Source organism: Cupriavidus sp. 2TAF22 (assembly GCF_052115045.1).
Taxonomy (GTDB): Bacteria; Pseudomonadota; Gammaproteobacteria; order Burkholderiales; family Burkholderiaceae; genus Cupriavidus.
Genome location: NZ_JBFRFX010000027.1, coordinates 1 through 55,716, shown reverse-complemented (window position 1 = coordinate 55,716; position 55,716 = coordinate 1). Strand labels below are relative to the sequence as shown.

Annotated in this window: 57 protein-coding genes and 2 pseudogenes (1 of these 59 only partly in view); 35 read left to right on the top strand and 24 right to left on the bottom strand. The window is 59.6% G+C overall.

Annotated features, from left to right (window positions below; all coding sequences use genetic code 11):
- The 4 genes in view from AB4Z48_RS27830 to AB4Z48_RS27815 are tightly spaced (at most 59 nt apart) and all read left to right on the top strand, a layout consistent with a single transcriptional unit that may run on beyond the window.
- On the top strand, window positions 1–479 hold the 3' portion of the coding sequence (locus AB4Z48_RS27830; protein ID WP_441619947.1) for an RraA family protein. It extends 199 nt beyond the left edge of the window; only the last 479 of its 678 coding nucleotides appear in the window; the start codon falls outside the window, past its left edge; it ends in the stop codon at window positions 477–479.
- Window positions 476–1,543, top strand: coding sequence for a hydroxyacid dehydrogenase (locus AB4Z48_RS27825; protein ID WP_441619945.1), 1,068 nt, complete (start codon window positions 476–478; stop codon window positions 1,541–1,543). Before AB4Z48_RS27830 ends, AB4Z48_RS27825 begins: the two co-directional genes overlap by 4 nt.
- A 59-nt stretch (window positions 1,544–1,602) precedes the next feature.
- Window positions 1,603–2,610 carry a tripartite tricarboxylate transporter substrate binding protein gene (locus AB4Z48_RS27820; protein WP_441619943.1) on the top strand — a complete coding sequence of 336 codons (1,008 nt, stop codon included), beginning with the start codon at window positions 1,603–1,605 and terminating at the stop codon, window positions 2,608–2,610.
- A complete protein-coding gene (locus AB4Z48_RS27815; RefSeq protein WP_441619941.1) occupies window positions 2,595–3,575 on the top strand; it encodes a Bug family tripartite tricarboxylate transporter substrate binding protein in 981 nt (326 codons plus the stop codon). Before AB4Z48_RS27820 ends, AB4Z48_RS27815 begins: the two co-directional genes overlap by 16 nt.
- 98 nt (window positions 3,576–3,673) lie before the next feature.
- Here AB4Z48_RS27815 and AB4Z48_RS27810 read toward each other — a convergent pair.
- The 3 genes and pseudogenes from AB4Z48_RS27810 to AB4Z48_RS27800 form a co-directional block, all read right to left on the bottom strand.
- Window positions 3,674–3,853 (bottom strand): annotated as a pseudogene (locus AB4Z48_RS27810) (CoA transferase); the annotation flags it as partial.
- A gap of 38 nt (window positions 3,854–3,891) precedes the next feature.
- Entirely contained in the window at window positions 3,892–5,052 is a 1,161-nt protein-coding gene (locus tag AB4Z48_RS27805) for an acyl-CoA dehydrogenase family protein (protein ID WP_441619939.1), read from the bottom strand.
- Between the two features lie 22 nt (window positions 5,053–5,074).
- Window positions 5,075–5,923, bottom strand: coding sequence for an FAS1-like dehydratase domain-containing protein (locus tag AB4Z48_RS27800; protein ID WP_441619937.1), 849 nt, complete (start codon window positions 5,921–5,923; stop codon window positions 5,075–5,077).
- Window positions 5,924–6,191: 268 nt separating this feature from the next.
- Here AB4Z48_RS27800 and AB4Z48_RS27795 point away from each other — a divergent pair, with 268 nt between their 5' ends.
- The gene (locus AB4Z48_RS27795) at window positions 6,192–6,743 is read left to right on the top strand and encodes a hypothetical protein (protein ID WP_441619935.1); all 552 of its coding nucleotides are present in this window, start codon (window positions 6,192–6,194) and stop codon (window positions 6,741–6,743) included.
- Between the two features lie 48 nt (window positions 6,744–6,791).
- Here the strand turns inward: AB4Z48_RS27795 and AB4Z48_RS27790 are convergent, their stop codons facing one another.
- Window positions 6,792–7,610, bottom strand: coding sequence for an HpcH/HpaI aldolase/citrate lyase family protein (locus tag AB4Z48_RS27790; RefSeq protein WP_441619933.1), 819 nt, complete (start codon window positions 7,608–7,610; stop codon window positions 6,792–6,794).
- A gap of 108 nt (window positions 7,611–7,718) precedes the next feature.
- On the bottom strand, window positions 7,719–8,897 hold the full coding sequence (locus AB4Z48_RS27785) for a CaiB/BaiF CoA transferase family protein (protein WP_441619931.1): 1,179 nt from the start codon (window positions 8,895–8,897) through the stop codon (window positions 7,719–7,721).
- A 346-nt stretch (window positions 8,898–9,243) separates the two neighbouring features.
- Between AB4Z48_RS27785 and AB4Z48_RS27780 the strand changes: the two genes are divergently transcribed.
- Window positions 9,244–10,167, top strand: a complete 924-nt coding sequence (locus AB4Z48_RS27780) for a LysR family transcriptional regulator (protein ID WP_441619929.1) — start codon at window positions 9,244–9,246, stop codon at window positions 10,165–10,167.
- A gap of 217 nt (window positions 10,168–10,384) precedes the next feature.
- On the opposite strand, the gene AB4Z48_RS27775 is transcribed toward AB4Z48_RS27780, so the two are convergent.
- The 3 genes from AB4Z48_RS27775 to AB4Z48_RS27765 are packed head-to-tail and all read right to left on the bottom strand — an operon-like array spanning window position 10,385 to window position 13,023.
- A complete protein-coding gene (locus AB4Z48_RS27775; protein WP_441619927.1) occupies window positions 10,385–11,854 on the bottom strand; it encodes an aldehyde dehydrogenase in 1,470 nt (489 codons plus the stop codon).
- 36 nt (window positions 11,855–11,890) lie between these two features.
- Window positions 11,891–12,487: a thiamine pyrophosphate-dependent enzyme gene (locus AB4Z48_RS27770; RefSeq protein ID WP_441619925.1), complete on the bottom strand. Its 597-nt coding sequence runs from the start codon at window positions 12,485–12,487 to the stop codon at window positions 11,891–11,893.
- A 2-nt stretch (window positions 12,488–12,489) separates the two neighbouring features.
- The gene (locus AB4Z48_RS27765; protein ID WP_441619923.1) at window positions 12,490–13,023 is read right to left on the bottom strand and encodes a phosphonopyruvate decarboxylase; all 534 of its coding nucleotides are present in this window, start codon (window positions 13,021–13,023) and stop codon (window positions 12,490–12,492) included.
- 125 nt (window positions 13,024–13,148) lie between these two features.
- On the opposite strand from AB4Z48_RS27765, the gene AB4Z48_RS27760 reads away from it, so the two are divergent.
- Entirely contained in the window at window positions 13,149–14,078 is a 930-nt protein-coding gene (locus AB4Z48_RS27760) for a LysR family transcriptional regulator (RefSeq protein WP_441619921.1), read from the top strand.
- A gap of 19 nt (window positions 14,079–14,097) precedes the next feature.
- Here the strand turns inward: AB4Z48_RS27760 and AB4Z48_RS27755 are convergent, their stop codons facing one another.
- The 7 genes from AB4Z48_RS27755 to AB4Z48_RS27725 form a co-directional block, all read right to left on the bottom strand.
- Complete coding sequence (locus AB4Z48_RS27755) at window positions 14,098–15,060, bottom strand: Bug family tripartite tricarboxylate transporter substrate binding protein (RefSeq protein WP_441619919.1); 963 nt, start codon at window positions 15,058–15,060, stop codon at window positions 14,098–14,100.
- Window positions 15,061–15,415: 355 nt separating this feature from the next.
- Entirely contained in the window at window positions 15,416–16,423 is a 1,008-nt protein-coding gene (locus tag AB4Z48_RS27750; RefSeq protein ID WP_441619917.1) for a tripartite tricarboxylate transporter substrate-binding protein, read from the bottom strand.
- Window positions 16,424–16,843: 420 nt separating this feature from the next.
- Window positions 16,844–17,812 carry a Bug family tripartite tricarboxylate transporter substrate binding protein gene (locus AB4Z48_RS27745; RefSeq protein WP_441619915.1) on the bottom strand — a complete coding sequence of 323 codons (969 nt, stop codon included), beginning with the start codon at window positions 17,810–17,812 and terminating at the stop codon, window positions 16,844–16,846.
- 66 nt (window positions 17,813–17,878) lie between these two features.
- Window positions 17,879–19,219 (bottom strand): NAD(P)H-dependent oxidoreductase, encoded by a 1,341-nt coding sequence (locus AB4Z48_RS27740; protein ID WP_441619913.1) that lies wholly within the window; start codon window positions 19,217–19,219, stop codon window positions 17,879–17,881.
- A 32-nt stretch (window positions 19,220–19,251) separates the two neighbouring features.
- A complete protein-coding gene (locus AB4Z48_RS27735) occupies window positions 19,252–20,946 on the bottom strand; it encodes an IlvD/Edd family dehydratase (RefSeq protein WP_441619911.1) in 1,695 nt (564 codons plus the stop codon).
- A complete protein-coding gene (locus AB4Z48_RS27730; protein ID WP_441619909.1) occupies window positions 20,939–21,874 on the bottom strand; it encodes an NAD(P)-dependent oxidoreductase in 936 nt (311 codons plus the stop codon). The genes AB4Z48_RS27735 and AB4Z48_RS27730 overlap by 8 nt, the downstream gene beginning before the upstream one ends.
- Entirely contained in the window at window positions 21,871–22,254 is a 384-nt protein-coding gene (locus AB4Z48_RS27725) for a VOC family protein (RefSeq protein WP_441619907.1), read from the bottom strand. Before AB4Z48_RS27725 ends, AB4Z48_RS27730 begins: the two co-directional genes overlap by 4 nt.
- A gap of 135 nt (window positions 22,255–22,389) precedes the next feature.
- Here AB4Z48_RS27725 and AB4Z48_RS27720 point away from each other — a divergent pair, with 135 nt between their 5' ends.
- The gene (locus AB4Z48_RS27720) at window positions 22,390–23,304 is read left to right on the top strand and encodes a LysR substrate-binding domain-containing protein (RefSeq protein ID WP_441619905.1); all 915 of its coding nucleotides are present in this window, start codon (window positions 22,390–22,392) and stop codon (window positions 23,302–23,304) included.
- Window positions 23,305–23,506: 202 nt separating this feature from the next.
- On the opposite strand, the gene AB4Z48_RS27715 is transcribed toward AB4Z48_RS27720, so the two are convergent.
- Both AB4Z48_RS27715 and AB4Z48_RS27710 read right to left on the bottom strand, forming a co-directional pair.
- On the bottom strand, window positions 23,507–24,181 hold the full coding sequence (locus AB4Z48_RS27715) for an RraA family protein (protein ID WP_441619903.1): 675 nt from the start codon (window positions 24,179–24,181) through the stop codon (window positions 23,507–23,509).
- 111 nt (window positions 24,182–24,292) lie between these two features.
- Window positions 24,293–25,225, bottom strand: coding sequence for a LysR family transcriptional regulator (locus AB4Z48_RS27710; protein WP_441619901.1), 933 nt, complete (start codon window positions 25,223–25,225; stop codon window positions 24,293–24,295).
- 106 nt (window positions 25,226–25,331) lie between these two features.
- On the opposite strand from AB4Z48_RS27710, the gene AB4Z48_RS27705 reads away from it, so the two are divergent.
- The 13 genes from AB4Z48_RS27705 to AB4Z48_RS27645 all read left to right on the top strand — a co-directional run bounded on the left by AB4Z48_RS27705 (window position 25,332) and on the right by AB4Z48_RS27645 (window position 36,855).
- Window positions 25,332–26,000: an RraA family protein gene (locus AB4Z48_RS27705; protein ID WP_441619899.1), complete on the top strand. Its 669-nt coding sequence runs from the start codon at window positions 25,332–25,334 to the stop codon at window positions 25,998–26,000.
- Window positions 25,997–26,653: an RraA family protein gene (locus AB4Z48_RS27700; RefSeq protein ID WP_441619897.1), complete on the top strand. Its 657-nt coding sequence runs from the start codon at window positions 25,997–25,999 to the stop codon at window positions 26,651–26,653. Before AB4Z48_RS27705 ends, AB4Z48_RS27700 begins: the two co-directional genes overlap by 4 nt.
- Window positions 26,653–27,867, top strand: a complete 1,215-nt coding sequence (locus AB4Z48_RS27695) for a pyridoxal phosphate-dependent aminotransferase (protein WP_441619895.1) — start codon at window positions 26,653–26,655, stop codon at window positions 27,865–27,867. The genes AB4Z48_RS27700 and AB4Z48_RS27695 overlap by 1 nt, the downstream gene beginning before the upstream one ends.
- Before the next feature lie 145 nt (window positions 27,868–28,012).
- Window positions 28,013–28,792 carry an alpha/beta fold hydrolase gene (locus tag AB4Z48_RS27690; RefSeq protein ID WP_441619893.1) on the top strand — a complete coding sequence of 260 codons (780 nt, stop codon included), beginning with the start codon at window positions 28,013–28,015 and terminating at the stop codon, window positions 28,790–28,792.
- Window positions 28,793–28,849: 57 nt separating this feature from the next.
- Complete coding sequence (locus AB4Z48_RS27685; RefSeq protein WP_441619892.1) at window positions 28,850–29,758, top strand: LysR family transcriptional regulator; 909 nt, start codon at window positions 28,850–28,852, stop codon at window positions 29,756–29,758.
- Window positions 29,759–30,090: 332 nt separating this feature from the next.
- A complete protein-coding gene (locus tag AB4Z48_RS27680; RefSeq protein WP_441619890.1) occupies window positions 30,091–30,717 on the top strand; it encodes a hypothetical protein in 627 nt (208 codons plus the stop codon).
- A gap of 65 nt (window positions 30,718–30,782) precedes the next feature.
- Window positions 30,783–32,042: an MFS transporter gene (locus AB4Z48_RS27675; protein WP_441620020.1), complete on the top strand. Its 1,260-nt coding sequence runs from the start codon at window positions 30,783–30,785 to the stop codon at window positions 32,040–32,042.
- 63 nt (window positions 32,043–32,105) lie between these two features.
- The gene (pxpB, locus tag AB4Z48_RS27670; RefSeq protein WP_441619888.1) at window positions 32,106–32,807 is read left to right on the top strand and encodes a 5-oxoprolinase subunit PxpB; all 702 of its coding nucleotides are present in this window, start codon (window positions 32,106–32,108) and stop codon (window positions 32,805–32,807) included.
- Window positions 32,804–33,787, top strand: coding sequence for a biotin-dependent carboxyltransferase family protein (locus AB4Z48_RS27665; protein WP_441619887.1), 984 nt, complete (start codon window positions 32,804–32,806; stop codon window positions 33,785–33,787). Before pxpB ends, AB4Z48_RS27665 begins: the two co-directional genes overlap by 4 nt.
- A 38-nt stretch (window positions 33,788–33,825) precedes the next feature.
- Window positions 33,826–34,602: a LamB/YcsF family protein gene (locus AB4Z48_RS27660; protein ID WP_441619885.1), complete on the top strand. Its 777-nt coding sequence runs from the start codon at window positions 33,826–33,828 to the stop codon at window positions 34,600–34,602.
- 7 nt (window positions 34,603–34,609) lie between these two features.
- Window positions 34,610–35,083, top strand: a complete 474-nt coding sequence (locus tag AB4Z48_RS27655; RefSeq protein WP_441619884.1) for an acetyl-CoA carboxylase biotin carboxyl carrier protein — start codon at window positions 34,610–34,612, stop codon at window positions 35,081–35,083.
- Window positions 35,076–36,452 (top strand): acetyl-CoA carboxylase biotin carboxylase subunit, encoded by a 1,377-nt coding sequence (gene accC / locus AB4Z48_RS27650; RefSeq protein ID WP_441619882.1) that lies wholly within the window; start codon window positions 35,076–35,078, stop codon window positions 36,450–36,452. The genes AB4Z48_RS27655 and accC overlap by 8 nt, the downstream gene beginning before the upstream one ends.
- 268 nt (window positions 36,453–36,720) lie before the next feature.
- Window positions 36,721–36,855, top strand: a complete 135-nt coding sequence (locus AB4Z48_RS27645) for a hypothetical protein (protein ID WP_441619881.1) — start codon at window positions 36,721–36,723, stop codon at window positions 36,853–36,855.
- A 279-nt stretch (window positions 36,856–37,134) separates the two neighbouring features.
- On the opposite strand, the gene AB4Z48_RS27640 is transcribed toward AB4Z48_RS27645, so the two are convergent.
- A complete protein-coding gene (locus tag AB4Z48_RS27640) occupies window positions 37,135–37,566 on the bottom strand; it encodes a winged helix-turn-helix transcriptional regulator (protein ID WP_441619879.1) in 432 nt (143 codons plus the stop codon).
- A gap of 200 nt (window positions 37,567–37,766) precedes the next feature.
- Between AB4Z48_RS27640 and AB4Z48_RS27635 the strand changes: the two genes are divergently transcribed.
- Window positions 37,767–38,774: a zinc-dependent alcohol dehydrogenase family protein gene (locus AB4Z48_RS27635; RefSeq protein ID WP_441619877.1), complete on the top strand. Its 1,008-nt coding sequence runs from the start codon at window positions 37,767–37,769 to the stop codon at window positions 38,772–38,774.
- A gap of 383 nt (window positions 38,775–39,157) precedes the next feature.
- Here the strand turns inward: AB4Z48_RS27635 and AB4Z48_RS27630 are convergent, their stop codons facing one another.
- Window positions 39,158–39,745, bottom strand: coding sequence for a TetR family transcriptional regulator (locus AB4Z48_RS27630; protein ID WP_441619875.1), 588 nt, complete (start codon window positions 39,743–39,745; stop codon window positions 39,158–39,160).
- Between the two features lie 146 nt (window positions 39,746–39,891).
- Between AB4Z48_RS27630 and acuI the strand changes: the two genes are divergently transcribed.
- The 10 genes from acuI (at window position 39,892) to AB4Z48_RS27580 (ending at window position 49,978) form a co-directional block, all read left to right on the top strand.
- On the top strand, window positions 39,892–40,878 hold the full coding sequence (gene acuI, locus AB4Z48_RS27625; protein WP_441619873.1) for an acrylyl-CoA reductase (NADPH): 987 nt from the start codon (window positions 39,892–39,894) through the stop codon (window positions 40,876–40,878).
- A 137-nt stretch (window positions 40,879–41,015) separates the two neighbouring features.
- Entirely contained in the window at window positions 41,016–41,873 is an 858-nt protein-coding gene (locus AB4Z48_RS27620) for an alpha/beta fold hydrolase (RefSeq protein WP_441619871.1), read from the top strand.
- 11 nt (window positions 41,874–41,884) lie between these two features.
- A complete protein-coding gene (locus tag AB4Z48_RS27615) occupies window positions 41,885–42,790 on the top strand; it encodes an enoyl-CoA hydratase/isomerase family protein (RefSeq protein ID WP_441619869.1) in 906 nt (301 codons plus the stop codon).
- A 375-nt stretch (window positions 42,791–43,165) separates the two neighbouring features.
- Window positions 43,166–43,966: an SDR family NAD(P)-dependent oxidoreductase gene (locus AB4Z48_RS27610; protein ID WP_441619867.1), complete on the top strand. Its 801-nt coding sequence runs from the start codon at window positions 43,166–43,168 to the stop codon at window positions 43,964–43,966.
- 354 nt (window positions 43,967–44,320) lie between these two features.
- Window positions 44,321–44,794: a DUF6841 family protein gene (locus AB4Z48_RS27605; RefSeq protein ID WP_441619865.1), complete on the top strand. Its 474-nt coding sequence runs from the start codon at window positions 44,321–44,323 to the stop codon at window positions 44,792–44,794.
- 34 nt (window positions 44,795–44,828) lie between these two features.
- Window positions 44,829–45,629 (top strand): alpha/beta fold hydrolase, encoded by an 801-nt coding sequence (locus tag AB4Z48_RS27600; RefSeq protein WP_441619863.1) that lies wholly within the window; start codon window positions 44,829–44,831, stop codon window positions 45,627–45,629.
- Window positions 45,630–45,763: 134 nt separating this feature from the next.
- Window positions 45,764–46,366 carry a TetR family transcriptional regulator C-terminal domain-containing protein gene (locus AB4Z48_RS27595; protein WP_441619861.1) on the top strand — a complete coding sequence of 201 codons (603 nt, stop codon included), beginning with the start codon at window positions 45,764–45,766 and terminating at the stop codon, window positions 46,364–46,366.
- Between the two features lie 253 nt (window positions 46,367–46,619).
- A complete protein-coding gene (locus AB4Z48_RS27590) occupies window positions 46,620–47,525 on the top strand; it encodes an alpha/beta hydrolase (RefSeq protein ID WP_441620018.1) in 906 nt (301 codons plus the stop codon).
- Window positions 47,526–47,566: 41 nt separating this feature from the next.
- Entirely contained in the window at window positions 47,567–48,436 is an 870-nt protein-coding gene (locus AB4Z48_RS27585; RefSeq protein WP_441619859.1) for an MBL fold metallo-hydrolase, read from the top strand.
- Between the two features lie 216 nt (window positions 48,437–48,652).
- Entirely contained in the window at window positions 48,653–49,978 is a 1,326-nt protein-coding gene (locus AB4Z48_RS27580) for an MFS transporter (protein WP_441619857.1), read from the top strand.
- 104 nt (window positions 49,979–50,082) lie between these two features.
- Here the strand turns inward: AB4Z48_RS27580 and AB4Z48_RS27575 are convergent, their stop codons facing one another.
- Complete coding sequence (locus tag AB4Z48_RS27575; RefSeq protein WP_441619855.1) at window positions 50,083–50,604, bottom strand: RNA-guided endonuclease InsQ/TnpB family protein; 522 nt, start codon at window positions 50,602–50,604, stop codon at window positions 50,083–50,085.
- 477 nt (window positions 50,605–51,081) lie between these two features.
- Between AB4Z48_RS27575 and tnpA the strand changes: the two are divergent.
- Window positions 51,082–51,342: pseudogene (gene tnpA / locus AB4Z48_RS27570) on the top strand (IS200/IS605 family transposase); the annotation flags it as partial.
- A 213-nt stretch (window positions 51,343–51,555) separates the two neighbouring features.
- Here tnpA and AB4Z48_RS27565 read toward each other — a convergent pair.
- From AB4Z48_RS27565 to AB4Z48_RS27555, 3 genes are all read right to left on the bottom strand, one after another.
- Complete coding sequence (locus tag AB4Z48_RS27565) at window positions 51,556–51,831, bottom strand: hypothetical protein (protein WP_441619854.1); 276 nt, start codon at window positions 51,829–51,831, stop codon at window positions 51,556–51,558.
- Window positions 51,832–51,944: 113 nt separating this feature from the next.
- Window positions 51,945–53,111 (bottom strand): porin, encoded by a 1,167-nt coding sequence (locus AB4Z48_RS27560; protein ID WP_441619852.1) that lies wholly within the window; start codon window positions 53,109–53,111, stop codon window positions 51,945–51,947.
- A gap of 206 nt (window positions 53,112–53,317) precedes the next feature.
- On the bottom strand, window positions 53,318–53,668 hold the full coding sequence (locus tag AB4Z48_RS27555) for a hypothetical protein (protein WP_441619850.1): 351 nt from the start codon (window positions 53,666–53,668) through the stop codon (window positions 53,318–53,320).
- A gap of 143 nt (window positions 53,669–53,811) precedes the next feature.
- Here AB4Z48_RS27555 and AB4Z48_RS27550 point away from each other — a divergent pair, with 143 nt between their 5' ends.
- Window positions 53,812–54,060: a hypothetical protein gene (locus tag AB4Z48_RS27550; protein WP_441619848.1), complete on the top strand. Its 249-nt coding sequence runs from the start codon at window positions 53,812–53,814 to the stop codon at window positions 54,058–54,060.
- 288 nt (window positions 54,061–54,348) lie between these two features.
- Here the strand turns inward: AB4Z48_RS27550 and AB4Z48_RS27545 are convergent, their stop codons facing one another.
- On the bottom strand, window positions 54,349–55,245 hold the full coding sequence (locus AB4Z48_RS27545; RefSeq protein ID WP_441619846.1) for a LysR family transcriptional regulator: 897 nt from the start codon (window positions 55,243–55,245) through the stop codon (window positions 54,349–54,351).
- A gap of 172 nt (window positions 55,246–55,417) precedes the next feature.
- Here AB4Z48_RS27545 and sdhC point away from each other — a divergent pair.
- A partial coding sequence (gene sdhC / locus AB4Z48_RS27540) for a succinate dehydrogenase, cytochrome b556 subunit (RefSeq protein WP_441619844.1) occupies window positions 55,418–55,716 on the top strand: 299 nt, incomplete at its 3' end.

The following is a 55,716-nucleotide window of genomic DNA, read 5'->3' as shown; positions in this document are numbered from 1 at the left end:
CGGGCGACAACCTCATGGTCCACAAGGCGATTGACCTCTCTGGCCCTGGTGACGTTATCGTAGTAGATGCGGGTGGCGTGGGACCCAATGCCATCATCGGCGAGATCATGCTTGCGCTCGCAATCTCGCGCGGAGCCGCCGGCTTTGTCATCGATGGCTTGATTCGCGACAGTGACACGATTGGCAAGGAGCCACTGCCTGTCTACGCGCGCGGTGTCTCGCACCGTGGCCCCTATAAGGATGGTCCGGGTGAGCTCCACGTACCGGTCTCCATCGACGGCATGGTGGTCCGACCTGGCGACCTGATTATTGGCGATGGTGATGGACTGCTGGTGGTTCCCGCCGAAGAAGCCGAAGCGATAGCGGTCCACGTGGAAGAGGTACAGCGAACCGAAGCCCGCATTCTTGAATCGATTGCACAGGGCCGCGCGGACCGCGCCTGGGTGGACCGCTCGCTGGTTGACAAGGGGGTACTGTGAGCCAGTCCATCACAACAATTCAAGGGCAGCGTCAGGTAGTGCGCTTTGACTACTGGCTCGACCCCGCCTTTAACCGGATTGTGGGCGAACACCCAGGCGTCAGTCTGCACACATGCCAACGCGAAGGCGCCGACGACGAGGCTTGGGCACGCCTGTCTCAGGCACACGTGTACCAGATTACGGCCGCCAAGGACGAACTGCCCCGACGCTGGTTCGTTACCGCGGAACTGCTTGCGCGTTGCCCGAATCTCATCGCGGTGTCATCAAGCGGGTCCGGCTGCGACACGATTGACATCGATGCCTGCACGGCGGCGGGCGTTGCCGTGATGAACCAGGCCGGCGGAAACGCCGATTCTGTGGCTGAAATGGCAATGGGATTGATGTTGTCCGTCATGCGACGCATCGCCGAATCCGACCGCCGCATGAAAGCGCATGGCACAGGAAGCCGCGAAGACCTGATGGGCCACGAACTACGCGGGCGCACGCTGGGTCTGGTCGGGGTCGGACATGCAGGAAGTCGTGCTGCAGCACTTGGCCGTGCTTTCGGCATGCGCGTGATTGGCTATGACCCCCTTCTCGATAGTGCGGAGATGGCCAGGCGAGGCGCCGAGTTTGTCTCCTTCGGCGAGTTGCTGCGCACCGCTGACATTGTTTCACTGCACTGTCCCCGGGACGCCAGCACCCTGGGGATGATGAATGCCGACACCTTCGCGACAATGCGCCGTGGAAGCATATTCGTCAGTACGGCGCGTGGCGGCATCCACGACGAACAGGCCCTATATGCCGCGTTGTCGTGCGGCCATCTTGCCGGAGCCGGTCTGGACGTCTGGGACCAGGAACCGCCACCGCCAGGCCATCCGCTCCTGACCCTTGAGAACGTCGTTGCCACCTTCCACACGGCCGGAGTAACGCATGACGCTCGTCGCAGGAACGCGACGTTGGCCGCCACGCAAATCGTGGAGCTGCTCGCAACAGGCGAGAAGCCCGAGCGCCTTGTGAATCCCGAAGTCTGGCCCAGAGCGAGGCAACGGATAGAGGCCGCCTTGCTCGCTGCCGCCAACTGACTAAGCAATAGCCACAACAATACGCCGGCTTCATGAGGGCCGGCGAGGAGACCAAACCCATGCATCCCACTCCCGACTCCCGTCGTCGGCGTCTATCCGTCCTCCTGGCTGCGTGCTCGCTCGCCGGCATGGTTGGCGCTCTGGCGCCAGTCGCAGCCAGGGCCGAAGCCGCACCATGGCCGAATCGCCCAATCGAGATGATTGTCGCGTACGCTCCTGGCGGCGGCACCGACCTGGTTGCCCGCTTGCTTGCACGACATCTCGAGAAGGAGCTAGGCGCAACCATTGTGGTCCAGAACAAGCCAGGCGCGGGTGGCGCCATTGGCTTTGCCGAACTGGCACGCGCCGCACCGGACGGCTACACCATCGGCTTCATCAACACGCCGAACCTGCTGACTATTCCGATTGAGCGCAAGACAACGTTCACCTGGAAGAGCTACGACCTCATCGGCAACCTGGTGGACGACCCGGGCGCATTCACCGTCAGCCAGTCCAGCAACATCGATTCTTTGGCCACGCTCGTGAAGTACGCCAAGGCGAACCCGGGCGCGGTCACTGTAGGCACCACGGGCGTGGGCTCAGACGACCATCTCGCCATGCTGTTGTTTGAAAAGGCTTCCGGCGTAAAGATGACGCACGTGGGCTACAAGGGCGCCGGCGAAGTCCGTGGCGCCCTGACTGGTCAACAGATTACGATTGGCGCCATCAATGTGGGCGAGGCATTGGCGTACCAGAAGGGTGGCACGCCACTTAAGTTCCTGGGACAGATGGGAGCTGCACGCGCGGTACTTGCGCCCAATGTGTCAACCTTCCGCGAGCAGGGCTACAACATCGAGCTGGCATCCTTGCGCGGGCTCGCCGCGCCCAAGGGCCTGCCGGAACCGGTAAGGAAGAAGCTTGTCGCCGCCATGGCGAAGGTTGCCGCGGACCCGCAGTTCAAGCAGCAAGCCGATGCCATGTTTGCACCGCTGCGCTACCTTGGTCCTGCCGCGTATGGCGCTGAACTCGAGCGAGGTGAGGCGGGCTTCCGTCAACTGTGGAAGGAGATGCCATGGCAGGAAATGTAAGTCGGCTTCTCCGGACAGCGGCTGGCTCCGCGACACTCGCCTGGTCCACTCTCTTGTTGGCGCAGACGGCGTTGCCGCCCGGCCCGATTACCATGGTCGTCGGATGGCCTGCGGGTGGCCCCTCGGACGCCGTTGCCCGTCTGGTGTCTGCGCAAATGTCCAAGGCGCTGGGGCAGTCCATCGTCATCGACAACCGTGCGGGGGCGGGCGGCAACATCGGCACGGATGTCGCCTCTCGCGCGAAACCGGATGGCAGCACCATCATGCTTGCCACGGTCGCCTCGCACGGCCTGAATTCCGCGCTTTACAGCCGGCTGAACCACGACCCGATCAAGGACTTTGCGCCGATTGGCCTGATTACGACCTCACCGGGCGTGATGCTCGTTCCCAAAGACTCTCCCTATCGCTCTGTCCAGGAACTGATTAAAAAGGCGCGCGCTCAGCCTGGTCAGCTGAACTTCGGCTCAGGCGGTGTCGGCTCAAGCCAGCATCTCGCGGGCGCGGTGTTCAGGAAGCTGGCCAACGTCGACATAGCACACATCCCGTTCAAAGGCACCGCCCCTGCAATGACCGACCTGATGGCCGGCCGAGTCGACTTCGTCATCACGACGGGAGCGCTTCCCTTCATCCGCTCTGGCAAGGTTCGTCCGCTTGCTGTTGCCGCGCACCAGCGACTGCCAGCGCTTCCCGACGTGCCAACCTTCGACGAAGCCGGTGTGAAGGCGTTCTATACCGATTCCTGGTACGGGTTGGTGGCGCCAGCGAACACGCCAAGGCCGGCGCTGGAGAAGCTAAACGCTGCGCTGAACCAAGCATTGCGAGACCCTGAGCTTCAAAAGCAGTTCTCGGAGCAAGGCTCATTGCCAGTCGAGCCGATGGGTGTCGATGCGTACTGGACCTTCGTCAAGAAGCAGATGCCTATCGCTGCAGAACAAGTTCGCATCTCCGGGGCAAAGGCGGACTAGAGAAGACTCGACAATGGGAATGGCTTGGGACGCCGGCGTTGACGCCGCGTCCCTCGCCGGCGAGCCAGCCAACCGAGAGTTGGCGCTCGGCGTCGGACATCCTGACATCGGTACGCGTTGCCCGGTGCAATTCCGGGACGACTGCTGCCTGCTGGCTGGCGAACTGCACCAAATGCCGGGAACTCCGGCACGAGGCTCTCCATCATGTTGAACACCAACTCGTACAGCGCGACCTCCACCACCTGGCCTTCGCCGTCATTGCATTCGCGAGCCGCAAGTTAGCAGGAGGACTCGGCATCCGAGCCCCCTTCGTTTGTCAGAACGACCTTGGCATGCCAAGAATGTGTTCGCCGACATACGACAAGATAAGGTTTGTCGAAATCGGCGCAACTTGATAAAGACGCGTCTCGCGGAACTTGCGCTCTACATCGTATTCCGCGGCGAAGCCGAAGCCACCGTGGTACTGCAAGCAGGCGTTGGCGGCTTCCCAGGATGCATCGGCTGCCAGCAGCTTGGCCATGTTAGCTTCCGCGCCGCAGGGCTGATGCTCGTCGAACAGCCTGGCAGCCTTGAAGCGCATGAGACTTGCCGCCTCCACATTGACGAATGCCTTGGCGATGGGGAACTGGACGCCTTGATTCTGGCCGATGGGGCGACCGAACACCACGCGCTCGTTGACGTACTTGGTCACCTTGTCGATGAACCAGTAGCCGTCACCGATGCACTCAGCTGCAATCAGCGTACGTTCGGCGTTCAGACCATCCAGGATGTACTTGAACCCCTTGCCCTCTTCGCCGATGAGGTTCTCCGCCGGAATCTCCAGATTGTCGAAGAAGAGCTCATTGGTCTCATGGTTGACCATGTTGATAATGGGCTGGACCGTCATGCCGTTCCCAATGGCTTCGCGCAGGTCCACGAGGAAGATGGACATCCCTTCTGACTTCTTCTTGCATTCCGCCAACGGGGTGGTCCGCGCCAGCAGAATCATGAGGTCGGAGTGCTGGACACGCGAAATCCAGACCTTCTGCCCGTTCACGACATACTTGTCGCCTTTACGCACCGCTGTAGTCTTGATTTTTGTCGTATCGGTGCCGGTCGTCGGCTCCGTAACGGCCATCGATTGCAGGCGCAATGCTCCGCTCGCAATCTTCGGAAGGTATTCCTTCTTTTGCGCTGCCGAGCCATGGCGCAGGAGCGTACCCATGTTGTACATCTGCCCGTGGCACGCGCCGGAGTTGCCCCCGGCGCGGTTGATTTCTTCCATGATGACCGACGCTTGCGTCAGGCCGAGACCCGACCCGCCGTACTCCTCGGGAATCAGAGCAGCTAGCCAGCCGGCGGTCGTCAGTGCATTGACGAACTCTTCCGGATAACCCCGGACTTCGTCAATCTTGCGGAAGTACTCCGAAGAGAACTGACCACACAAATCGCGGATAGCTTCGCGGATTTCTTGATGTTCATCGACTTTGTTCAGCACGACAGTCTCCCTGTAAGTTCGTTTAGCCAAGTTCGGCAGTAGCAGTCATCGCAAGGGCACCGCCATCCTGGCGAATCCACAGTTCAACAGACTTCCCGTCCACGCTTCGCTTCCCGCAGACGTAAAAACGCTGGGGCACGAAGGTGGGGCGAACTCCCTTGAAGGAGAAACTGCTGACCGTGGCGTCAGGCAAGTTCCTGCGCACCAGGTCAAGGAGCAGCACGGCTAACAACGGGCCGTGCACAATGAGGTCAGGATAGTGCTCGACAGCAGTCACATACGGGTGGTCATAGTGAATTCTGTGACCGTTGAAGGTCAGGGCGGAGAATCGGAACAGCAGCACTGGGTCTGGCACCACTTCGCGAGACCAGTCTTCGTCGGTACGCGCAGCAACCGGCTCCGGACCCGTCGCATTTGGCGAGGCTTCTTCCCTGTAGACGATGTCATGCTCTTCGGTCACCGCAAGACCCTGCGCCCCGGAATACTGGTGCTCCACGGTAACGAAGGCCAGCGACCCCGTCCGCCCTGTTTTGGCATTCACGTCCAGAATGGTGGACTTCTTCGATACCGTCTCACCTACGCGCAGGGGCTGATGAAACCGCAACCGCCCGCCAGCCCACATGCGTCGCGGCAGCGGCACCGGCGGCAGGAAGCCGCCTCGCTTGGCATGGCCGTCAACGCCCAGCTCCGACTGCCTGTGCAACGGCAAGAAGTACAGCCAATGCCAGAGAGGGGCGAGTGCGTCTCCGGGAACCGGTGCGGGGTCTTCACGGTCCACGGTCGCGGAGAGCGCCTTGACGGGGAACGCGGTTATCTCGTCGTGGGACTCGGTTGAATTACCGACCCACTCCTTCAGCTTGGCAGTGTCCATGAACGTCTCTTCGGTCTGTTTTCCTAGGCTCCCACTATGCACGGGCTACAGGCAACTTCCCATTCGCAAGTTCGGAACGAGCCTTTCGGCTGCACAGAAAACATCGAGCATGCGCTTATCCGAATGGCGCGTTCGGAAAAATCGGATTTACGTAGCGCGAAACTGTGGCCAAGATTGGCTCAAACCATCCGACTCAGCAAACCCCATGCGCGTCCAGATTCGTTGTCGCTCCCGAGTGGCGCTCCACAGACTCGTGCCGGCATTTCCCATGCGGATTACCTCCTGTCACGGCGAACATGTCCTTACGCGACGCGGCTTTTCGCGCACTATGCGAACGGACCGTGCTATCGACATTCCAGCTTTCGAATCCATCGACCTGCAACTCGGCGGCAGCGTGTTTTTCGCGTCCAGCTGTTATCTGGAACTCGCCGATGGGAACCCAAAGGAAATTGCCCTGGGCCCATCGCACCCAGGCGCGGAAACACCCTCATGGGCGCCGCTTCTGCGGGACATGATTTCGGGAACGGTCTTTCACCATCCGCAGGAGAACTGGAATGCGCACACGGTTGCTCATGCGCTGAGCACGACGCCCGAGCGGATCCGGACCGCTCTGTTCACGCAAGGCATGGCCTTCACGCATATATGCCGGACGCAACGTCTCATGCGCGCGCTGTTCGAGTCGATACAGTTCGAGCTCTCCGTCGCGGACCTGCGTGACAGAGTGGGCTGGGGTAGCAAAGGCGACCTGGAAGCGTCGTTCTACGATTGGTTTGGCGTCTCGCTCCAGACAGCCGCACGCCTGAGAGACGATGGACTGTAGTTCCTAGAATGCAATGCGGAGTGCGCGTGAAAGACAAGATGGATGCCTTCAATCCGGCTGCTCGCCGGCCTGCCTTAGCAGGTCCGACGCGCGCATGATGACCGGTGCATCTACCATTTCTCCGTCGAGTTGGAAGGCGCCCGGGCTGGTCTTGGCTCGCGCGAGAACCTTCTTCGCCCAGTCCAACTGAATTGCGGTAGGCCGATAGGCGTCGTTCACCCCAGAAACCTGCGCGGGATGGATACAGAGCTTTGCCCCGAATCCCAGCCGCCGACCGCGCTCACTCGCCCTGCGCAGTTCATCCACATCGGAGATGGATACCGTCACCCCATCCACTGGCGAAGCAATCCCCGCAGCCCGCGAGGCTAAGACGAGCATTGAACGAAAGTAGAGCAATTCCTCGTCATCGCCCTCGATGCCAAGCTCAGTCCGGAAATCCACGGTTCCGAATACAAGTCGCTCTACCCCGGACGCAGCAGCAATCTCGCTCACATTGGCCATGCCTTTGGCGGTCTCGACAAGCGGGAGAACCTTGACGCCCGGAGGGAGATGCCTCACCACCAGCGCAACATCTGCCGCGCTTTCCGCCTTCGGCAGAACGACGCCACGGACTCCGCCCTCGCGACACACACGGACGTCGCCCTCGAACCATTGCGTCTGCGTCGCGTTGATTCGTACCATTCCAGAGCCGCCGGTTGCCAGGTAGTCCGCCAGGAGGTGCCGGGCCCGGTCCTTGTCCTCAGCAGAAACGGCATCCTCAAGGTCAAGAATCACCATATCTGCGCCGCAGGCGTGGGCCTTGGCAAAGCGCTCGGGGCGATTGGCCGGCACAAAGAGATAGGAACGAGCAGAGGTGATGGTTGCCATTTGGTCAGATTCCAGTGAGCACGCGCGCATGCCCCCTCCCTCCCGAACGAGGCGTGAAGAGGCAGAGCGAATTGAGTGGGCCGCGTCAGTTCGCGGCAGAGCATGACGTCAGATTGCGCCTTCGCTGGTCAAGCGGGCGACATCATCACTGGTGTAGCCGAGTTCACGAAGAATGTTCTCGCTGTGCTGGCCAAGCGCGGGGATCGCATCCATCCGCGGCTCGAAAGATTGCGGAATCCCGGGTGGGAGCAATGCGGGAATGACCCCTACCGGTGATTGGACCGACGTCCAGCGCTCCCGCGCCTTGAGTTGCGGATGATTCCAGACATCCTTCATATCGTTCATGCGCGCGTTAGCAATCTGCGCGCGCTCCAGGCGCTCCACGACCGCATCGATAGTCAGCGAGGAAAATGCAGCGGTGATGATTTCCGTAAGCGCCACACGGCTCTTGGCACGGAGTGAATTCGAGACAAACCGCTCGTCCGTGGCAAGTGCAGGCTGTTCCAGGACAACCCGGCAGAAGGCATCCCATTCGCGCTCGTTCTGGAGACCGAGAATGATGGTCTTTCCGTCACCGGCCGTGAACAGGCCGTAGGGAAAAATGGTGGCATGCGATGCGCCTGCCCTCGGAGGCGGCGTGGCCCCGTCAAAAGCGTAATAGAGTGGATAGTTCATCCATTCGACCATACTCTCCAGCATCGAGACGTCGATATGCGCACCCCTGCAGGTCTTTCCACGCTGCAACAATGCGGCCAGGATGTTGGTGTACGCGTACATGCCAGCCGCAATGTCGGCAATGGAGCAACCCGCTTTCGATGGGCTCTCAGGCGTACCGGTGATAGAAACAAATCCAGACTCCGCCTGGATGAGCAGGTCATAGGCCTTCTTGTCGCGATAGGGGCCATCATTGCCATACCCTGAGATGTCACAGACGATGATGCCTGGGTACCGCTGCGACAGCACCTCGTAGGAGAGGCCGAGTCGGTCAGCAGCACCTGGGGCAAGGTTCTGGACAAGCACGTCGGCCTTGTCGAGGATTTTCTGGAGGATGGCGGGCGCTTCGCGGTGCTTGAGGTCCAGAGCAAGACTCTCCTTCGAGCGATTCGTCCAGGCGAAATGCGAGGACATGCCATCCACCCGCTCGTCGTAACCCCGGGCGAAATCGCCAACTTTCGGCCGCTCGACCTTGATGACCCGAGCCCCTAGGTCGGCCAACTGGCGGGTGCAAAAGGGGGCGGCAATTGCATGTTCTAGAGAAACAACGGTGATGCCATCAAGGGGACGCATAGCAGCCTTAGTAAGAAAGTACCTCGCCTAGCCCACCGCAGCGGGAACGGGCAAGAGAATCTGGTGCACGGCAGCCGCTTATTAAATCAGGACTCGCCACGCGATGCCGGCGCATCCTGCTTTACCGGCAGGTATCGGCTACATCTCGGAATATTTGCATTCCTGCGCTTGGGACTAGTCTCGCAGCACGGTGACCTACGGTAAATCTCGAATTCTCGAACCACTCGTTCGGCCTCACCGAAAGCAGTGCCTGGGAGCACTACCACCCACGCCTGGCAGGTGTTCCTAAAAACATCCTTTGCGACAAAAGTGACGCCTTGATACAGTTATGCTGAAGGAGTACTTTATGCACTTTGATTTCGCCGACCTCCGACTGTTCGCACGCATCGCCGAGGAGGAAAACCTGTCTCGCGGGGCGAAAAAGGCATTTTTGTCCCCCGCTGCGGCTAGTGCGAGACTTAAGGCGCTGGAAGACCAGCTGGGAACCCGGCTCTTCTATCGTGAAAGCAAGGGGCTGGCCCTCACTCCCGCGGGTGAACGTCTTCTTCGACATGCGCGGGTCATCGAGCGCCAGTTCGAACACGTGCGCAGTGACTTTGAGGAATTCTCGAAGGATTCGGTCGGCCATATACGCATCTTCGCGAATACAACCGCAGTCACGGAATTCATGCCTGAGGTGCTTGCCCGCTTCATGGCAGAGCGACCGGCAGTCACAGTGGACCTCCAGGAGCGCCAGACGCGCGACATTATTCGAGGGGTGCTGGACGCCAGCGCCGATTTGGGAATCATCTCTGGGCCGCTAAACCCGGAGGGGCTCGAGGTCGTCCATTTCAGTACGGACAAGTTGGTGTTGGTGACGCCTGTCGGGCACCCCCTGCTGGAAAGGTCGAACGTTTCGCTTGTTGACACACTAGAGTATGAGCATGTAAGCATGCATGAAGGAAGCACACTTCACGCGTTCCTTACCGACCTCGTCCGCGACGAGCGCCGCAAGCTGCAAATTCGAATTCAGGTTCGTAGTTTCGAGGCCATGTGCCGCATGATAGAAGCCGGGGTTGGCATTGGCATCCTTCCGCTATCGACGACTCTCCGCCATCGTCAGACGATGAAGCTGGAAATTCTGGAACTCGATGAACCGTGGGCCATACGCGAGCGCGTAGTGATTGCCCGGGATCTGGAGGGGCTTCCTGGCTGCGCGAAGGCCCTTATCGACGAACTCATCAAAGTCGCGGAGGCCGCGGGGGGTAGTCCGTGTGGACGCGTTGCATGAGCGGCAATTGGGTATCAACCGACTGCAGCACTCCGGGGCGAAGCTCCCTATTCGGCTGACGCCCAGTGGAAGCGAAATCCAGTGAGATTCCGCTTTTTGTCATCACGTTCTTTGGCAGGCGCCGCGGCACCTATTCGCCCTGGTGCAGCCGAAGGCAGCTTATCAACCGCCGGAAATACGGGCGCTGCGCGGCGCAAGCATCCGCGCAGGCCACGACTCAACGAATAGTGAACGGATTCCCTGAACGGGCGCCTGTGTTAATCCACACGCTCTTTGTCTGGAGGTACGCGCGGATGGCATCAATTCCGTTCTCACGCCCCAGACCCGAGTCCTTGTAGCCGCCAAAGGGGGACATGAAGCTGACGGCGCGATAGGTATTCACCCACACGGTGCCAGCCTGAATCCTTTCCGCCATCCGGAACGCCCTGCCGATATCTGAAGTCCACACGCCGGCTCCAAGCCCGTAGCAACTGTCGTTGGCAATCCTGACAGCGTCGTCTTCGTCCTTGAATTTCAGAATCGAAAGTACCGGACCAAACACTTCCTCGCGAGCGATGCGCATCTGCGGCGTCACATTGGAGAAGATGGTGGGCTCGACGAACCAGCCATCGCCGCAAGAGGCAGGGTGGCCGCCGAGCACAAGGTCTGCACCCTCGTCGGCTGCAATCTTGATATAGGCGAGAACCTTTTCGTACTGCGCCGGCGTCGTGATGGGGCCAACTTGCGTCGACGCGTTCATTGGATTGCCAAGCTTTGCCGTCTTCGCCAACGCGACGAGCTTCCCGACGAACTCGTCGTGGATATCCTCCTGCAGGAGCAGACGCGAGCCTGCGATGCAGGTTTGTCCGCTGGCCGCGAAGATTCCCGAGACAGCGCCGTTAACTGCATCCTCCATGCTTGCATCGTTGAACACGATGTTGGGTGATTTGCCGCCCAACTCCAGACTCACGTGCTTAAACTGTGCCGCGCATTGCTGATTGATCGCGCGGCCGGTGGCGTCGGAGCCTGTGAACGTCACCTTCTTGACAAGTGGATGCGTGACAAGCGGCGACCCAACCTCGGCTCCGAAACCCGTCACCACATTGAACACCCCCGCCGGGAAGCCGGCTTCCTGGAAGAGCAGAGCCAATTCCAAAGCAGAGACCGAAGTGAATTCGGACGGCTTTACGACTACCGTGCACCCGGAGGCCAGCGCCGGCGCGATTTTCCACGCCAACAGCATTAGCGGGGAGTTCCACGGTGTAATGGCGGCCACGACCCCCACGGGCTCATTCCGCGTGTAGTTGAAGTAGCCCTTCTTGTCGAGCGGAACGACTGTTCCCTCGATTTTGTCGGCAAGGCCGCCGAAATAGTAGAACCACTGCGGCAGATACTTGACCTGCGCGCTCATCTCAGCGAGCAACTTGCCGTTGTCCCGCACTTCAAACTCAGCCAGCTGCTCGGCATCCCTGGCGATAAGGTCTCCTAGCTTCCGCAGCAAAGCGCCACGCTGGGTGGCTGTCATTTCTGCCCACGGGCCAGCGCGGAACGCATTATCGGCTGCGTTGACCGCGCGGTCGACGTCCGCCTCCGTGCCGCGAGCGACCTGGGCCCAGGCTTTCCCGGTGAAGGGATTCTGGGTTTCGAACCAACGACCATCGCTCGCATTCGCGAAGGTCCCGTCGATGAACATTTGATACTGCTTCATGGCGCAATGCTGTCCGGATAGGTTAGAAGACTAGAGCTAGAGCGGCGCGAATCCCAGGTGCTGACGGAAGCGGTTCTTGACGAAGACACCGTCGCGCGGGGGCAGAGCGCGCTGATGCTCTTCCGCGGCGATGTACACCTGGGCCACGGTCATGCCATCCGCATTCTTGATTGCCTGCGTCAGCTTCTCCAGTTCCGCAATCTCGGAGACTTCGAGCGTCGAGCGCACACCGCATCCGGCTGCCACCTTTGCGAGGTTGGTGCCCAGGCTGGTATGGCTTTGCTGCATGCCGGTCTCACCGAAGTGACCGTTGTCAAGAATCACAACTGCCAGGTTCCTGGGGTTTTGAGCTGCGGCAGTGGCGAGACTGCCAATACCCATCAGCTGCTCGCCATCGCCTGTAATGGCAATGACCTGCTTTTCCGGTTGTGCCAGGGCCAGCCCGAGCGCAACCGAGGTAGACCCGCCCATGGCGCCCCAAAGATAAAAATTGGAAGGACGGTCCCCGGCCGCAAAAACGTCGTACGAAGGGGAGCCGAGACCCGTCACGACGAGTGCATCGGGAAACTGCCTCAGCAGGGCGGCAACGAATTCGCGGCGGTTAATCGCCGACTTGGAGGTCGAGGTAGTCATGTTCAGCGCACCCACTTTTTGCGGCCGATGAGGCTTTGAGAGAGAAGAATGGCGACGCGTTGTCCCGCGTCGAATGCGGAGACCAGTCCCGCGTCGATGAGTTCTGCGGCATCTTCCGGCGCGTCCACGCGATACACCGTGATGCCCATCAGCTCAAGCGCCTTGGCGGTGGCCAAGCCCATTGGCGCTTGCCACGGATTGAACTCGGCGTACTCGCCGCGCATGGTGACGATGGTGAAGAACGGGAAGCGGCAACTATCCAGCAGCGAGAACATATTCACGCAGTTGCCAACACCACTGCTCTGCATTAGCAGGACCGCGCGCTCGCCACCCAGCCATGCGCCGCTGACAACACCGACACCTTCTTCTTCGGTGGTAAGAACAACGTCGCGGATTTCGGGGTCCTCTTTGGCCCGTTTGATGACATGAGAATGGCCGGCGTCCGGCACGTAAGCAACCTGGCGAACCCCGTTTTGCTTGAGGACTTGAAAGATATCTTCTTGCCAGGCTAGGGGCTCGGAATTTGGATTGGTCATGGGAGATTGTCTCGGTGGGGAATGACTTCGGCTATCATATAATTGACTGGAAGGCTTTATGAAATACAATAATTTGATTCCTCCAATCAGTAATTTGGATAGTCAAAACGTGCCGTCGGAGATACATGGACATCAAACAACTGCGTGCACTGCTGGCCATCGCCGAGACCGGGAGCGCTACCAAGGCCGCCGAACTCCTTCGCATCGTTCAACCTGCCGTTTCCCGACATGTCAGGCTGCTTGAGGAGGAGTTCGGTGTAGAGCTTTTTGAGCGCGAGCGGCATGGAATGGTCCTCACGGAGGCCGGTAAGACATTGGTTGAGTACGGCCGGCGCGCGTTGCGCGAACTGGACCGGGCCAAGGCTGAGATTCAGCCAGTGAAAGGGGCGATTTCAGGCACAGCCGCCATCGGTCTGCTGCCGAGCACGTGTGAGTTACTGGCAGCAGAACTTGTCGCAACCGTGAAAGGCAAGCATCCGCAACTCGTTGTCCGGCTCAATGTGGGCTACGCAGGCAACCTCCTGCAGTGGCTTGAGGCAGGCGACGTTGAGATAGCGCTCTTGTACGACATCAAGGCTTCCCCTGGCCTGCAAGTAGAGGCGCTGCTCGACGAACAGCTCTATCTGGTCGGCCTGCCTGGCACTGTTCCACAAGGTGATGCGCACACCATCGAGAGCCTTCGAGACCTTCCGCTGGTGCTACCAAACGCGCCACACGGTCTTCGCACAGTGGTCGAGCATGCATGCGCTGTCGCAGGAATCAAACCCACTATCGCGGTCGAGACCAATTCCCTGGCTGTCCAGAAATCTCTGGTTGCAAAGGGCTTTGGGTACACGGTTCTGCCCAGCTCGGCGGTATCCGAAGAGCTGGAGAAAGGCATCTTGGCGGCTGCACCAATTACCTCCCCCAACCTCTCCCGGCGAATCGTGCTGGCACATGCGGCTACGCGTCGAATGTCCCCAGCCGCGAGCTTTGTTTCGGCGGAACTGGTGACCCTGGCCAAACGGCTGGTGCTTGATGGAGCTTGGCCAGGCGCCGAGTGGGTAGGCCCGTAGCGGCATGCATTGGCGACCGTTAGTCCGGCTGGATGTTTCCTGCCTTGATAACGTCTGCCCATCGTTGCGTCTCGGCCTGAACGAACCTGGCGGCTTTGTCGGGTGTGGAGTCCAAGATGGGCTCAACTCCAATCTTGGCTAGCCGCTCGCGGACTTCCGGGTCTTTGACCGTCTGCAACAACGCAGCGCTCAACTTCTGCACGACAGGGGCCGGCGTGCCTCGAGGCACCATCACCATGTTCCAGATGGATGTCTCGTAGTTTGGAAAGCCAGCCTCCTTCATCGTCGGCACATTCGGCAGCACACTGGAGCGTGTGCCCGTCGTCACGGCAAGAGGCTTCAGGCGCCCGGCCTTGATCATCGGTCCTGCGGTAGTAACCGCATCAGTGATGAACTGGAGATCGCCGGAAATCACAGACTGAACTGCCTGGCTTGCGCCTCGAAATGGCGCGTGGACAATGTCTAGATGCTCTTGGTACTTGAGCAACTCCACCGCCATATGCAGCGCACTACCCTTTCCTGCCGAACCGTAGCTGTACTTCCCAGGATTCTTTTTGATGTCGTCGACCAGTTCCCTGGCCGTGTCTGCCTTGACGGACGGATTCACGGCGAGAACCATCGGCACGGCTGCCACCAGCGCAACTGGCACTACCGCGTTGGGCTCATACGGCAGAGTCTTGTACAAGGAAGTGTTGATGGCATGGGAACTAGTGCCAAAAAGCAGCGTGTAACCGTCGGCCTTGCTTTTGGCCACGGCGTCAGTGGCGATAGTGCCTCCCGCCCCCGCCTTGTTCTCCACGACGACAGATTGGCCCAGTATGGCGCCCAGCTTGTTGCCCACAATGCGGGCCACCAGGTCCGTGCTTCCACCGGCGGCAAAACCCACAACCATGCGAATCGGATGGTCCGGGTATGCCGGCTGCGCTTGAGCGCCAAAGGTTACGAGCGCACCAATCCCCACTTGAACCAGCAAGCGTTTCATGTCTCTTCCAGGTAATTATTTGGTCGGGTGGTGTGTGCATCGATACCCGTTGCATCGATGGTATCTAGTACGGAGGCGCATGGTGAAATAGAAAATAATGCTGCTGCCATCAGTGGATGTTTTGGCTGCGCCCGGAAATCACTGGGACAACCCCGCATCCTTTGGCACAGGCGGCGACGCGCCGGGCCGACGTAACCCTGGGTCGTCCTAGGATGTTCTGAATGCGCGCTTGGCGCGGGGCAAAAACGCGAAAACGCCGGCTTGCATTCRCAATGCCGGCGTTTTCGTCGTCACGGGTTTCACTAGCTCCGACGCGCATGGCCGTGGTACTGGGCCATCCACGCAAGCGAGCGTCTTAGTCCGCCTCTACCTTCATCGTCTTCAACAACGGTTGCCACTTGTCGCTTTCCGCCTTAAGCCAAGTCTTCAGCCCCTCCGGAGTTTGCTTGTCTACCGGAACAATCTCGGCACCAAGCTCATCGAGTCGTTTGGAGACCATCGGGTCCTGCAGCGCCTTCTGCAGAGCCTTCGTGATACGTGCTGTCACTGCCGGCGGGGTACCCTTGGGAGCGTACAGCCCGTGCCACACTTTCATCTCGAAACCCTTGAGACCACCCTCTTGCAGGGTCGGCGTATTGGGAAGCGCCTTGATTCGCTTCGCCGTGGTGACCCCATAAACTTTGAGCCGGTTGGCGTTGATGTGCGACAGCGTCGAGGTCGTCTGGTCACACAGCAGGTCGACCTGACCGCCCAGCAATGCAGTAAGTGCCGGCCCCGTACCCTGATAAGGAATCGAGTTCATCTTCGCATTCACGGCCTCCTCGAACAGGAGCCCACACAGTTGCGAGACTGCACCCAGACCGGCGTTGGCCAGAGAGACCTTGTCCTTGTTCTGGGTCACGAACTTGACCAGGTCAGCAGCCGTTGTGGGCGGAAGGTCCTTACGCCCGAGAAGCGTCATTGGCACATCGGCAACTTGCCCGATGTACGCAAAGTCCCTTAGCGGGTCGTACGAAAGCTTCTTATACAACGCCGGCGCGGTCGCCATCCCATTGTGGTGAATCAGGATGGTGTAGCCGTCCGGCTGTGCTCGAGCGACATATGCAGCCGCCACCGTTCCGCCGGCGCCCAGGCGGTTCTCCACGATGACGCTTTGCCCCAGGTCCTTGGACATGGCCTGACCAAGCGCCCTGGAAACCACATCCGTCGGACCACCGGCCGAAAACGGCACGACGAGGGTGATGGGTTTTGACGGGAACGCATTTTCGGCCATCACTCCCGAGGAAATCCCGAACCCCACTACCCCCATGACCAGCCACTTGGCGCCAAGGCAAAGGCGCTTTACTCCGGTTCTGCAAATCATGTCAGTCTCCAATATCGTCTTGGCAGGCTACAGGCCTGCCTATTTCCTCGGTAGTGGCAAGGTTGCCGGAGAACAGGCACGGGGAGAATCCGGATTTTCTGAATGGGCCATACGGCTCGGGCGAACGCCGGCCACGACTCCTTGACTGGAGCTCATCCCGTAGACGCCGCACAGATGCTATCCCGCAGTTCAGCCTGGGCACGAATGCCGCGTGGAGATGAGGCGCGAGCGAGACAGCACGCGGGGCACGCGAAGACTAGTCCGTCGAAGGGAACGCCGTCCCAAAGAGATTTCGCCGTGTTGATCTGACCGCTGCCACAACCGGTCACGCAGCAGAGTGCTTTCCGCTCGTTGAACCTCGTCGGACAATACCCATCAGCCAACTCTGCATTGCACAGAGGGCGGATAGGTATCACGGTATTATTCGGCGGTGATATTTCCGTCCTTGATCACCTTCGCCCAAGTGGCGAGTTCCTGGGTCACGAATTTATCCAGGGTCGGAGGATCCATGTAGGCAGCAAAGCCACCCTGCTCCTCGATCTTCTTTTTGTACTCCGGGCTTTCCGCGATCTTCTGGATCGATGCGGAGAGCTTCTTGACGATGTCGGGCGGAGTGCCCGCCGGCGCGAATACCGCAAACCAGGACTCCACGTTGTAGCTTGGCAGGCCCGCTTCGGCAGTTGTCGGGACATCAGGCATCGAAGGATGGCGCTTGGGCCCCGTGTAAGCCAGTGCCTTGATTTTCCCGGCCTTGACCTGACCGATTACCGACGGCGGTGTCGTCACGAACATGTCGACCTGGCCGCCAATGAGGTCGCTCACCACCGGGCCGGCACCCTTGTACGGGACGTGGGTTACCGGGACCTGCGCTTGATTGCCGAACATGACGCCCGCGATATGCTGGATGGAGCCGTTGCCCGATGACGCAAAGAACAAGCCTCGATTGTTCTTCTTGCCAAAGGCAATCAGGTCGCGCAAGTTCTGAGCCGGAATCTTGCCGCTGACAGCGACGACATGCGGGGCACGCATCACCAGGGCCACAGATACGAAGTCCTTGGGTTTCCAGCGCGCTTGGGGAAACAGCGCCGGATTGCCCACGTGATAGCCAGAATATTGCATCAGGAGCGTGTAGCCATCCGGCTTGGCTCGTGCGACAGCTTCTGTGCCAATGTTTCCACTGGCACCAGGCCGGTTTTCAATCACGATAGGCTGCCCCAGGTCCTTGGTCAGCTGCTCGCCGATGAGCCGCGCGACTATATCGGTCGACCCGGCGGGTGCGCTCGGGACAACCATCGTGACAGGCTTGCTGGGATAGGCGTCTGCTGCCAGCACCGGCCATGCGGACACAAGTACGAGCGCCGTCACAGCGGCTTTAACGCTCCATTTCATTTTTCTGTCTCCTTGATATATATGCCGGGAAGGCCTTGCCATCCCGGCCTTGTCACCGGTTTTCCGTTACTTCCGGAACAGTGCTTCCATCTCTTTACGAACACGGTAGGCCGGTTGCTCTGCGTCGATGACCACGTCCTCCCAAGTGAGGGACTGGTCCTTGGAGACATCGCGACGCAGCTTCAGGTTATGGGCGAGACCCAGAGGCAGACTGCCAACACGGAGCGACTCCTTCGCTGGGAAGAGCTTGCCAAACACCGTGTAGCCGCCTTCGCCATCAAGCATTTCCCCTGCCTTCAAGTCCCGCTTTGCGGTTGCGACGACGTCCGCATTGAAGTGCTGTGCCACGCCAGTCGGTTCGCCGCGGAGCCCGACGCTTGCCACGGAGATGCCCAGTTCCAGGCCGATGAGGTGCCATTTCTTGTACTGCACCATGCACTGCCCGTCGGGGTCAGTGAAGACCTGGTACTCCTTGAAGCAGCGGCGAATGTACTCAGTCGGTGCCTCAACGCAGACCCACACACCCTTGCGGATGTCGTAGCCCACAGAGGTACCGTCGGGGTTCAGCGACGACACCACATCGACCACACCCTTGGCCGACAACACGCCGCCGTCGGACTTGAGACGCATGACGGTGGGAATCTTCTCGACGGACGCCGGCGCGAAGGTGATACCTTCGGCCTGCACCTGAAGACCGGTGGCATTTGCAATGGCAGTGCTTTCGATAGCCGGCTTGGAACCATCGAGGAAGGCATTGAACATCTTCGGGTTCATGCCGCCGACGCGAGCCTGCTCGGCCGTCACGCCCCAGTGGTCCCAGACCGTATCGGGCGTCGATTCGCGGAACTTGGGCAGCCACTTGTGGCCTCGCCCCGCTGCGATGATAGGGAACCCGCACGTGCGAGCCCAATCGACCAGCTCGCAAGCCAGGCCCGGTTGGTCGCCATAGGCCAAGGAGTACACCACGCCAGCCTCGCGGGCACGATGAGCCAGCAGCGGGCCGCAGAATGCATCGGCTTCGACCGTGACATTGATGACGTGCTTGCCGTGCTTGAACGCGGCAAGACAGTGGTCGACGGCAGCAATCGGGTTACCCGTACATTCAATGATGATGTCGACACCGGGGTGCGCGACAAGCGCCTCCCAATCGTCTCCGACATGCGTCGAGCCTGTGCGAACCGCGTCGTCGAGCGATGCCGCCTTGGCGCGACCGGGCTCCCAGCCCACGCGTTCAAGGCTGGCGTGGGCGTTTGCCGGCACAAGGTCAGCAATGCCAACCATGTGCACGCCAGGTGTGCGAGGCACCTGCGCCAGGTACATCGAGCCAAACTTGCCTGCGCCAATGAGGCCAACGCGCACGGGCTTGCCTTGCTCGGCACGCGCGAGCAACTGAGGATAGAAATTCATGGTCCAATCCAGTGAGGTGGAAACGAAATGCGTCAGATACGGGACTGGGCGAGGAAGTCCAGGTCGCAGCCTTCGGGGGCTTGCATGACGGTACGCTGATAGAGCTCCTGATATCCGCCGCGCTTCCGAGGCAGTGGCTTGCGCTCGGCAAGACGGCGTGCGATTTCTTCCGGCTCGACCAGCAGGTCGATGCTCTTTTGAGACACCGACAAGCGAATCCGGTCGCCGTTGCGTACCGCTTCCAGCGGGCCTCCTGCCGCTGCCTCAGGCGATACGTGCAGCACGATGGTTCCGTAGGCGGTTCCGCTCATACGTGCATCCGAGATACGCACCATGTCCTTCACGCCAGCCTTCGCGAGCTTCGAGGGAATGGGAAGGTAGCCGGCTTCCGGCATCCCCGCGGCCAGTGGGCCGGCGTTCTTCAGCACGAGGATGTCGTTGGCGTTGACATCGAGGTCGGGCGAATCGATTCGGTCCGCCAAGTCTTCCAGACTTTCGAAGACAACTGCGCGTCCTTCGGTCTCGAACAGGGAGGGCGTGGCGGCGGCCCGCTTGAAGATTGCACCATCGGGTGCAAGGCTGCCATGTAACGCAATCAGCCCGCCGACATTGCTTACCGGCTGGTCGAACGACCGAATGACCTTTCGGTCAATCCATCCGGCGGGTTCATCGAGGCGCTCGCGAAGTGTGCTGCCGTCAATCGTGAGGCAGTCCAGGTTCAGCAAGGGGCGCAGCTCCCGGAGCACCGCCCCCATACCACCGGCCGCGTGGAAGTCCTCCATATAGCCCTCACCCACGGGCTTAAGGTCCACCAGCACTGGTGTCTCATCCGAAATCTCGTTCAGGCGTTGCGGGCTGATGCGGATGCCGAGTCGCCCCGCAACGGCGGTCAGGTGAATGATTGCGTTGGTCGAACCGCCCAGCGCCATCAGCACCCGGAATGCGTTCTCGACCGACTGCCCGGTCATGATCTGGGAAGGCAGAATGGGAGAGTGCGCCAGTCGCACCGCCGCTCTGCCGCTCTCTTCCGCGGCTACCAGTCGCTGCGAGTCGACAGCAGGAATCGCCGCCGTACCGGGCAATGACATGCCCAGGGCTTCTGCAATGCAGGCCATCGTGCTGGCGGTGCCCATCACAGCGCAGGTGCCCGCCGTGGTGGCCAGTCGCGTTTCCACCATCTGGATTTCGCCCTGGTCAATTTCTCCGGCGCGGAACTTGCCCCAGAAGCGGCGGCAATCGGTGCACGCGCCCAGTCGCTCACCCTTGTGTCGGCCCGTGGACATCGGCCCGGTGACCAGTTGAATTGCGGGACGATTTGCAGATGCAGCGCCCATCAGCTGGGCGGGTACAGTTTTGTCGCAACCGCCAATCAGCACGACAGCGTCCATCGGCTGCGCCCGTACCATTTCCTCGACGTCCATCGACATCAGGTTGCGGTAGACCATGCTCGTCGGGTTAAGGAACACTTCGCCCAGAGAAACAGTGGGGAACATGCGCGGAAGGCCGCCCGCGGCCAGCACCCCACGCGAAACCGCTTCCACCAGTTGCGGCATGTAGCGGTGGCAGTTGTTGAAATCGCTAGGGGAAGCTGCGATGCCGATTACGGGTCGCGAGAGCAGCTCTCCAGAAATGCCCATCGAGTGCGCCATCGAGCGGCGCAGGTAACGCGCGAAGTCACGGTCACCGTAGTTCGTCAGTCCATTGTCGAGGCCAAGCGGTTCAGCCATGTTGGTTCTCCATGTGGGGTGCTGCGGCGCCGAACTGCACGGCCAGCATGTCTTCAAAGAATCGGGTCATTGCGCCCTTGTCGCTGGTACCGTGGCCGGCCAGAAGGCTTATTTGATAGGTCGCGGTCGCGGCAGCAAGGACCGGCATGGGGATGCAGTGGCGCGCACCAAGCTCGGCGGCGCTAACCAGGTCCTTGTAGGCGGCCTTGAGCGGATAGCCGTCGCTGAAGTGGCGTGCCAGGATGCGCGGCAGGAAGAATTCCGAGGCGTAGCTGCGCCCCGTGCCGCTGTTGATGACTGATGCAATCTTCTCCGGGTCAAGTCCCATCTTTCGCGACATGGGCAGGATCTCTGCGAGCGCGGCACAGTTGATATCAAACAGCAACTGATTGACGAGTTTCGTCAGCTGTCCGCTGCCTGCGTCACCCATGTACAGAATGTTGTTGCCCATACGTTCGAGCCACGGCCTGACCGTTTCGAATGTCTCTTCGGCGCCGCCGCACATGACAGTCAGCGTTCCTGCTTCCGCGCGCGATTGCATACCCGACACCGGCGCATCCAGGAACGCGATGCCGGCAGCCGAAAGACGAGCATGGATGTCCATCGTGGCACCGTGCTCCATGGTGCTGGTATCGACGACGATAGACCCCGGGCGAAGCAGCGATGCCAAACCGCCCTCGCCGAACAGCACATCGAGTACTGATGCCGTGCCTGGCAGGCTCAGGAACACGATATGCGCGTCGGTCAATCCGGCGAGGTCTTCAGTCGTCGTAGCTCCCGCCGCCCGCAATTCCGGATAGGCGTCTTGCAGCTTCGACGCGACCAGCAGGTCCGTGTCGGCATGAATAAGGTTCAGCGCCATTGGCTTGCCCATCTGGCCAAGGCCAACGAAGCCAACGATAGTGCGGTCGGACTTTGCGCCAGTCATGCGTCGGCCCTCTCGGAGATTTCAATCAAATTGAGGTCGGGGTCGCGCAGGTAGATCGAGCGAATGCGGTAGTTGGCCCCGGTGCGGGCCACTGGCCCTTCGATGATGTGAGCGCCGCGGGCATTCAGTTGCGCGATGACTTCATCCAGCGCAATCGCCGCGATAAAGCAGAGGTCCAGCGCGCCAGGCACGGGAAGATGGGCCTTCGGCTCGAATTCCTTGCCCCTCACATGCAGATTGATTTTCTGCTCGCCGAACTTGAAGGCTTTGCGGCCTTCTCCGAATGTCTCGAGTGTCATTCCCAGCAGGCCAACGTAGAAGTCTACGCATGCCTGCTCGTTGCTCGTGGTCAGTACGAGATGGTCCAAATGGTGAATCACGGGAGTCTCCTTCTTGCAATTCCGCGAATGAAGCGAATGTATGCGCGCTGGGCGATTGGGCGGAATTCCTAATTTCACATGCATCCTTCGCGTTTTGCGAAGGATGCATGTGCGCTTTCTTGCTAGGATGTGTCCATGTCACAGGACTTCATCAACCCCGCCCGCGTCGATTTCGTCACATTGCGTCTCTTCTGCGCCGTAGCTCAGACCGGCAGCATCACGAAGGGGGCTGAGCGGTGCAATTTGGCGCTCTCGGCTGCGAGCCGCCGCATTTCCGATTTCGAAGCGGCGTCCAAGGCCGTTCTCATGGAGAGAACGGTGCACGGGATACGCCTGACGCCGGCCGGACATGTCGCTCTCCAGCATGCGATGCGACTGTTCCAAGGGTTCGAGCTGTTTAGCAATGAGCTAAGCGAATATTCGAGCGGGTCGCGGGGACACGTCCGGCTATGGGCAAACATGTCTGCCTTGGTCGAATTTCTGCCTTCCGCGTTGGAAAGCTTTCTCCATCTCTACCCGGACACCCGCGTCGAGGTGGAAGAGCAGCTTAGTGGAGACATCGTTCGCGCCTTGGTAGAAGGATTGGCCGACGTGGGAATATTCGTCGAGGGCGCGCCGACACACGGGCTGAACGTGCTTCCGTATCGGACGGACCGTCTGGTCGTCCTTTGCTCCAAGACCCACCCCCTGGCAGCAGTCGACAAAGTCGACTTCCGGAGTTGCCTGTCGTATGACTTTGTCGGCCTGAATCGCGGAAGCTCATTGCTGAACACAATTTCCAGCGCCGCCCACGACATCGGCTTCCCTTTGCGGCTGCGAGTCCAGGTGCGCAGCTTCGACGCGATGTCGGAAATGATTGCCTCGAATCTGGGCATTGGTGTACTGCCGCTCGGAGTTTGCTTCCGGAAGCTGGAGCCTATGGGCTTGAAAGCCATTTGGCTCGAGGATGCCTGGGCAGAAAGACGCCTTCTGATCGCCACGAGCGCTGCCCGCGCGCCTTCCGGCTCGGCCGCACTCCTGGTCGAGCATCTAAGCAAGTCGCCAGATTAAGTGCCCCCGCACCTGCCCGGCGCCCCTCTGGTACGGTGGCAAGAGGCCCCCATTGCGAAGCATTTGGGGGCCGACGAACAGGCAACCTAGGGATACTGAAAGCACTGGACAATGAGGCGACGGTCTCCAGGTGCCATGGAAGCGCCCTGATTGTCGAGAGCTCGGGAGGCGAACTGAACAGCTCCCTTTCTTCACCGCTAAATCAGTACAGGCCGTGAGGCTCAAGCACCTTGCGAAGCCACTCCTGCTCCCTCACGCCGCCCGCGATTTCTGCCATGATTTTCCGCTCGTTCTTCGCGGTGAGGGCGACTGCATCCAGCAGAGCGCTTGCCTGAGACACCGGGAATGAGACTACGCCATCCTCATCTCCAACAACGACGTCGCCTGGAGAGACAATCTGGCCCCCAATCGTCACTGGCGCGTTCATGGACCCCGGTCCCATCTTGTAGGGCCCTCGATGGCTGACACCCCTCGCGTAACACGGGAAATCTGCGTCATGGAACGCGGCCGTGTCGCGGATGGCGCCGTCCAGGACAAAGCCGGCGCAGCCCCGCGCCGCCGCGTATTGCATGATGAGCTCGCCCACAAGGGCGTTCGTACAATCACCGCCGCCGTCGACAACCAGAACGTGGCCGGGTTGCAACTCCATCAAGGCCTTGTAAATCAGGAGATTGTCACCCGGTCGAGCCTTTACCGTGATGGCCGTACCGACAAGCTTGCGGCTGCGGTTGTATCGCTTCAGGCCTGTTACGCCGGACAACCGCTGCAGGTTGTCGCTGATGTGCGGCGTGACCACGTTCCGGAAAGCCTCGATAACTTCGGCAGGCGCGAGGTCTGGAACGGGATTGATTACTAGGTTGGACGTTGCCACTGGCATCTCCTGGAAAGGTCGCGGTGATGTGCGAACTCTCCGGCAACGCCTCACTTCTGTAAATTCCAAATACCGGATGGATTCGATACGCTAAACCTATGGTTAGTCTGGTGGCCCCTATCCCGCCTGGCGTGGCTGGATTAACTTCGACGCAGCCACTTTCCCACTCGAAAGGATGTCGATGGCGGCTTCAACGGCAGGGCTCTGCCTGCTCTTCGACCAGGCCATCGCGGTGGTGACGACATTGACGGCCTCCTTTAACGGACGAACAACAACGCTCTCGGGTGCGGCCTTCTTCATAGACGATGGCACGAGCGCAATACCTTGCCCACAGCCAACAAACGCCACCTGAGTAGCAACGGTTCGTACTTCGTGGAGTATGCGCGGCGAAAAACCCGCGGCGCGGCAAGTTGCGATGATACTGTCGAAGTACGTCGGACTGACAGCACGAGAAAAGATGACGAATGGCTCCTCGGAGAGGCTCGCGAGACGAACCCTGGGCAGGTCCGCGAGCCTGTGGGTCTTCGGTAGAGCAACGGCGAGTCGGTCTTGTTTCAGCGGAACGGCGCCAATGGTTGACCCCAAGTCGCCTTCGAGTCGCGCGAAGGCCAAGTCGATGTCGCCCCTCTCCAGCGCTGGCACCGCGTCGACGCTGTCGATCTCCCTGACTGAGACGGTCAACTGAGGAAATCTCTTCCCCAGTGCGTCAATCAAGCCGGGCAACGTATCGACCAGCGCCGACGAGATCGCGCCAATCGTTAGCACACCCGTGCTGCCGGCAATTGCTTCCTGCACTGCGAGTTCGAGACGGTCCAGTTGCTCTGCGAACTTGCGTACCGCGGGGAGGATTGCCGCCCCAACCGGAGTCAGGGACGCTCCCTTCCTGCCGCGCTCGAAGAGCTTCACTTTAAGCGCCTGTTCCAACACCTGAATCTGCTCCGTCAGCGGCGGCTGGGACATTCCAAGCCGCTTCGCGGCACGCCCGAAATTCCCTTCTTCAGCCACCGCGAGGAACAGATAGAGATGCCGGACAAGCCTGAAGTTAATCATGACGATTGATAGGTTTGGCGTATCGAAAGGTTACTGGATTCGGAATTTACATTCACAACTCTAGCGCCGACAGTATGAACATGGCAACCCCACACACCCTCTCCTCATGAGTACACCTTCACTGCTGGACCGCCTGGCATCGCTCGACACCAATACGGTTTCGGACGCCCTCGACTTCCTCAATCTCCCTGGTGCAACCTTTGGCATTCGCCCGCTTTGGGACTGCCCCAAGATTGTGGGTCGCGCGAGCACCATACAACTTGGCCCCAAGACCGATGCAAAACCGACCGCGCATCTCATCACGCCGGTAGTCGCCCAGATTCAGACTGATGATCGCATTCTGGTAATCGCCGGCGGCATCGATGGCATCTCTTGCTGGGGTGACATCCTCGCCAACGCCGCGGCAGCAAAGCGGGTGCGAGGCTCCGTTATCGACGGCGTGAGCCGCGATATCGAAGGCAGCGAATCCATCGGGTATCCCGTGTTCGGCCGCGGCGTCACGATGATCAGCGCCCGAAACCGCGTGGTGCAGGTCGACGCCGGCAAGCCCGTCGAGTTTGCGGGTGTGGTCGTCAACGAGGACGACTATGTCATCGCAGACCGTTGCGGCACCGTCTTCGTCCCCGCGAGCCGAATTGAGGAAGTGCTCGACCTGGGAGAGCGTATCGCGCGTCGCCAGGACGGCATGGTGCAGGCAGTGCGCGCTGGACGYTCCGTCGAAGAAGTCATGCACGACAAGGAATTCGAAGCCATCAACAGCAAGGAGGCAAAATGACTGACAAGGATCTGGTATCCCTTTTCGAGGGCCTGGACACCCCTGGCGTGTCCGATGCGATGGACCGGCTTGGTCTGCCCGGTCAGTGCCTGGATATTGCGCCGCTGGACAACTACCGCAAGCCTGTGGTCGGCCCGGCTTTCACGGTCAAGTACGTGTCCGCCAGTACCCCTCCCGGCACCGTCGGCGACTTCATTGACGATGTGAACCCCGGCGACGTCATTGTCATCGACAATGACGGCCGCACAGACTGCACAGTCTGGGGCGACATCATGACGCAGTACGCGGGGGCACGCGGCATCGCCGGGACGGTGATTGACGGTGTCTGTCGAGACGTGACGAAAGCTCTCGGCGACGGCTACCCGCTCTTTACGCGCGGCCGGTTCATGCGCACCGGCAAGGACCGCGTGCAGGTCGATTCCGTGAACACACCGATTTCGGTGGGCACTGCCCGCGTCTGCGCTCGCGATATCGTTGTAGCGGATGCCAACGGCGTCGTCGTCATTCCGCGTGAGCGCGCCAAGGAAGTCGCGGAACTAGCACGCAAGATTGAAGATGTGGAATCGCAGATTCGCGAGCACATTGCCAACGGCAAGACACTGGGTGAAGCGCGCGAAGCCCTTGGCTACCATACCTTGCAGAGGAAGGCGTGATGGCAGCCGAACAGCAGCGTTTGAACGTCAATCTTGCCAACGCCCAGCCGTCGGCCACCTACCGCATGATGGACCGCGTCGCAGCAAAGCGCGCGACCGGTGCAAAGATTATTTCCCTGTGTGCGGGAGAGCCCGATTTCGACACGCCGGGTCACATTTGTGAGGCGGCCATCGGCGCCATTCGCAGCGGCCATACTCGCTACACTCAGGTCGCGGGACTGCGCGCCTTGCGGGAAGCCATCGCCGAGAAGTTCAAACGCGAGAACGGCCTCGATACAAGCTGGCAGGACACCATCGTCTGCTCGGGCGGCAAGCAGGTCATCTATAACGCCCTGGCCGCCACGTTGAACACCGGCGACGAGGTCATCGTCCCTGCGCCCTATTGGGTGAGCTATCCCGAGATGGTTCAGCTGTGTGGGGCCACGCCGGTGGTCGTACAGTGTGGCGCCGAGGTAGGCTTCAAGCTGACGCCTGCCGCGTTGGGCAAAGCCATCACGCCGCGCACTCGTTGGCTGATTCTCAATTCCCCATCGAACCCGACCGGTGCCGTCTACTCGCAAGCAGAGTTGGCAGGGCTGGCCGAAGTACTGCTGGCCCATCCCCACGTGCTCATACTGTCGGATGACATCTACGAGCATCTCACCTTCGATGGCGCGCAGTTCCATACCATGGCTCAGGTGGAACCGCGCCTCAAGGACAGGACGCTGACCATGAACGGCGTCTCCAAAGCCTATGCCATGACCGGCTGGCGCATCGGCTTTGGCACCGGGCCGGCCTGGCTGCTCGAGGCGATGGAGAAGCTGCAAGGACAGCAAACCTCTGGCGCCTCCTCAATCTCGCAGCATGCTGCTCTCGCCGCGTTGCAAGGCCCTCAGGATTTCATCTGCGACTCGAAGGCCGTATTTCAGGCGCGGCGAGACATGATGGTGCACCTGCTGAACAATACGCCGGGACTGAGTTGTGCCGTACCGGGCGGCGCATTCTATGCGTTTGCCTCGTGTGAAGGGCTGCTCCGCAAGACCACGCCCGCAGGCACGCTGCTTCGCACAGACGAGGATGTTGCGCTTGCACTGCTTGAGGAAGCGAACGTCGCCGTGGTACACGGCTCCGCATTCGGGCTCGGTCCATACATCCGCATCGCATACGCGCTGGACAACGATTCGCTGCGTAAGGCCTGCGAAGCCATTCGTCGGTTCTGCCTGTCTCTTGAGTGAGATTGGAAGTAGGGTCGGCAACATCACTGGCCCTACGTCGCGACACAACAATATGGCGCCACGGTCGATTGACACTTGTGGAATTCAGGATAACAGCATCCCAATGATAACGACGAACAGAAACACCCGGAAGGAAACTGTATCGATGGAGGTCGACGGCGTGGCGCTTAAAATCGCTGCCATCAGTCGTCCGGGTGAGCGCGCGCCTATCGTGTTCTTGCACGGGTTCGGGTCCACGAAGGAAGACTACGCAGACATCTCCATCAATCGTGCATTCGGTGGCCGTCCCTTCCTTGCCTATGATGCACCTGGCTGTGGAGAGACTGCCTGTGGCGACCTTCGCAAGGTGTGTATTCCCTTCCTGGTCGAGACGGCCAAAGCGATGCTCGCCCATGCAGGCATCGACCGCTTTCATTTGGTCGGGCACTCCATGGGTGGACTCACAGCGCTGATGCTTGCGCATGAGTTGCGCGACCGAGTATTGAGCTTTGTGGACATCGAGGGCAACGTCGCACCGGAAGACTGCTTCCTGAGCAGGCAGATTGTGGACTTCCCCGCCGATGACACTCAAGCGTTCTTCAACGACTTCATCGAACGAAACTGGCACTCCTCGCAGTACTCTTCGCCGCTTTACGCCGCAAGTCTGCGTCACAAGGTCCGTGCGCAGGCGGTGTCCGGCATCTTCACGTCGATGGTGCACCTGTCGGACCATGGCGACCTCATGGGCAAGTTCTTGTCGTTACCTTTCCCGAGGATGTTCATGTACGGTGAACAGAATAGTTATCTGACGTACTTGCCGCTCCTGGCCAAGTCCGGCGTCGAACTCGCGGAAATCAGCGATTGTGGCCACTTTCCGATGTACTCCAATCCGGTGGAGATGTGGCGACGCATCGATGCGTTCGTAACAAGTGCTGAGCGCCGCTGACGTCGCCGTAGCGCCGGAAGGTAGTTGCAGCGGCATGAAACCGGGCCTTGTACTCACATGAACACTCGCTTTCTTGAGAGCTTCATCCTTGTCGTGCAGTTAGGTAGCTTTCGCGCCGCTGCCGAAAAGCTCCACATCACCCAGGCCACGATTTCCAATCGTATTGCATCACTGGAGGAAGAAATCGGCGCCCGGGTTTTTTCCCGAGATGCGGGGGACTTGCGCCTGACGCCGGTAGGCATGCGGCTGATACCGCTTGGCGAGCGGGTTCTCGAGATGCAGAAGTACATCATGCAGCTCGGACAGTCGGACCAGAACGTGCTCGGCAGTGTTCGCATCGGTGCAATTGATACCGTGGTCCACACTTGGCTCGTGGGCTTCATCGAGCATCTCCAGTCATCCTATCCGGGAATTGAAGTCCAGCTGAGTTCTGAGTCCACCGACCGACTGAACAAGAGTCTTCGCGACGGGGATGTCGATATTGCCCTCCAGACCGACCAGCTGGCCGGAGATGGTGTCGTTAGCACGACCTGCCTCCCAATGCGGATGGGATGGGTTGGGCCTGGCAATAAAGGCGAGCGCAAGGTAGCCGTCCGGGAGCTGCTTACCCAACCAGTGGTCACAATGAGCCGTGGCTCTCAGCCTTACCTTGTGCTTAGGGACGTGTATCGGCGCGCTGGTGTGCCAATGGGAAAGGTGCATTGCGTTAATTCGATAGCTGCGCTTGCTCGACTGGTGCGATGCGGTTTTGGAAACGCATTAATACCACTGCCGCCGGTACGCGAGGAGGTTGTCAGGGGTGAGCTGCGGATTATCGAAACTGACATGCCGCTCCCGCCTCAGGGCCTGATTGTCAGCTATCTGGAAAGCCGCGAATCCGACGCCATCAAACTTGTCGCCGAATTGGCTTGCCAGGAAGCAGACCGATTTATGCGCTCAATGCCCGCATCATTCTCGCCGCATTGATGCGGACTCACCGATCCGCACGCAGCATTTCTTGGTTCCGGGAGCACCTTGAGCCCCTCCCAGGGATTACCCTAGCCCCCATATTCCGAATAAACCGAAGTCTTCCATGGCCAGATGAATAGGGATTACCCTCGCCACAAAAGCTCCAGAAGGCACTTGATGCACCAGAAATGCCCCATTTTCGATCGCCCTGGTGCACCAACCCTTAAGGGTCGAAAGAAAGTCTATTAGGTAGTCGAAAAAATTCCCGTTTGTGCCTCACTACGTCGTCTTAGTAGCATTCAAATTACCAAAACGAGCGAGGTGGGGAAATGACAGAGAATAGACTTGGCATGCTTTTTGTCGCATCGGATATTCGCCCTGAAGATGAAATAGATTTCAACGCCTGGTATGACCGGGAACATATTGAAGAGCGGGTCCGGATGGAAGGAGTTATCTCGGCGGCTCGTTATATTGCGGTAACTGGTCGTCCGAAATATCTGGGCCTGTATTGGGCGGAATCGATTTCAGTATTTTCTTCACCGGCATATTCCCATGCCTTCAAGAACCAGACTCCCTGGTCCATGAAGGTACTGCCGAAAATGCTCCTCCCAACGCGCCGGATTGGCGACGTTTCCGCAGACGTCGGTCAAGGCAGTGGAGGTTGGGTCGCAGTGCTCCCGCTGAATGCCGCCACTCCTGACGTGGAAGGGAATTGCAAGAACGTGGGGGCCCTACTTGCGGAAGACAATGCGTTCGTCCGCTCATACCTCATCAGCCCGAATGACGAGCTCAGCCGCCCGCTCCCCCTTGAGGACCTTGCCACGCGCAAGATGCGTCCGCTCTACATCATCGAAAGCAGCAACTCCGCTTCGAACGAAGCTGCCTTGCGCCATGCCATCGAAGCCCTTCCCTGTTCGCCGGCCGATGCAGCCCGCTATCAGCTGACGTGGAAGCTGTCTCGCGAGGAGTTGAAGTAATGGACAACACAACGATTTTTTCGCCAACAGGCGAGTTGGCCAATGTCGCGGCTCCGCGTCAAAAGATGCGGCGCCTCGCTGCCGCGAGTTCAATTGGTACGACGCTGGAATGGTACGACTTCACGGTCTACAACCTCATGGCGGCGCTCGTCTTCAACAGCGTGTTCTTTCCGTCGGTGGACCCGTTGTCTGGAACCATCCTGGCCTTCTCGACCTACGCCGTCGGATACCTGTCACGGCCTTTCGGCGGCATTGTCTTCGGCCACCTCGGTGACAAGCTCGGGCGACGCTTCGTCCTGGTCGCCACGTTGGTGCTGATGGGTGCGTCGACTGGCCTCATGGGTATGTTGCCCACCTATGAAGTCTGGGGAATCTGGAGTCCCATCCTGCTGGTCGCGCTTCGTTTCCTCCAGGGCGTCTCGATTGGAGGTGAATGGGCGGGTGCCGTGCTGCTTTCGATGGAGCATGGCAGCCAGGAACAACGTGGGCGCAATGCATCTTTCGCCCAGGTTGGACCTGCCTGTGGCACGTTGCTAGGTGCGGGCTTCATTACCTTCTTCACCTACTTCCTCCCCACCGAAGCGTTCCACGCGTGGGGCTGGCGGATTCCTTTCCTTTCAAGTGTATTTCTCGTTGCATTTGGTCTGTGGCTGCGCCGCGGCGTGGACGAGACGCCGATGTTCGAGCAGCTCGAGCGGGGCCATAGCAAAGCCAAGATGCCGCTGAAGGAAGTACTCCACAGCTACTGGCGGCGTCTGCTGATTGCGGGTGCCGTGAGAATCGGCTCCGACATTGTCTACGGCCTGCTCGTGGTTTTCACGCTCACTTACGTGACGACAGTGCTCAAGCTGCCTCGCTCTCTGGCGCTGACCGCAACCATGCTCGGCGCTGCTCTCCATGCAGTTTCGGTGCCACTCTTCGGCGCGCTCAGCGACAAGCTCGGCCGGAGATTTGTGTATGGCGCGGGCACCGTGTTGTCGATTGGCTGGGCGTTTGCATACTTTGCGCTGATGAACACCCTCGACCCGGTGAACATCTGTATCGCCGTCGTAGTCGGCATGTTGTTCCAGGCCATGATGTACGGCCCACAAGCTGCCTTTGTGACGGAACAGTTCCCGACGCGTGTCCGGTATGCGGGAGCATCGCTTGCAGCGACGCTGGGCGGCATCATCGGCGGGGGATTTGCGCCCCTCGTCTTCGCCAGCCTCTACAAGACATATCAGTCGTCCACCCCCCTCTCGCTCTACATCGGAGCTGGCCTGCTGGTCACTTTGGCCAGCCTGCTCGCAGCCAAGGAAACGGCTCACAAGCCGCTGGAACACTGACCAGTCCCGGCCGCTGCGTCATTGCGCGGCCGGACCCCGACTCGCAACCGGCATCTTTCAAGCATGACGCTCACACTGGAACTGGCAGCGCCCGACAACACCATCGCTGCCCACATTCACGCCGCGGGCTCCGGCGCGCTCTTGCTCGACGCTTCCACAGGCGCTTTCGACAACGACATCCAGTCATTCCTGCTTTCACTGGCCAGCAAGTTGCGTCAGCGCTTAGGGAAGGCTACGCCGCATGAGGTGATACTCGGCATCAACAACCTCCTCCTGACATTCGACCCCCTCCAGCTTCACCCTCGTAAAGCGCAGGCGCTGATGCGCCAGCTATGGGAGTCCGCAACGCCGTCGCACCGCTGCGGCAGGCATTTCGACATCCCCGTCACCTACGGCGGCGAGTATGGCGAGGACTTGAAGAACCTCGCAGAAGGCGCGGCACTCACCATAGACGAGTATGTCCTTCGGCATAGCTCAGGGGTCTACACCGTTGCGTGCGTTGGCTCAATGCCCGGATTCGCGTACATGACGGGACTTCCGGAAGCGCTTTCAGTGCCTCGCCGAAGCACGCCACGCATGAAGGTCCGGAAGGGCTCGGTGATTGTGGGCGGCAGCCAGGCCGGCGTCATGCCATGCACAGCGCCGTCAGGCTGGCATCTCGTCGGCATGACCGACCGGGAGATGTTTGACGCAACCAAGGACAGTCCGTGCTTGCTCGCGCCCGGGGACACGGTCAGATTCAGCATCAAGGAGATTGTGGCGTGATAGAGATTCTCTCGAACGGTGCGCCAAACGTAGTGCAGGACCTCGGACGCTACGGATGCATGCGTTACGGCGTCAGCCGCAGCGGCGCCATGGACCCTTTCGCCCTGTCAATCGGTAACGCGCTGGTAGGAAATGACCGTGGGGAAGCGGGCATCGAAATCAACCTGTTCCCATTTCGCGTCAAGTTCCACGAGGACACACGTTTTGCCGTGACAGGCGCAGACGCCAAGGCAAGCCTGGACGAACACCGCCTCGCGCCCTGGTGGGGCCGTACTGCTTCGGCGGGGCAGACCCTTGTCATCGAGCGCCCGCGGCGCGGGGCCCGAGCCTACTTGACCATTGGTGGCGGCATCGACGTCAAACCAATCATGGGCTCGAAGTCGACCGACCTGAAAGGCACCTTCGGTGGTGCCTCGGGTCGCGGCTTGATGCGTGGGGACCGCCTGGCGGTCGGCAATGAGCTATCGGCTTCGGACCGTCCCTGGAAGGTCGGGCTCGGCGTGGTTCCTGAGGGCTTGCTCGATTATTGGGATGAATTGAGCACGAACTGCATCACCGTCCGTGTACTGCCTGCTGCGGAGTTCGAGCGATTCACGCCCGAGTCGCAGACGGCCTTCTTGCAAGATGTGTTCAAGGTGACGCCAGACGCAAATCGCGTTGGATATCGACTCAACGGACCGGTGCTGAACCAATCGCAGCACGTCGAACTGCTCTCTCACGGCATCGTCGCAGGAACCATTCAGGTCCCCCCGTCGGGTCAAGCCATCGTCCAGCTTGCAGAAGCTAATACGTGCGGCGGCTACCCGAAGATTGCCACTGTGATTGAAGCCGACTTGTGGAAGCTCTCGCAAGCTCCTATCGGTTGCGGAATTCGATTCGGGCTCACCGACATTGATACTGCGATAGCCGCACTTCAAACGAGACGCGACGAAGAACTACGCATCAGGGACACCCTGGCAATGATGTCCGGGCGCGCCTAGCCAGCCGCCTCCCAAACCTCAACAAGGAACCGAGAATCATGAGCACACAAAATAGCGCCATCGAAGTAGACCTTAATTCCGATATGGGTGAGGGTTTCGGCGCCTACCGTATGGGCGATGATGCTGCCATCCTCGAGATTGTCACCTCCGCCAATGTCGCTTGTGGATTGCACGCGGGCGACCCGGAAATCATGGCGAAGACGTTCGCGCTGGCAAAGGCTCGTGGCGTCGCTGTGGGCGCCCATCCTGGCTTCCCCGACCTGTGGGGCTTCGGTCGTCGCGTCATTCCGTTCACGCACGGCGAAATTGAACGTCTGGTTGCGTATCAGATTGGCGCGGCGCAAGCGCTGTCCCGATATGCCGGTCACCCGATTACCTACGTCAAGGCACACGGTGCGCTCGGAAACCTGACGCAGACTGACGAAGCCGTCGCGAAAGCCATTGCACGTGCAATCAAGGCGGTCGACCCGAGCCTTACCTGCATGACTTTCGCTGGCGCTGCAATGGAGCGCGTGGCTTCCGAGATGGGCTTGTCTGTGCGGCGCGAGGTCTTCGCCGACCGTGCATATACCGAGGAGGGGAACCTGGTACATCGCTCCGTGCCCGGCGCAGTGCTGCACGACGGCGACGAAGCGGCGGCCCGCATGCTGCGGATGGTCCGGGCCGGCGCCATTGAAACTATTTCCGGGAAGCTTCTCCCCGTCCAGATTGACACCATCTGCGTCCATAGCGACACGCCCGGTGCCATCCAGATGGCGGCGAAAGTCCGTTGCACGCTCGAGGGCGCTGGCATCGTGGTCAAGTCATTCAGCTGAGGAACACATGGACCTGAAGTTCGTGCAAACGCTGCTCGACGTCCTTGAAAGCTCAACGGCGCTCAGCGAAATCGAATATGGCGACGGGCAGCGACAGGTGAAGCTCGAGAGGCGCTCATCACGCCCTAGCCCCACCGCCGGGACGTCCGAACAACTTGTGGCGGATCTGGCGCCTGCGTTGGCGGAAGAGGCCGACGGCCCCGAGGCCCCCACGGCGACGACCACTCGAAATAGTGTGATTGCGGGGATGATTGGCACCTTCTATCGCTCTCCTGCCCCGAACCAACCCTCGTTCGTGTCGGTTGGTGACACCGTCGAGGAAGGCCAAACCTTGGCAATCGTGGAAGCAATGAAGCTGCTCAACCCGATTGAATCCGACCGTGCAGGACGGATTGCGGAGATTCTCGTTGCCGACGGCGCGGCGATCTCCGCCGACACACCGCTATTTGTCATCGAGAAGCTGGAGGCAGCCCATGTTTGATACTGTCCTCATAGCGAACCGTGGTGAGATTGCACTGAGAATTCTGCGTGCTTGTCGCAAACTCGGACTCAAGACGGTAGCGGCTCACTCCGAGGCGGATGCCACGCTTCGACATGTCGCATTGGCGGACAAGGCGATATGCATCGGCCCTGCTCCATCGTCGAAGAGCTACCTGAATCACCAAGAGATTCTTCTCGCCGCGAAGGCAACAGGCGCGGGAGCCGTGCATCCTGGATACGGCTTTCTCTCCGAGAATGCCTCGTTTGCTGCTGCAGTCGAGAGCGCCGGACTTGTTTTCGTGGGACCGACCTCCGAATCCATCCGGCTGATGGGTGACAAGGTGAGCGCCAAGCAGGCCATGGCAAAAGCTGGTGTTCCCTGCGTTCCTGGCTCAGATGGCCCACTGTCAGAAGAACCAGACCGCATTGTTGACGTCGCAGAGCGCGTCGGATACCCGCTTATTGTCAAGGCGGCGGGCGGTGGTGGCGGTAGAGGTATGCGCGTCGTCGAGAGCCCTGCCGAGTTGGTCAATGCGGTAGCGGTGACGCGGGAGGAAGCTGGCCGCGCATTCGGGAATCCCACTGTCTATCTGGAGCGGTATCTGAAGACGCCGCGCCACGTCGAAATCCAGATCTTGGCCGACACGCACGGCAATGCCGTCTGGCTGGGTGAGCGAGACTGCTCCACGCAACGACGTCATCAGAAGCTCATTGAAGAGTCTCCGGCACCAGGCATCGCCCGAAGCGAGATAGCAAAGATCGGAGAGCTCTGCGCGCAAGCGTGCGTCCAGATTGGATACCGCGGCGCCGGCACGTTCGAGTTCCTGTACGAAAACGGTGAATTCTTCTTCATCGAGATGAATACGCGTGTTCAGGTCGAGCATCCCGTGACCGAACTCGTCACCGGTATTGACATCGTTGCCGAACAGCTTCGCATTGCGCGCGGCGAGAAGCTCAGCGTGAAGCAGTGCGATGTCTCCTTTTCCGGCCACTCCATTGAATGCCGCATCAACGCCGAGCACCCATGGAAGTTCACGCCCTGCCCCGGAGAAATCCTCGATTGGATTGCACCTGGCGGGCCGGGTGTCCGCGTGGATTCACATGTGTATCCGGGCTATGTCGTGCCACCGCACTATGACTCCCTCATTGCGAAGCTCGTGGTACATGGCGTCACTCGGGAGGAGGCCATAGCGCGAATGAAGGCCGCGCTTGACGAGGTTCGGATCGAAGGAATTCAGACAACTGTGCCATTGCATCGCAAGCTGATGGATGAACCCACCTTCGTCRCTGGCGGCGCAGACATCCACTACCTGGAAAGACTGCTATCGCTGTGGGACGCAGCTTCAAAGGAGGGCAATGATGAACACTGAAGAGCTTACCTCCCTGGTCGCCAGACTTGAGCGAGCCGGCGTTTCGGAGTTGACGTGTGGGGATGGCACTCGAACCTTGACGCTACGCTTTGCCGACGTGGCCGCATCGCCGAGCGATGCACATGGGACGACTGTAACGACCCGCTCAATCGTCGCCCCCCAGCCTGCGCGGCGCAAGGAAGTCCTATCTGATGCAACTGGCGCATTCAGTCGAGCACACCCTCTCGCGGCTGAGACATCTACCGATGCGGTAAAGCAGGGAGACCACGTGGGCTACCTGACCATTGACTCGGTATTGAGCGCCATCATCGCTCCGGCAGATGGGATGGCTGGAAACCAGCTTGTGGACGATGGCGAGACTGTTGGGTACGGCGATGCCGTTCTCGAACTCCACGACGCGTAGTCCGCCCTTGCACCACCCGTAGCTTGCATCCCCCCGAAAGGACAACGTATGAACCGCCTTACCACTACTGTGATCGCCGCTGTTTCCCTTTTCTGCACGCCTTTCATCGCCAGTGCCGCTGACTTAGCGAACAATTACAGAAAGGTACGTCGATCCACCGCTGGAGCGTGCGCTACGCGATCGCGCGCGCAAGTGTCTCCAGATTGTGAACAGCGCACTACATAGATCCTCAGTATCGGGATATTGGGGACACTCTGGTAAGGCAACCCAACCCGCGCCTTATGCGGGACAAGTCCGACATCCCGACACTGCGGCCCTCAAGTCCTTGTCGTGCGAAGGCGGCGCGTCTGTATTGCCCTCGTTGCCTGGCGCAATGTCTTTGGCGCCGCGTGCCTGATAGGAGTCACCCCACTCCCTCAGGCTGATCAGCAACGGCGCGAGCGTTTCACCAAAGGGCGTCAGCTCGTATTCGACCTTTGGCGGGATCTGCGGATAGACATGGCGCGCAACGATGCCGTCCGCCTCCAGTTCGCGCAGTTGCAGCGTCAGCATGCGTTGCGTGGTGTTTGGCATCAGTCGTGTAAGTTCCATAAATCGCTTCTTTTCGCGCAACAAATGAAAGAGGATCAGCGGCTTCCATAAGCCGCCGATCACGGAGAGCGTCACTTCGACGGCGCAGCCACTCTTGCTGTCCAGGCGTTTTGGTCGCATAGCTTTATACCTACATGATTGGTAGTACCTGAGTTAATTGTACGTTCTTGCGGTAATCAACGCAGACCCGGAAAATCATGACGTACGTGGTCGCGGATCTTCCTCGGCCGCGCGCACCGATCAATGCGCGCTCTGGCCTACTCGACGCAGAAGCCGCATCGCGCAGTGCACCCGTCAATCGATTACCAGGAGTTACTTCGATGAAAGCTATTACTTTGCGCCAACCCGCCACATTGGAGCACCTCGAGCGCGTGGATCTCGCCGATCCCGGTTCGCCGGCGCCGGGAGAAATCCGCGTACGCATCCACGCAAGCTCGCTCAATTTCCATGATTTGGGTGTAGTCACAGGACGCATGCACACCGATGACGGTCGCATTCCCATGTCGGACGGCGCAGGCGTTGTCGAAGCGATCGGCGACGGCGTAACCGAATTTTCGGTCGGCGACGCGGTCGTATCGACGTTCTTCCCATCGTGGCTTGACGGCGGTCCGACACAAGCCGATTTTTCGACGACACCGGGCGACGGCGTCGATGGATACGCGCGGGAAGCCGTCGTCCGCCCAGCCCAGTGGTTCACGCTCGCGCCGCGAGGCTACAGCCATACGGAGGCTGCGACTTTGACTACTGCCGGGCTGACCGCGTGGCGCGCCCTGGTTGTCGACAGCGCGCTGAAGGCCGGCGACACGGTGCTTGTCCAGGGTACGGGAGGCGTCTCGATCTTCGCGCTGCAGTTCGCCAAGCAGATGGGTGCGACGGTGATTGCAACCTCGTCGTCCGACGAGAAGCTGGAAAAGGCCCGCGCGCTAGGCGCCGATCACTTGATCAACTACCGACGCGATACCGATTGGGCTGCGAAGGTACTCGAAATCACGAACGGTCGCGGCGTCGACAATGTTGTCGAAGTGGGCGGTCCGGACACGCTGGGACAGTCGATCCGTGCCTGCCGGATCGGTGGCCACATCGCGCTGATCGGCGTATTGACCGGCATTGCCGGTCAAGTGCCGACGGTTTCCCTGATGCTTCGTCAACAGAAGTTGCAGGGGCTCATTGTCGGCAGCCGCAAGAATCAGGTCGACATGGTGCGCGCGATCGACGCAACTGGCATGAAGCCCGCGATTGACCGTACGTTTCCACTCGACGAGATTGCCGACGCGTTTCGCTACCAGGCAGCTGGCAAGCATTTCGGCAAAGTTTGCCTGTCGATTTGAAGATTTGAGCGACGGAAGTCTCGGAGCGCCGTGGGGAATTGTTGCATAAACCCTGGTGCCGTACGGGCAAGTGAGTCCCCTTCCCTCTTCGGGAGCCGCGCATTTTCTGGCGGCTTTGCCGTCTCAACTCGGCCTCGGCGCTGGAAACCACAAGACGATGGTCGAGGGGGACGCATTGCGCAGACGGCGCTTGATATCGCTGCCGTTGCTGCGCAAAAACAAAACGCGGGAACTAGTCCCAGCTCTCAAGACCAACTGATACGCGCCCACCCTGATCCTTGCTGCCGTGCGGCTACGCCCCCCAGCAAGTAAGCGCTTTCTTTGGCGCCATGCCGCCTAGGTGGATTAGGCCACACAGGCCGTTTGGCGACCAACTCAGTTGCTCAGTCCTTGAGTTTCGGAGCTAGGATCACACCAAAGATGACAGCCAGAAAATCCTTGAATGCCTCCTCGTCTTTCGACACCTTTGCTCGGATTAGCGCTCCCTGCCAAGCGTTCAGCACGAACCTACCGAGGACCTGTCGGTCGATCAAATCGCTGATCACTCCCGTGGCCTGCGCCTCCCCGATTACTCTGGCTATTTCGGCAGACCAGCCCCGGTAATAATTCGCAAACTCAACCCTTGCCGCCTCATGGGAGTCGGCCATTTCTGAACTCAGCGAACCCAACAAACAACCACTCCGGTAGCCGCGTTCGCGCACCACCTTCCAATTGGCACGGAAGTGGCGCTTCATCCGTTCCAGTGGCTCATATTTTTGGTCGCGCAGGATTTCGATCCCGTGCTGACTGACGTAGACGCTTAACGCCTCAAGCGCCAGTTCTTCCTTACTTTCAAAATGGTTATAGAACGAGCCCTTAGGCACGCCGGCGGCTTCCGTCAAGTCTTGAACGCTTGAGGCATTGAAGCCTTGCGCCTGGAAAACCTCCAGCGCGGCATCCACAAGCTGTGGTCGAACGCTCACTCTTCCCATGTCTAAATTGGCTCCCGCGCACAGTTCTAGGTCATACCGTCATTGTGCCTGTCTCGAGCGGAATGCACAATATGACCAATCGTCTTATACTACCGACCGCTGCCGCGTCAGTTGGCGTGGGCGAACATCCGTGTAAAAGGAGAGGTATGGGAACGTTCAAAGGCGTACAGGTCACGGAAGTAGACGGCAAGCTCGCGGCTCAGCTCGCGGAGCTGACGGATGCAGACCTCGATCAAGGCGACGTTACGATCAAGGTGGATTACTCGACCGTCAACTACAAGGACGGTCTTGCAATCACCAGGCTCGGCGGCTTCATCAAAAGGTTCCCGATGATCCCGGGTATCGACCTTGCGGGCACCGTCGAAGCGTCGTCCCATCCAGACTTTAAACCTGGCGACAACGTAGTCCTGAACGGCTACGAGCTTGGCGCTACACACCACGGCGGATTTGCGCAGCGGGCCCGTGTACGTGGCGATTGGCTGGTCAAACTGCCGGCGAACATCTCCACTCGTCAGGCGGCCACTATCGGCACCGCCGGGTTCGCGGCCATGCTGAGTGTGCTCGCCCTCGAGCGCGGAGGCGTGCGCGGCGGTGACGTTATCGTCACTGGTGCCGCTGGCGGCGTGGGGTCTGTGGCCATCGCAGTCCTCGCAAAACTGGGCTATCGGGTCCTCGCGTCAACCGGCCGCGCATCCGAAGAGGCTTACCTGCGCTCGCTGGGCGCGGCCGAGATCATCGATCGGGCTACTCTGTCCAGCCCACCACAGCGTCCCCTCGGCGCCGAGCGATGGAGCGGCGCAGTCGACACCGTCGGAAGTCATACGCTCGTCAATGTGCTCGCACAGACCAAGTACGGTGGAACGGTGGCCGCCTGCGGCCTCGCGCAGGGCATGGACCTGACGGGCAACATGGCACCGTTCATCCTTCGGGGCGTAACGCTGAGCGGCATCGACACGGTGAATGCACCTATGGCAATCCGTGAGCAGGCCTGGTCTCGTCTCGCCACGGATCTCGATCCGGGTCTGCTCGACAGCATGGCCACGGTCATCGGCCTGAATGAGGCCGCGGGCCGCGCAGTGCAGGTATTGAAAGGCGAAGTGCGTGGACGCACGCTCGTCGACGTGAACGCCTAAGGCGTTCAGGAGGCCGGGGGCGACAGCGAAGCCATTTGATGAGACAACTGTTGCCCCATTGAAGCTGACCGGTCAGATTAATTTGACGTGCCGTTGAGGCTAAGGCACAGCCGTGTTGTATGAAGCAAGGACACGAAATGACGACAAAGGTTGGGCAGGTCAATGCCCAAAATCTCACCATTGAAGGCAGTAACGGCATCAAGTACGCGTATCGGCGATTCGGCAAGGCCGACGGCAATGCTTTGCCGCTGATCTTCTTCGTCCACTACCGTGCGAACCTGGACAACTGGGATCCGGCGCTCGTGGACGCGATCTCCGAGCAGCGAGAGGTCATCCTGATGGACAACGTGGGTGTCGGTGGCTCCAGCGGCGCGACGCCCAACACCATCCGGGAGATGGCGCACGGCGCCATAGCGTTCGCCGACGCGCTGAAGATTGAGCGCTGCGACCTGTTCGGCTTCTCGCTCGGCGGTTTCATTGCCCAGGAATTCGCGCTGATGCGGCCCCATCAGGTTCGCCGCATGGTGCTCGCCGGGACTGGCCCGCAGGGCGGCCAAGACATGCACATGTACGTGCCCGAAGTCCTGAAGGTTGCACTCGCCGAGAAGAGCGACGCGGAAGATGTCCTGACCATCTTCTTCGAGAGAAGCGCCACCAGCCGCGCCAAGGGTATCGAGTTCCTTCGGCGCCGTCAGTTGCGCCAAACGGATCGCGACCTGCCTGTCAGCATTGCCACGCGTGATGCACACCTCACCGCCATCTCCACTTGGGGCATCCCTGACCCCACGAAGCTGACCCGGTTGGCCGCCATCAAGCAACCTACTCTGGTTGCAAATGGCGACAACGACATCATGGTGCCGACCGTAAACACCCACTTGCTGGCGCAGCACATCCCGAACTCGACGCTAAGCATCTACCCGGACGCGGGGCATGCATTCCTGTTCCAGTACCCGGAGCAGTTCGCTGCCGAAGTCAACACCTTCCTCGGGCAATAAGGAGAAGGCCAATGAAGCTCATCACCCAACTCATCACGGCGGCAGCCATCGTGTCGACCCATGTCGTGCCGGCCCTGGCTCAAGCTCCGACAGCTAAGCTAGGGCGCATGGTCACAGTGGAGGTCGTGTCGCCAAAGATCCGTAAGGTGGTCTATGCCAACCCACCCGTGAACCTGATTGTGCCCGAGGCCGTATCACAGCTGCGCGAGGTAGTGAAGTCGTTGAGCGAGGACCCGGCGGTTCAGGTTGTCATCTTCACCAGCAGCACGCCGCGCTTCTTCTTCAACCACTTCGATCTGAGCCAGGCCGCGAATTTCCCCAACTTGCCTGGGGATGATTCCACGCCTGCCTGGGTAGACCTGGTGGTGCGGCTGTCCAAGGCGCCCTTCATCAGCATCGGATCGATCCGGGGACGCACCCGAGGCGGTGGCAACGAGCTGAGCCTAGCGATGGACCTTCGGTACGCGAGCAAGGAGCAAGCGTACTTCTCGCAACCAGAGGTGGGCACCGGCATCGTGCCTGGCGGCGGTGGATCGGAACGGCTGCCGCGCCTGATTGGCCGTGACCGTGCGCTTGAAGCCATCCTAAGCGCTCAGGACTACGACGCCGAAACGGCCGAACGCTACGGCTGGATCACACGCGCCGTTCCTGATGTCGACCTAGATCGCTTTGTGGAGGCAGTTGCGTCGCGTCTAGCCTCGTTTGACAAGGAGGCTCTGGTTGCGGCCAAGGCCCAGGTCAATCGGGCAACTCTGCCGCCGGATGCAGACCTACACGCCGCCTACGGCGAGTACAGCCGCTCCCTTGCCTGGCAGGGCTTCCTCGCTCGCAGGCCGAAGCTCGGGAAGGTCGTGGCCGAGAAGGGGCTCGATTTCGAGCTGCAACTCGGCGAATACCTGGGGAAGCTCGGACAGTAGCCGTCAGGCACACCGAGGGAATCACATCAGAACGGGAGGAAGGTGCCTAATCGAGGCCCCTTCTCCCGCGTGTAAGGCATGCACCAGATCCCGATTCTCGCTAAGGGTGTGTTCGCGGCGCTGAAGAATACGCTGGACGTACGCGCGCTCACCGTTGAAAGCGATGCCTTCGTTTGCAGCAGCGAGAGAATCGAAGACGACGCGGACTGCGTGCAGCAAGAGCAATGCTCCCTGATGCTCGCGAGCCCTGTTGGAAGGGTCTGCCTGGAAGCGCATTGTTGGCAAGACCCTCGGCGCCGGATGGTACTGCAGACCATGAAGTCAAACCATCAACTGGTCTGTCTATCAGTCCAGCCCCATCAATAGGAGATATCCATGTCCACCACCAACAAGACCGCAGTCGTTACCGGCGCCTCTTCAGGCATTGGCGCTGTGTATGCCGATCGCCTCGCTGCTCGCGGCTTCAATCTAATCCTCGTCGCGCGTCGAGCTGACCGACTGGCAGCAGTGTCGGAGCAGCTCTCAAAGGCGTACGGCGTCAATGTCCAGACGCTGACGGCTGACCTCGAGAAAGACGCTGACCTCGCAAAGGTCGAGGCCGTCCTGGCGGAGGAACAGAGCATCAGCCTGCTTATTAACAACGCCGGCATGTCGAAGATGCGCCCGCTCGCCAGCACGGCAGTAAGCGATTCCTTGTCGCAGATTTCATTGAACATCGTAGCCCTAACGCGCCTAACCCATGCGGCGCTGCCGGGGTTCCTTTCGAGGAACGAGGGCGCCATCATCAACATCGCTTCAATCCTTTCCATCCAATACCTGCCTATCAGCGCAGTCTACAGTGGCACGAAGGCATACGTGCTGGCATTTACGCGCAGCCTTCAGAATGAGATCGCAACGACCGGCGTGAAGCTACAACTTGTCCTCCCCGGCGTGACTGCCACGGAAATCTGGACCGAGGGCGCGTCGGGTGTACCACTGGCAGCCATCGACAAAGACAAGGTGATGACCGCCGAAGACATGGTTGACGCTGCCTTGGCCGGGTTCGACAAGGGTGAGTTGGTCACTTGGCCATCGGTGGCGGATGAGAGCTTGTGGTCCAACTTCGATGCCGCTCGGGTCGAGCTTTTTGCAGCGACGCAGACGGGACGCCCTGCACCGCGATATCTGAAGGCCTGACCGTCGATGGGCTCCACCAGTTCGCGGTCGGCAGCCCCGAGATCCCGGCCTGGCAGATACAGGCCACTCAGCCCAGTGCCCCTCTGGTCGCAGCGGACCAGCGCGGCATCGGGATGCTGCACTTTCCTGAGCCCCACATAAATTCGGCTTGAGTTTTGAGACGACCGGTCATATTATACAAGCCCGGCCAGACGTAGACGGGACATCCTTGTGGTGGCCTTACTGCCCTTCCGCTCCGAGCCTGAGCTTGCAGCGACGTACAGGAAAGGTGAGCAATTGTGCTGCCACAGCATGGACGTATGCAGCGCCTGCGCAGCTCTTAACCACCAAGCAGAGACATTAGATATGGGAAACGTGTCAAATCAGATTGAAGAGAAGAACACCTTGGAAGAGGTATGGCAATGGTTCTTTGCAGACTATCTCCCGCGATGGGCCACGGCGGGTGAGCGAGGAGAAGACTCTTCGTTCGTCACCGAATACTGGGGCGCGCCGCTATGGGTAAGCATCGATGACAAGCCGGTCGTCTTGGCAGCGACAGAGGCGGAAGTTGCTGGAATTCTGGCGCCTATCCATGCGCGACTCAAAGCAGCTGGCTACAGCCACACGGCCGTACCCGATCGCCAGGTCACCGTATTCAACAAGAACAGCGCACAGATCAGGGTGATTTGGTCTCGTCGGCGAGCTGACGATTCGGAGATCGAGCGCTGCGTAGTTAACTTCAGTCTAATGAGGCGCGAGGACGGATGGCGTATTTTGCACATTCAGCAGAAGAGTACAGATGTGGCCGTGCTGTCCGAGGTGTGGTCTGTGCACAGCGTCCTTTCGTGATGACATTGCACCTATATTCTTGAGTAGAGAAATCGTGATATCCGACTTCGCACGCAAAATCACCCCATCTGGGGTCGAGTATCTTTCCAACGGCGGTAGCACCGAGCGGGTCTTGGTATTCGTTCACGGCTGGCGTGACAGCGCCTTGGGTTGGCAGTGGGTGATCGACAACCTCAAGCCCGAAGAGGAATGGCGGATCATCGCGGTCCAGCGGCATGCCGTTGAACGCAGCAACGCAGACACCGCTGGCTTGCTTGAAGACTATGCAGACCAAGTCATCGATGCAATAACAGATGGTGCGGCGCCAGAGAGCGTCATCGTGCTAGTGGGGCAGTCAATGGGAGCGCCTGTCGCCGAATTGGCGGCATCGCGAATCGCACAGCGGCTTCAAGGTCTGGTGCTCCTCACACCAGCTCCTCTCGCTGGCACTCCTCTTCCGCCCGAGGCACGGGAAGCCTTCGAGGCTGGTGCACGTGACCTGGACCGGGTCAATGCTGGGCTTAATCGCGTCGGTCTGGCTGTAAGTGTCAACGCAGAGACTCAATTGCGCATGATCCTTGCCACGCCGGCGGAGTCAGAGCATTCCACCTTGCAAACATTGGCATCGTGGATCGGTGGGCATCCTGGCGGCCAGCTGCCATCGTTAGTGACTGCACCGACACTGGTGTTGGTAACGGATGACAAGGCCTTTCCCGAAGAAATGCTCCGCGAAGTGGTCGCGCCGCGGTTCCAGAACGTCCAAATTGGCGAGGTGCGCGACGCGGGACATTTCCCTCACCTTGAGCGGCCGGAGGCGGTGGCCAGGGTGGTCGAAGACTTCGTTTCGAATCTTTAAAGGAAGGAATTCGACCCTCCGAACATAGGGGCTCCCGGCAGGTCAAGGTGGTCCATATGGTGCCAGCATGTCCGACTCTGCGTAGTGCGCAGGGCGAAGTGATATGCACCTAGATAGTCCATGAGGTAGACGGTTTGGATAATTCTGTCCATAACAAGCGCGGGCTTGAGACACGCAATAAGCTGATAACAGCTGGCCTTTCAGAATTCCATTCCCACGGATTCAATGGCGTAGGGATTGGCGACATCGTTAAGACTGCAGGCGTTCCAAAAGGATCGTTCTACAACCTTTTCGAAAGCAAGGAAGCATTTGCTGCGGAGGTGGTTGATCATTATTTCGAACTCGGCCTGAGCAAGCTAAATGAGTTCTTCGGCAACGCAGATCTTCTTCCAGTGGACCGGTTGCGTGGTTACTTCGGTGAGCGAATCAGCCACTTCGCAACGCTCGGGTTCCGACGGGGCTGTTTGATGGGAAACTTTACGCTGGAGACGGCCGACGAGAGCGATCTCATTCGTGGTCGCCTTGCGGAGAATTTCCAGATTTGGAGCGCAATCTTCGCATCGACAATCGAAGAGGCACAGCAGGCGGGCAGCATTAAAAATGGAATGCCGGCGTCTGTTTTAGCCGACTTCGTTCTCAACAGTTGGGAGGGCGCCATGCTGCGTATGAAAGCGGAGAAGAGTGTCACGCCGCTCGAAGAAGCGACTGAAGTCATCCTCCAGGTCGTTCTCGTTTGAAGGTCCGGGCAACAGTGTGAGCCGGGTGTACTAGCAGGCCGTCATCGCAATCACGCTGAAATGTCAGGGTAAATAGTTCTGTAGTCAACTGACCCAAACGTAAAGGATGGTGTTACGAAGCGGCCCGCCTTGGTCTCCAATTTGCAACGCCACCACGGGTGCCATTGCGCCCCCAGAAAGGCGGCTGATGAACGCCTCTACCCCTTCCCCACATGCGCGCAACGCGCAAGCATTTTCTTGGAGTTTCCCGCTAATGTCTTCAAAGATCGACGTCAACTTTCCCGCAGAAGGCGGGATCGAACTCGCTGCGTGGCTCTTCCTGCCAGATGGTAAGGGGCCTCATCCTGCCATCACCATGGCGCATGGATACGGCGGCACGCGCTACCATGCCCTAGAGAAGTTCGCCGAAGCCTTCGCGGCAGCTGGCTTCGTTGTCCTTGTACACGAACACCGAGGCTTTGGCGCGAGTGGCGGTGAGCCGCGCCAAGACATCAACCCGTGGCAGCAGATCGCTGACTGGCGCCGTGCCATCTCGTACCTGGAATCCCACCCCGCGGTCGATTCGTCACGAATCGGGCTCTGGGGCACCAGCTACGCCGGTGGTCATGCCATCGTGCTCGGCGCGACCGATCGTCGACTAAAGGCTGTGGTCGCTCAAGTGCCGACCATCAGTGGCTACGTGCAAGGTTTAAGGCGGGTATCCGCAGAAGCTTTGCCGGCACTCGAAGAGGCGCTTAACGAGGATGAGCGCGCCCAGCTTCGCGGAGAACCTCCCCGGCACCAGGCATTAGCAAGTGCTGATCCGGCAACTCCTGCTGCTTATCGTTCCCAAGATGCCATCGACTTCAATCTTCAGCCGATGCCAGAAGGAACCTGGGAGAACAAAGTCACGATCCGATCCACGCGATGGGCCCGCATGTACGAACCGGGAACGTGGATCTCACGAGTCTCACCAACGCCTTTGCTGCTGGTAGTCGCCAGCGAGGATAAGGCCACCCCGACCGACCTCGCGCTGGCTGCCTACGAGCAAGCATTGGAGCCAAAGAAACTCGTACTGCTTCCCGGCGGCCATTATGACCTGTACTTGGGTCAATCGGCGGCTGCCTGTAGCGCAGCCACCAACTGGTTCACGGAGCACCTCTTCCCGCAGCAAGCCTGAATACTCGCAAGCACCACATCGTCAAGCACTCGGAGCAAATCATGAACGAATCAAGCATCGCCGCAACGCCTCTGAAATGGGAACTGCTGGTTAAGCGGCGTGCGAGCGCCACCCAAGGGGTTCCGCCGGGCAAGGAAGACCTCACCTGGGTCGCCAACACAGTCACGCTGATCTACGGCGAGCGCAACGCCGTCCTGATCGACACCTTCCTGAGCGACGGACACACTCAGGAAATGATCGACTGGATCAAAGCACACGATCGGCATCTTGAGACCATTTATATCACGCACGGGCATCCTGATCACTTCTTCGGGTTGGCCAAGATGCGCGAGCACTTCCCAGATGCCCGGGCAATCGCACCGCTGCAGGTCGTTGAAGCAATGCATCAGTTAATCCGAGACGAAGAGACGGATAAGGTTTGGAGCAAACGCTTCCCAGGGCAAGTTCCTCCCAAGCTAATTCCAGCGGAGGTGCTTACCGGAAATACGTTCGACCTGGAAGGGCACGAGTTGCGCGTGGTGGACATCGGCCACACGGATACTGACAACACAACCGCACTTCACGTACCGTCCATCGGACTCCTAATTTCCGGAGACGCTATCTACAACAGCACGCACCCCTACCTTGGGGAGTCGGACGAAGACGGTCGTCGAGCCTGGCTCGCAGCGATCGACAAGATCGAGGCACTGAACCCGAAATACGTCATTGCTGGCCATGGCCCCCTCGACCCCGACAGCAGCCCTCGCCATATCCGAGCGACGCGGCAATACATCATGGATTTCGAGCGCGTGAATAGCCAAACTACGACTGCGCGCGAGCTTTACGACAACATGCTGGAACTCTACCCCGATCGGATCAATCCCGGCTCGTTGTGGGCGGCAGCCCATGCCGCGAAAAATACCCCGAGATAAGCAGGACGAACGTACCTGGCGCGATCTCGGTCGTCGAGATCGCAAACTCACCACGATATCCAGATTCCGGTCACGGCTCGCAGTTTCAATTTTCATAGCAGTTTGCGGCCGAGTTAGTCGGATTTCTTGTCTGATTCCCTCTGAAACGTCGGGCATGATGTCCGACGCTTCGGCCAAATCATTTCGCGTAAAAAATGCAATACCAGGAGACAAACTGTGAACGCACATGTTGACAGCCTATCAGCCACTTCCCGCGAGACCGACACGTCCGAACTCACGGTCGCGTACTCTACTGCCACCTGGAGGATCATCCCACTGTTGTCCATGATCTGGTTGATGGCCTGGGTGGATCGCGCGAACATCGCGTTCGCGAAGTTGCAGATGCTCTCCGATCTCGGCTTTAGTGAGGCGGTCTACGGCTTCGGTGCCGGCATCTTCTTCATCGGCTACGTTGCATTCGCCATGCCGGGAACGCTCCTTTTGAAGAAAGTTGGTGCGAAGCGAATGATCTCTGCGATCGTGATTGGCTGCGGAACGGCCAGCTTTGCAATGATGTTTGTTCACACGCCGGCAGAGTTCTACGCCTTGCGGCTGCTGCTCGGTATCTTTGAGGCTGCGTTTTACCCTGGGGTAATCCTGTACCTCACATATTGGTTTCCCGAGAGGATCCGCACTAGGAATTTTGGGGTCTTTCAGTCTTTCGCCGCACTGGCACCGGTTATTGTCGGACTTTCCGGGGCAGTGGCGTTCGACCATCTCGGCGGAAACATGGGCCTCGCTGGATGGCGGTGGATGTTCCTTGTGCAGGCGGTGCCGACCGTCATCCTTGGAATGGTCGCCGCCTTTGTGCTGTCCAACGATCCGTCGTCCGCGCGATGGCTATCCCACAAGCAAAAGGCGTTGATGCTCTCGGACTTGCGCAGTGAGGCAAAGGCGCCAGCGCAGAATGAAGGCATGCTTGAGGTTATTAGAAATAGGGCCGTGTGGCTGCTGATCGCAGTCTATTTCTGTACGCTTTACGCAAATGCTGCACTGGTCTTCTTCATGCCGACGATTCTCAAGCTGTCAGGGTTCACCAACTACGGAAGCATCGGTACCGCTTCAGCAGTGGTATGCATCCTCGGTGCCCTGATCACCATTGCCATTTCCACTAGCGCATCGCGAAAGAGATCAGTCCAAAGCCATTTTGTTTTTTCTTCGCTTTGCATTGCCGTCTCATTTGTGGCGGTGACCTTCGCGTGGCATGGCCATCCGTATCTCACCACTGTTCTCCTCGCGCTAGCACTTGGTGCGATGGGGGCAGCCATTTCACTGTTCTGGCAGTTTCCCCCAAGGCTGCTGACGCCAACAACTGTAGCCGTTGCGATTGGCTTCATTAGCACTTTCGCAAACCTCGGCGGCTTCGCCTCTCCTTGGTTGATTGGGTTAGCGAAAACCGCAACGGGCGACTATTCGGGAAGCTTCATCGCCGCGGCCGTTATTCAGATGTTTGCTGCAGCACTGCTCGTCAAGACGATGTCGGCCGAACGTTTCAGTCACTGATTCCATAGCGTTGTCAACTTTCCGATAGCGAAACAAAGCTGTGAGAAGCGGGGCGACTGCTCAGCGAACAGTTGAACTACCACTTCATTGACTTCCTCTCCGGGCTAAACCCCGGAGATTCCTTCTGTAAGCGCCTGAAGTCCCAGGCGAGCAATATTCCGGGCGGCGTTTGTGTCGCGGTCGTGTACCGCTCCGCAATCGCTGCACGTCCATTGCCTTATTCCAAGTCCGGCCCTACCTTTCGGACTGCCGGGCGGGATAACGCCACAGCACGAGCACGTTTGGGTTGAAAACGCTTCGTTGACCTCTGCGAACACCACGCACTGCCTGATGGCCTTGTCCTTGAGTTGTGTCCGGAACGTCCTCCACGAGGCATCGAGCGCGGACTTCGCCATGTTCGTTTGTGCCAGCGCCTTCGCGTTCACGTTGCCGATGAAGATTGCTGCATGTTTTTTGACAAGCGCCGACGTTTCCTTGTGGATGGCGTCCTTGCACTGATTCGCGATTTTGGCGTGGATAGCCTTCACGCGCTTCTTCTTGCGAGCGCGTTGCGCAATACCCAGCGCCGCTTCCGACTCGCGATACCACTGGTTCGGCTCGAATTTTTCGCCACTGCAATAGCGCAAGCGACTTCAGGCCAAGGTCGATGCCGAGCACCGACGCACCATCCGGCACGCGCTTTTCTTCGATCTGTACCTTGACGGCCACGTTGAGATACCAACGCCCGCGCGAGTCCTCGTTGAAACTGCCCGCCTTCAATTCGTATTTCGACAGGCCATATGAGTCCCACAGCCCAATATTAATGCCGTTGAAGCGGACCTGGCCGTTCTTGTACGTCAGCGCGCGGGCCTTGAATGGAACCCATTCCAGCGAGTATTTGGGGGACTTGCGGTCGCTCACGCGCCAGTTGAGACGCTTCCGTTTGAACTGCTTGAGCCGTGTCGCGAACTCTTCGCACCCCTGCTGCTGCGTGGCTGACCCGATGGAGACGCCTTCGCACTTGCTGAAGCCATTGTTCAGTTTTTGCAGGTCGAAGCCGGATAACCAGACCTTCGGGCGACTGCAGTACCGCTTGAGGCTGCGGAACTGGGTCTCGTTGTCGGGCCGAGTTCGTGGAATTCAACGGCGAGCACGACCACGTACACCTGTTGGTCAACCACCCGCCGAAGGTGGCGTTGTCGAATCTCGTCGCGTCGCTGAAGGGCGTGTCATCACGTATGCTCCGACAGCAGTTTGGAGACTCTCATCTGTGGCTGAAGCGGCGGGGCGTGTTGTGGTCGCCTTCCTATTTCGCGTCATCGTGCGGCGGTGCGCCGATAGATATCCTCCGGCAATACATTGAGGAACAGCAAGCGTCCCACTAGGACGCCTGCGGCGTCCGTGCTCTCGACCCCGGACTAAACTCCGGGGCTTCCCGCACATCTGGTGAAGGATCGGGACCGCAAGTTGATGCGCTATATCCGTCAGCACAACAAGAATCCCAAGCCCATCAAGCGGAAGTAGGACGTTCCGTCGCGGCGAATTCGCCCAGTGTCATTTCAATGATGCGGCGGACTAACACAGGCCTTCGAGACTGTTCATCTTTCCGCCGTGACGGCAGTACGATGTGGCTTGGTGCTCTTTGGGTGACGGCTCCTCACTTTCGTCGGGGCCAGATTCGCCCGAGTACTTTTGTCGGCGCCTTCGGTGTATGGATCGAATTTGTCCATAGATCTTGCAGCATCAGGAACATACCCATCCCTATTCGTAGCGCGCATGTTGTAATCATAGCGATCTGCTGAATCCGACGGTCCTGCGGCAAGAGCAGTCCCGGATGAAATTGCTGCGATGATCAATGCGAGGGCACGCTTCATGAACTTCTCCGGACGGAATTGCAAGGCGAAAAAAATAGTGAGGTGTACGTCATCGCGGAAATCTTAGCCTTTCGAGCTACCTGCTACTTTAATAAGGATATGAGCTAGGACGATCAGAAGATGTGCCGCATGCCCAACGAAATGCCAAGCTGGCCGCTGGCATCGGGCGTCTTGTAGTAGACCTGTGAGGTCGACGGCAAATAGCCCACGGACTGGCCGTTCGGCAAGTAGGCGATGTTGTCCCAGTTCAGCGACGCATTGTGCGCGTAGTTCACCGCGAAGAACACGTCGGTTCGCTTGGACAGGCTGTAGTCGGCCAGCGCCAGATATTGCTGGGGGTTCTTGGGGTTGGTCGATACGCCGTTGATGCGCGCCGCCTTGATGTCGTCGTAGTAATAGGCCAGCGTCAGGCGTAGCGCGGCGGTGGCGTCCCAGTTCATGCCCACCCAGTACATATCGTCGCGATGCGGCAGCAGTGTCGGCGTGCCGGTTGCCGGCCCCACCGAATTGCCCCAGCGATAGCCGGCCACCATCTTGACCTGGCCTAGCCGGTAGCTGGCGCCCAGCATGGCGCGCATGTCGCGGCCATAGTCGTTCGAGCCCGATGTGCCGGCGGCCTGCGCGGTATTGAGCGACTTCACTTCGTCGTAGGCGGCGGCCAGTCCGAGCGGACCGCTGTTGTACTGCAGGCCCCCGCCATAAGCGGAACCCACGGCAAAGGTCCCCGATCGCTCGCCAAACGACCAATGCGCCATGGCCGTGACCGGGCCGAACGTGCCCTGGTACTGCACCATGTTGTTCTCGCGGAAGTTCGGTCCTGCAATACCCACCAACGGCTCGAACTCCCCGGCGTACGCCACCGGCGTGAAGCTGCCCATGGTCAGGAACGCGGACGTGTACTGGCGGCCAAATGTGATCTTGCCCCACGGGTTCTGCACGCCCACAAATGCCTGGCGGCCGAACAGCAGGCCGCCGTTGCCCATCTTGCCGTCGTCGGCGTTGAACTGGTTTTCCAGCACGAACAGGCTCTTCAGGCCGCCGCCCAGATCTTCCACACCGCGCAGGCCGAAACGCGACTGTGCAATGCCCGACGAGTTCATGAACACGGCCGATCCGCTGCCCGGCGCCAGCACGCCGTTGCTGGTGTTCTGCGCGTGGTTGACGTACTGGATGCTCGTGGTGAGGACGCCATAGAGCGTCACGGACGATTGCGCCCAAGCGGCTGGCGCAAGCACTGCGCCGGCGATGGCGGCGAACAACTTCTTCTTCATTGTTGACATAGAACGTCCACTACAGATGCTGCGACTTGCACGCGCTTGAATGACTTGAATGACTGCCTCTGAGGCCTGTCTTAGCTATGGGCGGCGATAGCCGCCAATTGAACAAGGGCCAGGGATTACAGCGTTCGCGGCAGCGCCACGACGCACGCTGAATATGGCCCAGTCTCATTCGGCACCGTGCGGTGCCGAATGAGACGTCTCCACAATCATTGTTTTTTGCGCGCGCCTTCCGTATATGGATCCGGCTTACCACTCCTGGCGCCATCCGTATATGGATCGCGTGCGCGGACCTTGGTTTCGACTTTGTCATCGACCAACCGGGAGGCCGTTGACGACCTTGCACCGTCGGTGTACGAATCGAACTTTCCCGAGTTTGCGCCGTCAGTGTACGGATCAAACTTTCCCGTCTTTGCGCCGTCGGTGTACGGATCCGGCTTCTCGGTTTTAGCGCCCTGGGTATAGGGGTCCACAGCCTTTCGCTGTTGCGCAAATACTTCCGGCACGGCGACGGTGGCCGTGGCCGCAACAAGCAGGCTGGTTAGTAGGGTCTTGGTCATATCGATAGCTCATTAACGTTCATAAGGCGCGATGTAAATGGCCTGTCCGACTGCGCCCAGTTCCATGCGGGCAAGCTGCCGTCGATGCTCATTCGCTCGAAACGCTTCGGTTTGTGCACCTATGGCACCGGCCCAAGTATAATATGACCGGTCATCTTGTTGTCAAGAATTTCCGGACGCTGTGTGTGTCCTTGTCATCCTACGAACTCGATAGCCAACCGCAGTATTGCATCCTGACCTATCGCCATGCGCCCGAGACCGTGCGTGCCGCGCTGGCAACGGCTTCTGCCGACAGGCGCGAGAAGATCCTAGACGCGCTGGATGCGCCGACCATCAGCCTTCAGGAATGCAGCTCGATGCCGGCCACTCGTTTGTATCGCGCACTCTGTTGATGTCGACACAGCGGGGTGGCCGCCCGATTGCCGTTTTCCGAGTGGTGCTGGCCGACCCGGATACGACGGATGCCATCCTGCAGGACATCCTCGACGAGCAGCGCGCGCTGGCGGCGGCCAGCCCAGGCATGGCGCCGCTGACGGCGCTAGTGGGGCGCCGGGCGCCGTGTGAGGATTTGCAGCAGGCGGGCGCCATTCCCCGACCGTATGTCGCTGGTAACGGTCCGGCGAGTACCATCATTGCGGCAGCTCACCATCGGACGCGAATCCAGCTGTCAAACGGAGAATTCAATGATCGTCAGCCACAGCCTCCGAAACCTTCGCCAGAAAATTGGCCGTCTTCGCAGGTGTTGGCTCAATCCTCGACGCCAGCGCCAGGCGGATAGAGATTGGACTGCCAATTATGTCTTTATACACAACGCCCTCGACCTGAATCTGGCAAACAGAGGCAGGAACAATTGACACGCCAAACTCCGCTGCAACAAGATTCACTACGGAAGAGAGCTGCGGCGCTTCCTGCCCGGCGATGAGATCAAAACCGGCCAGCTTGCAAGCGCCGATAATGACGTCATGCAAGGTAGGACTCGCTTCGCGAGGCAGCAGAACAAAATGGTCCTCCGCCAATGCGTCGAGGGATATCCGGCGTCGCTTCGCAAGAGGATGGGTTGCGGGGAGCACGACCTTCATTGGCTCCACGGCAATGTGCTGCAGTTGAACCCCGGCCGGTGACTGCCCGCTCAAACGGACAAAGGCGACATCGACCCGGCCATCGTTGAGATAGGCGAGGAGTTGTGAAGTATTACCTTCTGCCAGGGTGAGGACAACATTGGGGTAATCCTGCCGATATGCCCGGATCAGCCTGGAGACCACGGGGTTGAACGCGGCGGAGCCGGTAAACCCGATGTTGAGGCGCCCGATTTCGCCCCGTCCGGCGCTTTGTGCTTTCTCTACGGCCGCGCGAGTGTCATGGAGTATTCGCCTAGCATCCGTTGCAAAGGCCTCGCCCGCTTCAGTCAGGACCACTCCATGCCCGGTTCGGCGAAACAGCTTTACCCCTAGCTCGTCCTCCAACACGTGAATCTGCTGGCTGAGAGGCGGTTGGCCAATGCCGAGCCTTTCTGCTGCCCGCGTGACGTTGCGCTCATCAGCGACGGCGAGGAAGTAGCGAATATGCCGCAGTTCCATACGATATCTGGTTTTATATATATCAGAAAGATGCGATAGATATTGGACAGTATATCAGTGAAGGGCCAGAATGCCGCGTATCGTGCCTCGCCGACATCCCGCTGTCTACGACCGCGGAGATGCTACTTGAGGCCAAGGCGACGAATCAATCCAACGAAGAGAATCAGCCCCCATGGAAAAATCGCAGCCAACCAGGCCCGAATACCGGAATATCGGTATCTCGCAGATCGCGAGCTACCGGTTGCCCTGGGCCGGCAAGGTGTCCATCCTGCATCGCGCAAGCGGTGCCATGATGTTCCTCCTTCTTCCTTTCGTCCTGTACCTGTTCGAGCAAAGCGTCACCTCCGAACTGAGTTTCGCAAAGTTCTCGGCGCTCCTGTCCGGCGGCTTCGTCAAGCTGGTTCTGCTGGCCCTGATCTGGGGTTACCTCCACCACTTCTGTGCCGGCATCCGTTTCCTGCTGCTCGACGT

Excerpts from the sequence above, each read along its gene's own strand:
- AB4Z48_RS27820 (WP_441619943.1), top strand. The coding sequence starts at position 1,603 with ATGCATCCCACTCCCGACTCCCGTCGTCGGCGTCTATCCGTCCTCCTG.
- AB4Z48_RS27815 (WP_441619941.1), top strand. The coding sequence starts at position 2,595 with ATGGCAGGAAATGTAAGTCGGCTTCTCCGGACAGCGGCTGGCTCCGCG.
- AB4Z48_RS27800 (WP_441619937.1), bottom strand. The coding sequence starts at position 5,923 with ATGGACACTGCCAAGCTGAAGGAGTGGGTCGGTAATTCAACCGAGTCC.
- AB4Z48_RS27795 (WP_441619935.1), top strand. The coding sequence starts at position 6,192 with ATGCGGATTACCTCCTGTCACGGCGAACATGTCCTTACGCGACGCGGC.
- AB4Z48_RS27790 (WP_441619933.1), bottom strand. The coding sequence starts at position 7,610 with ATGGCAACCATCACCTCTGCTCGTTCCTATCTCTTTGTGCCGGCCAAT.
- AB4Z48_RS27785 (WP_441619931.1), bottom strand. The coding sequence starts at position 8,897 with ATGCGTCCCCTTGATGGCATCACCGTTGTTTCTCTAGAACATGCAATT.
- AB4Z48_RS27780 (WP_441619929.1), top strand. The coding sequence starts at position 9,244 with ATGCACTTTGATTTCGCCGACCTCCGACTGTTCGCACGCATCGCCGAG.
- AB4Z48_RS27775 (WP_441619927.1), bottom strand. The coding sequence starts at position 11,854 with ATGAAGCAGTATCAAATGTTCATCGACGGGACCTTCGCGAATGCGAGC.
- AB4Z48_RS27770 (WP_441619925.1), bottom strand. The coding sequence starts at position 12,487 with ATGACTACCTCGACCTCCAAGTCGGCGATTAACCGCCGCGAATTCGTT.
- AB4Z48_RS27765 (WP_441619923.1), bottom strand. The coding sequence starts at position 13,023 with ATGACCAATCCAAATTCCGAGCCCCTAGCCTGGCAAGAAGATATCTTT.
- AB4Z48_RS27760 (WP_441619921.1), top strand. The coding sequence starts at position 13,149 with ATGGACATCAAACAACTGCGTGCACTGCTGGCCATCGCCGAGACCGGG.
- AB4Z48_RS27755 (WP_441619919.1), bottom strand. The coding sequence starts at position 15,060 with ATGAAACGCTTGCTGGTTCAAGTGGGGATTGGTGCGCTCGTAACCTTT.
- AB4Z48_RS27750 (WP_441619917.1), bottom strand. The coding sequence starts at position 16,423 with ATGATTTGCAGAACCGGAGTAAAGCGCCTTTGCCTTGGCGCCAAGTGG.
- AB4Z48_RS27745 (WP_441619915.1), bottom strand. The coding sequence starts at position 17,812 with ATGAAATGGAGCGTTAAAGCCGCTGTGACGGCGCTCGTACTTGTGTCC.
- AB4Z48_RS27740 (WP_441619913.1), bottom strand. The coding sequence starts at position 19,219 with ATGAATTTCTATCCTCAGTTGCTCGCGCGTGCCGAGCAAGGCAAGCCC.
- AB4Z48_RS27735 (WP_441619911.1), bottom strand. The coding sequence starts at position 20,946 with ATGGCTGAACCGCTTGGCCTCGACAATGGACTGACGAACTACGGTGAC.
- AB4Z48_RS27730 (WP_441619909.1), bottom strand. The coding sequence starts at position 21,874 with ATGACTGGCGCAAAGTCCGACCGCACTATCGTTGGCTTCGTTGGCCTT.
- AB4Z48_RS27720 (WP_441619905.1), top strand. The coding sequence starts at position 22,390 with ATGTCACAGGACTTCATCAACCCCGCCCGCGTCGATTTCGTCACATTG.
- AB4Z48_RS27715 (WP_441619903.1), bottom strand. The coding sequence starts at position 24,181 with ATGCCAGTGGCAACGTCCAACCTAGTAATCAATCCCGTTCCAGACCTC.
- AB4Z48_RS27710 (WP_441619901.1), bottom strand. The coding sequence starts at position 25,225 with ATGATTAACTTCAGGCTTGTCCGGCATCTCTATCTGTTCCTCGCGGTG.
- AB4Z48_RS27700 (WP_441619897.1), top strand. The coding sequence starts at position 25,997 with ATGACTGACAAGGATCTGGTATCCCTTTTCGAGGGCCTGGACACCCCT.
- AB4Z48_RS27695 (WP_441619895.1), top strand. The coding sequence starts at position 26,653 with ATGGCAGCCGAACAGCAGCGTTTGAACGTCAATCTTGCCAACGCCCAG.
- AB4Z48_RS27690 (WP_441619893.1), top strand. The coding sequence starts at position 28,013 with ATGGAGGTCGACGGCGTGGCGCTTAAAATCGCTGCCATCAGTCGTCCG.
- AB4Z48_RS27685 (WP_441619892.1), top strand. The coding sequence starts at position 28,850 with ATGAACACTCGCTTTCTTGAGAGCTTCATCCTTGTCGTGCAGTTAGGT.
- AB4Z48_RS27680 (WP_441619890.1), top strand. The coding sequence starts at position 30,091 with ATGCTTTTTGTCGCATCGGATATTCGCCCTGAAGATGAAATAGATTTC.
- AB4Z48_RS27675 (WP_441620020.1), top strand. The coding sequence starts at position 30,783 with ATGCGGCGCCTCGCTGCCGCGAGTTCAATTGGTACGACGCTGGAATGG.
- pxpB (WP_441619888.1), top strand. The coding sequence starts at position 32,106 with ATGACGCTCACACTGGAACTGGCAGCGCCCGACAACACCATCGCTGCC.
- AB4Z48_RS27660 (WP_441619885.1), top strand. The coding sequence starts at position 33,826 with ATGAGCACACAAAATAGCGCCATCGAAGTAGACCTTAATTCCGATATG.
- AB4Z48_RS27655 (WP_441619884.1), top strand. The coding sequence starts at position 34,610 with ATGGACCTGAAGTTCGTGCAAACGCTGCTCGACGTCCTTGAAAGCTCA.
- AB4Z48_RS27640 (WP_441619879.1), bottom strand. The coding sequence starts at position 37,566 with ATGCGACCAAAACGCCTGGACAGCAAGAGTGGCTGCGCCGTCGAAGTG.
- AB4Z48_RS27635 (WP_441619877.1), top strand. The coding sequence starts at position 37,767 with ATGAAAGCTATTACTTTGCGCCAACCCGCCACATTGGAGCACCTCGAG.
- AB4Z48_RS27630 (WP_441619875.1), bottom strand. The coding sequence starts at position 39,745 with ATGGGAAGAGTGAGCGTTCGACCACAGCTTGTGGATGCCGCGCTGGAG.
- acuI (WP_441619873.1), top strand. The coding sequence starts at position 39,892 with ATGGGAACGTTCAAAGGCGTACAGGTCACGGAAGTAGACGGCAAGCTC.
- AB4Z48_RS27620 (WP_441619871.1), top strand. The coding sequence starts at position 41,016 with ATGACGACAAAGGTTGGGCAGGTCAATGCCCAAAATCTCACCATTGAA.
- AB4Z48_RS27615 (WP_441619869.1), top strand. The coding sequence starts at position 41,885 with ATGAAGCTCATCACCCAACTCATCACGGCGGCAGCCATCGTGTCGACC.
- AB4Z48_RS27610 (WP_441619867.1), top strand. The coding sequence starts at position 43,166 with ATGTCCACCACCAACAAGACCGCAGTCGTTACCGGCGCCTCTTCAGGC.
- AB4Z48_RS27590 (WP_441620018.1), top strand. The coding sequence starts at position 46,620 with ATGTCTTCAAAGATCGACGTCAACTTTCCCGCAGAAGGCGGGATCGAA.
- AB4Z48_RS27585 (WP_441619859.1), top strand. The coding sequence starts at position 47,567 with ATGAACGAATCAAGCATCGCCGCAACGCCTCTGAAATGGGAACTGCTG.
- AB4Z48_RS27565 (WP_441619854.1), bottom strand. The coding sequence starts at position 51,831 with ATGAAGCGTGCCCTCGCATTGATCATCGCAGCAATTTCATCCGGGACT.
- AB4Z48_RS27560 (WP_441619852.1), bottom strand. The coding sequence starts at position 53,111 with ATGTCAACAATGAAGAAGAAGTTGTTCGCCGCCATCGCCGGCGCAGTG.
- AB4Z48_RS27555 (WP_441619850.1), bottom strand. The coding sequence starts at position 53,668 with ATGACCAAGACCCTACTAACCAGCCTGCTTGTTGCGGCCACGGCCACC.
- AB4Z48_RS27550 (WP_441619848.1), top strand. The coding sequence starts at position 53,812 with ATGACCGGTCATCTTGTTGTCAAGAATTTCCGGACGCTGTGTGTGTCC.
- AB4Z48_RS27545 (WP_441619846.1), bottom strand. The coding sequence starts at position 55,245 with ATGGAACTGCGGCATATTCGCTACTTCCTCGCCGTCGCTGATGAGCGC.